The sequence below is a fragment of the Nocardia sp. NPDC052254 genome (assembly GCF_040679495.1).
GTDB lineage: Bacteria > Actinomycetota > Actinomycetes > Mycobacteriales > Mycobacteriaceae > Nocardia.
In genome coordinates this window covers 57,115-114,785 of the sequence record NZ_JBFAUW010000007.1, presented here as the reverse complement: position 1 = coordinate 114,785, position 57,671 = coordinate 57,115, and the positions used below count along the sequence as shown (strand labels likewise).

Genomic DNA, 57,671 nt, shown 5'->3' with positions numbered 1-57,671 from the left:
GCCAGCAGTTGCGCACGCATGCTGCAGCGGGCCAGTTGCGGAGAGATACGTGCCCACAGCCCATCCACGGCCTGTTCCAGAGCGATCCGCAGAATCCAGACCGTCGCTCGCGACCACAGCCCGCCCGCATCGGTCACGGTGCCGTCGAGAAGGTCCGCGGCCGCGTTCAGGCGTTCGGTGACCGTCGGCCTCACGGATCGAGCCATGTCACGAATCTCTTGGTGTCGTCGATCAATTCGGCGGGTCCGCGCCGGATCCGGATATGAGCGCCGGCGGCGGCGTCACGCACCACCGCGCGCGCCCACGGCGCCTCACGGTCGAGCAGTTCGTTGAGGTCGTCGACCCGGCCGGGCACTCCGAAGATCGCCAAAGAGACCGTCTCCCAGGTGGTCCGAGCCCGATCGACTCGCGCCTGCACCTCCCGGTGGTCCATTCCGGCGGCGAGCAGTTCGCGGCGGGACCGGGCCAACGCGGCGGCCTCGATGGCCGATCGGCAACAGGTGATGACGAGTTCGGTCGCGATCGCGCGCGGCAACTGGCGGGTGCGCTCCAATGCGCGCGCGTCGGCCAGATAGCGCCGTACCGGATCCTCGATCCCGCGCACCTCGACCTGGGAACGCTCGCGACGTTGCACCTCGAGAACCGTTGCGTCCAAACGTAATCTGCGGACCGCCTCGGACAGCCGCTCATCGTGGGTGAACACCACCACCTGGCGGCCGCTGCGTGCCACCGCGGCCAGCACCCGGGCCAGCCCGTCGACCTTGGCCGGATCCATCGCCTGCACCGGATCGTCGATCATGACGAATCCGAACGGGCTCTCGGCCACGGTGGCGCGGGGCAGGAACAGTGCGAGGCCCAGCGCGTGCAATTCGCCCTGGCTCATCACTCCCAGAGCCGTGCCGTCGGCCTCGTCGACCGTGACATCCAGCAGCACCTTGCGGCTGGCACCGGCATTGCCCTGCAGCCGGATGGCGCCCAGATCCACATTGCTGCGCTGCCGCAGCCCACCCCAGATGCGCCGGGCGTGGTCGGCCAGCGGCGCCATCCGTTCGTCCCGAAGCCCCGCGGCAGCCGATTTCAGCCATTCCTCCGCACGGCGCACCGTCCGCAGTTCCGGATCGGCCGCGGCGACCAGTCGCGCCTCGTGCAACCAGGCGGCGATCCGCGGCACCAGCGGGGTCCACACCGCGTCGATGCGGTCGAGTTCCTTGTGCACCGCGCGCTGCAACACCTCCAGTCGCGCAGCGAGTTCGGCGTGCGTGGCGCGCAGCCGGGCAGCCGCCGCTGCCGGTTCGCGCTCGGCCAGGGTGGACCACGCCGCCCAGACCCGGTACACCTCGGTGGGATCGATATTCGGCGCGGCCGTCATCGAGTCCAGTTCCACCGGAACGGGTTCGATGAGCGCGCGGGCCGCGGCGACCGCCTCGTCCAGATCGGCACGCGCGGTGGTGAACACGACCGCGCGCTGTTCGGCGGCGGCGATCCGTGCCGTGGATTCACGTCGCCAGGCCTCGTCCAGAGCCCCGTGACCGCAGACCGGGCACGGGCAGCCCGGCGCGGTGCCCGAGTGCTCGACCGCGCGCCGAAGCAGATCCACCACGCGCAGTTCGGATTCCGGATCTCCGGTCGTCGAGGCGACCAGCCGCTCGGTGGCCTGCTCGACGGCGGTGGCCGCGACCTCGACCTGCGCGGTGGTGGGAATGCCCAACCGGGCGATCGCCTGCAGTGCCGCCACCCCTCCGGGGTCGTGACGCACACCGGCGAGTTCGCGCGCGATCTCCTCCAGTTCGGGCACGGCCGCACGCAACAGCGCGGCGACACGTTCGGCGCGGTCGTCGGCGATGGTGGTCAGTTCCGCCAGCAATGTGTGGCGCCCGTCCCGGGACTGCTTGGCCGCACGCTCCAATTCGATTCGGCGCGTCCGGGTTCGATCGAGCGCGGCACTGATGTCATCGAGTCCGAGCAGCCGGTGCAGTGCGTCGAACAGATCGCTCGGCCGGCCGTCGGCGACCGCGCCGAGTTCGCTGTAGGACAGGAAGGGACGGTAGAGCTCCATGGCGGATTCCCAATCGCCGACCTGGAACTCCCCGGCGGCCCGGCCGTCGCGCCGCCTGGTCCAGGAACCACCGGACAACTCGTCGCCGTCCGCCCATTCCCGCCGGATCGAGTACTCCCCGGTCCCCGCCGAGACCACATCCACGGTGATTCGAGTGGTGCTGTCACAGTGCATGTTCCGCCAGCCCGCGCGCCAGACGGCCGATCTGCCTTCCCAGCGCCTGTTCACACCCGTGAGCGCCACCTCGACGGCCTCGGCGAAACTCGACTTGCCCGAGCCGTTTCGGCCCACGACCAGAGTCAATCCGGGTCCCGGTGCGATCCGCAACACCGACTCCCGGCCGATACCGCGAAATCCGCGTACCCGGACGGCGCGCAAGAACAGTCCGTGCTGCGGGGCCGCACCCCCCGGTTCCGCCGATTCCCCCAGCGCCGTGAGTACCGTGTGGGCAACATCCGGGCCGATCGACGAATCCGCGTGCAACCGCGCCGAGACCAGATCTCGCAGGCGCGGTGCGTCCCCCTCCCCTTGCCCCACTACCCCTCCTGGCTTCTCACGACGCGTCGGGGCGAACGCTACCGGAAACCGGCCCGGGCGGGGCGCATGGCCATCGGGCGGCCGAACCGTCCGATGGCCACCCCTCGGCCGTCCCGGCCGGGCAGTTCCACGGATTTCACCCTGGAGAGGTGGCTCGGTTCAACCGAACAGATCAGAATGCCAGATCCAGAGATCTTGCACAAGTCGGCGGATAGTTCGAATAGCGTTCCGGGACACGACGATTCGATCCGCAATTTTCCGGCGACCATCATCGACCGGCATGTGGGGCAGGCACCGCCGACCCCCGACGCCACGACGCCCGATCGGTGTCGGTGGGGTCGGGTACAAATCCGGGGTAACAGAACGAACGGGGGAACACGTGAGCAGATCTGCGACCGCGGCACACTCGGCCACCGTCGACAATGTCCTGGCCCTGGCGTCGGATGGCGCGGCGCTCGACGCGGCGCGCGCACTGACCGGCGCGTGGCACGGCACCGGCCGCCACGACAGTGCGCTGTGGGGTCTGTGCCGCGGCGGCGGCACCGAGCCGTATCGGACGGTCGTCGATCTGTCCGGGCCGGGTTTCCACTGCTCCTGCCCGTCCCGGAAATCTCCCTGCAAACATGCCTTGTCGCTACTACTGCTCCGGTCGCGGGATGCCGTCGACGAAGCGTGCGCACCGGCCGATTTCGCGGTCGAATGGCTCGCGGCTCGCCCGGGGACCCAAGCCGGCCGGGGCGCACGTGGCATCAAGCAGTCGACGATCGATCAGCGGCGCGCGCGGGTCGACGCGGGGCTGCGGGATCTCGAGACCTGGCTCGCCGATCAGTGCCGTACCGGCCTGGCACAGGCCGATCATTCGGCGCCGGCACTGGAGGCGGTGGCCGCGCGCATGGTCGACGCGCAGGCACCGGGCGTCGCCGCCGCGCTGCGGCAACTCCCGCGCCGGATGCTCGGCAACGAACAGTGGCCGGCCATCCTGCTCAGCGAGTACGCCCGGCTGCACCTGCTGATCGGCGCCCACCGCCGGCTCGACGAACTGGAGCCGGAGCAAGCCGCCGGGGTCCGTGCCCACATCGGATATCCGGCCCGGGCCGAGGCGGTCCGCAGCCAGACACCGGCGGTCCGCGACCACTGGATGGTCCTCGGCGTGCGAGTCACCGAGGAGGAGCGGGTCTTCAGCCGCCGCACCCTGCTCCGCGGCCGGTACACCCAACGTTGGGCGCAGGTGATCGAGCACAATTTCGGCAGTGCGAGTTTCGCCGGCGACCCCCCGATTCCCGGGACCATGGCCGAGGCAGACCTGCATTTCCATCCGGCCGCGATACCGCTGCGCGCGGTCCGGGGCACGCATCACGCCGCCGCGCAGCCGTTCACCACCATCGTCTGCGACTCCGGAACCATCGCCGATCAACTCGCCGATCATGCCCGGGCCCTGGGCGCCGACCCCTGGCTGCGCAGCCGGCCGATGCTGCTGACCGCGGTGAGCCCCGCCTTCGGCGACGGCCGCTGGCAGTTGGCCGAAGCGGACGGTACCGCGGTGCCGCTCGCCGCGAGCGTCGATGTGCCGTGGCGGCTGATCGGGCTGTCGGGAGGACATCCGCTGACGGTGGTCGGCGAATGGACGGCGGCCGGGCTGGTGCCGATCGCGGCGCTCGCCAACGGCGAGATCGTCGATGTGGAGCCCGAATCGCTGCTCGGCGCACCGACTCCCGGTACCGCGGTGCCGGCCGCGGCGGCGCCGATCGTGCCGGTGGCGCTGCTGGGCACCGCCCGGCGCACCCTGGATCCGGCTCAACTCGCGGACGCGGTCGCCGCGGCGCTGCGGCCCGCCGGCACGGACCGCAATCTGCTCGACGCGGTGATGTTGCAGGAGCTGTACCACCGCGGCGGGGCCGAGCCCGGACATGCCGAACCGCTCACTCCCGCGGCACCGGACGATCGGCCGCTGCTGTCCGGTGCCGCGGCACAGCGCCTGCGCGAGCTGGTCGCGAGTACGTCGCCGATGCTCGCGGAGTGGTTCGCGGCCGCGCGGGCCCGCGATCCACGCGTCCCCGACGCGCTGTGCGCCGAACTGCTGGAGGCCGCCAGAACCCAGCCCGCCCTGCGTGATCCGCTGCTGCGGCTGACCGGCACGCGGGGCCGGTGGCTCGCGGAACTGCATCCGCGCTGGCGGCCCATGCTCCGCCCCGGCGATGACGATCCCCGGGTGTGGACGCACGGGCGCCCAGCGGAGCGGCGGAACTGGCTGGCGGTCGTGCGCGGTCGCGACGCGGGCGCCGCCCGGGCGGCGCTGGCTCAGACCTGGAGCCGCGAACCCGCACGCGGGCGCGCCGAACTGCTCGCGGTGCTGGCCGACGGACCGGAACCCGGCGACGAGGCACTGCTCGAGACGGCCCTCGACGACACTCGCGCCGACGTCCGCCGTGTCGCCGCCGATCTGCTTGCCCGGCTGCCCGATTCGGCATACGGCGCGCGGATGCGCGAGCGGGCGCGGCGATGGGTGCGGGTCCGCTCCGGCGCCCTGCTACCCGAACTGCCGCCGGATCTCGGCGACTCCGCCCGCCGCGACGGACTCGCCGACCGGCTGGACCCGGTGGCCTATCGCCGCGACGGTGGTGCCGATATCGACGCCGAACGACTCCGCCGCCTGATGGCCGCCACCCCGCTGGACCATTGGGCGGCGGTCTGTGGTTCCGCCGAGGCCGCCACCGCCTTGCACCTGCCCGACGACATGCTGGGTCCGATCTGCGCGGGCTGGTCCGAAGCCGCACTCGCCCAACGTGACTCGTTCTGGGCGGGTCCACTGTTCGAGGTACTGACCACCACTCCGACCCTCGGCGCCGATCCACGGCTGCGCCAGGAGCTGTTCGGACTGCTGCCGATCGAACACCGGGTCCGCTATCTGTGTGCTCTGGACTCCAGCTGGCTGGCCGAACTGGAGCTGCTGGTGCCGGCGCTGCCACATCCCTGGCCACAACCGGTGGCCGATCATGTGGTCCGGCTGCTGCTCGACCGCGCCCAGCTGGCCCAGGCCCGCCCGGGCGCCGCGGGCCTGTCGCCCGCGTCGTATCGCACCCTGCTGCGCAGTGCCACGATCCACTTCCCGATCCCGGCCTCCCCACGGGTCACCACCGCGGCCCGCCGGTGTGGAGATCCGCACTGGCACAGCACCTTCGATCAACTCACCACCGGACTGACCCACCGCACCCAGATGCTCGAGGAGCTCGCATGACCACCGTCGACAGCCCGCCCGCGGATTTGCTGCGCCCGCATGCCGAACAGGTATTCGCCGACGAACTGGCGGCGCTGGCGGCGGCCGACGACCGCCCGCGGCCGCCGTCGTGGCGGCTCTCGCCGTGGGCGGTGGTGACCTACCTGCTCGGTGACACCCTGCCCGACGGCACCGTGATCACACCCAAGTACATCGGTCCGCGCCGGCTGATGGAGGTCGCGGTCGCCACCCTGGCGACCGATCGCGCACTCCTGCTCCTCGGGGTGCCTGGAACCGCGAAAACCTGGGTTTCGGAACATCTTGCGGCCGCCATCAGCGGTTCGTCCACCCTGTTGATACAGGGCACCTCCGGTACCGCCGAGGAAGCGATCCGCTACGGCTGGAACTACGCCCGCCTGCTGGCCGAGGGACCTACCGACGGTGCGCTGGTGCCCTCGCCGATCATGACCGCGATGCGCACCGGCGCCATCGCCCGGGTCGAGGAGCTCACCCGCATCCCCTCCGATGTCCAGGACGCGCTGATCACGGTGCTGTCGGAGAAGACCTTGCCGGTCCCGGAGCTCGGTGTCGAGGTACAGGCGGCCAAGGGGTTCAATGTCATCGCCACCGCCAACGATCGCGATCGCGGGGTCAACGAGCTGTCCTCCGCCCTGCGTCGCCGGTTCAACACCGTGGTGCTGCCGCTGCCGGCGGACGAGGACGACGAGGTGTCCATCGTGACCAGGCGCGTCGAACAGCTCGGCAGCACACTGCAATTGCCGCCGGTCCCGGCCGCCGCCGAGGAGATCCGGCGGGTGGTGCGGGTGTTCCGGGAGCTGCGCTCGGGAATCACGGCCGATGGGCGTACCAAGCTCAAATCACCGTCGGGCACCCTGTCGACCGCCGAGGCGATCTCGGTGATCACGGGCGGCATGGCACTGGCGGCGCACTTCGGTGACGGTGTCCTGCGCGCCGGTGATGTCGCGGGTGCGGTGCTGGGCGCCGTGGTGAAGGATCCGGTGGCAGACGGGGTGGTGTGGACGGAGTACCTCGAGGCCGTCGTGCGCGAGCGCCCCGACTGGTCCGATTTCTACCGCGCGTGCCGCGAGGTGCACGGATGAGTGCGGATGCGGCCGCCCCGGACGCACCACGGACCCAGATCTTCGGAATCCGCCACCACGGCCCCGGGTCCGCCCGCTCGCTGAGCTGGGCGCTGCGGCGATTCCGTCCCGACACCATCCTGATCGAAGGTCCCGCCGACGCCGATCCGCTGACCGGATACGCGACGGCCGAAGGGATGACACCTCCGGTCGCACTGCTCGCCTACACCCCGAACGATCCTTCCCGAGCGGCCTTCTGGCCGTTCGCGGTGTTCTCCCCGGAGTGGCAGGCACTGCGATACGCGGCCGAACAGCACGTCCCCGTGCACTTCTGCGATCTGCCCGCCGCCCACGCCCTCGCCGCCGACGACGACCGGGAGGTGTCCGGTGACCGCGGCGATCCGCTGGCAGCACTGGCCGCCGCCGGTGGATTCGACGATCCGGAGCGCTGGTGGGACACCGTCGTCGAATCCACCGCCGACCCGGCCGGCGACGGCAGCGACATCTTCGACGCGATCACCGAGGCGATGACGGAACTGCGAGCCGCCGAGCAGGATTCGGCGGACGCGCACACGCTGCGCCGCGAGGCGTACATGCGCCAGACCATGCGCAGGGCCGTCAAGGGTGGTGCGCGCCGGCTCGCGGTGGTGTGCGGGGCTTTCCACGCACCGGCGCTGGCCGGTGCACTCGGACCGGCCGCCCCGGATGCCCGCCTGCTCAAGGGTCTGACCAAGGTGAAGACCACGCTGACCTGGGTGCCGTGGACACATTCCCGGCTGGCCGGAGCATCGGGCTACGGTGCGGGCATCACCTCGCCGGGCTGGTACCACCACCTGTTCACCCAGCCGCAGGACCCGATCCCGCGCTGGCTCACCCGGGTGGCAGGCGCCCTGCGAGCCCGCGATCTGCCGGTCTCCAGTGCGCACATCATCGAATCCGTGCGGCTGGCCGAAACACTCGCCGCCCTGCGCGGTCGGCCCGGCCCGGGATTGTCCGAGGTCACCGACGCCACCCGAGCGGTCTTGTGCGAGGGCGACGAGACCATGCTGCGGTACATCAGCAGCGAACTGGTTGTCGGTGAGGCGCTGGGATCGGTCCCCGAGGACACCCCCACGGTCCCCCTCGACGCCGATCTGCGCGCTCGGGCGCGGACCCTGCGCCTGCCGCAGCAGGCGCGGGCCGCACAGCTGGATCTGGATCTGCGCAAGGAGCGGGATGTGGCCCGCTCCCATCTGCTGCATCGGTTGCGACTTCTCGGAATAGGCTGGGGTACACCGATTTCCGGCGAGGTTCGCAATACCGGCACCTTCCGTGAATCCTGGTCGCTGTGCTGGGAGCCCACGCTGTCGGTCGCGGTGATCGAGGCATCCCGCTGGGGCACCACCATCCGCGGTGCGGCCGAGGCGAAGATCCTCGACCGGGTCGGTGCGGCCGACGCCACGGTCGGCGATATCGGCGCGGCCCTGGAAACAGCCCTACTGGCAGATCTGGGCGGGGCGATCGACGGACTCGTCGTCCGGCTCGAGGCGGTTGCCGCACTCGATCACGATGTCACCCACCTCCTCGCCGCGCTGCCCGGCCTGATCCGCACCCTGCGTTACGGCGATGTCCGCAGTACCGATGCCGGCGCCCTGGCCCGGGTGGCCGACGGGCTGCTCGTTCGCATCTGCGCCGGACTGCCCGGTGCCGTCACGGGTGTGGACACCGATGCCGCCGCTCGGTTGCGCGGCCTGATCGACAACACCCACATCGCGATCGCCACCCGCGACGAACCGCACACCACCGCGATCTGGACCGCGGCCCTGCGCCGGCTCGCCGACCGCGACGATGTCCACGGCGCGCTGGTGGGCCGGGCGGTCCGGCTGCTGTGCGATGCGGGCATCATCGCCGACGAGGAGTCCGCACGCCGGCTGTCGGCGGCGCTGTCGATCGGGCACGGTCCAGCCGACAAGGCCGCCTGGATCGACGGCTTCCTCGGCGGTCGCGGACTGCTCCTGGTCCACGACCGAGATCTGCTGCGGCGCATCGACTCCTGGCTGCGCGAACTCGACGAGAACCAATTCGTGGCCACCCTGCCGCTGCTGCGGCGCACCTTCGGCACCTTCGAGTCCGGTGAGCGCCAGGCCATCGGCCGGGCGGTCCGCGACGGCGCGCCGATCACCACCGCGTCCCGCGACCGCGCCGGACTCGACGCCGAGCGGGGCTTGCTGGCCCTGCGTGCGGCGACCGAAATTCTGGCGGCCGCACGATGATTCGTCCGAGGAGCAACCCATGACCACACCACCCGGCACCGACGACGATCAAGACCGGCGCTGGCGGCTCGTGCTCGGCGCACCGGCCGAATCCGCTCTGGGCGGACTGTCCCGCGCCGAGGACACCGCGATGGACGAAGCGCTTTCGGCGCTCTACAACGGTGACGAGCACACCCCGGGCGCGAAGCGCACCGCGGGTCTGAGCGGTTCCGCACCGAAAGTGGCTCGGTGGCTGGGCGATATCCGCAGCTACTTCCCGTCGACGGTGGTGGAGGTGATGCAGCACGATGCCATCGATCGATTGCAGCTCGCCCAGCTGCTGCTCGAACCGGAACTGCTCGAAGCGGTCGAGCCCGACGTCCAGCTGGTCGGCACCCTGCTCACCCTGAACCGGGTGATGCCCGAAACCACGCGCGCCACAGCACGAGTGGTGGTCCGGAAAGTGGTCCGCGAGATCGAACACCGATTGGCCGCACGCACCGTCGCCGCGGTGTCCGGTGCGCTCAACCGGGCCGCCCGGGTGTCGCGACCGCGACTGCGCGATATCGACTGGGATCGCACCATCCGTCGCAATCTTGCCCACTACCTGCCTGAACACCGCACCGTCGTCCCGGAACGGCTCGTGGGTTACGGACGCCGGGCACAGGCGGTACAACGTGACGTGGTGCTCGCGATCGATCAATCCGGTTCCATGGCAGCGAGTGTGGTCTACGCCGCGGTGTTCGGCGCGGTGCTGGCATCCATCCGATCGCTGCGGACCTCGCTGGTGGTGTTCGACACCTCCGTGGTGGATCTCACCGAGCAGCTGTCGGATCCGGTGGATGTGCTCTTCGGCACACAACTCGGCGGCGGGACCGATATCAACCGGGCCATCGCGTATTGCGGGCAACTGATCACCCGACCCGCCGACTCGTTGTTCATCCTCATCTCCGACCTCTACGAAGGCGGCATCCGCGACGAGATGATCCGTCGCATCGCCACGATGAAGGAAGCCGGCGTGCAGGTCCTGGTGCTGCTGGCGCTGTCGGACGAGGGCGCGCCGGCCTACGACCACGACAATGCGGCGGCCCTGGCCGCCCTCGGCGTTCCCGCGTTCGCGTGCACACCGGACCGCTTTCCCGATCTGCTGTCGATCGCACTCGACCGCGGCGATGTCCAAGCCTGGGCTCGGGCGCAGGCGAACCGGCGCTGAACGAACCACCGGCGCCCGCCGAAAGAGGTTGTCATTGCACGACTCTCGCGGCCGGCGCCACCGCAGCGCGCCAACCTGCGGTTCCGTCGGTCATCACCACACGCGACGGAAAGAGACCGGGCCCACAACGGCGGGCCGCGCGGCGGCGCGGAATCCGACGCGATAACTTGGATGGGTGTTGAAGAATTCCGTGGCCACGACGGCAGGAGCATGGCGGGTATCCGACGACACCACGGTGTCATTTCGTGAGGCAGCGGTGGCCTGGGCATTGGCCGCACATGCCGAATTGGCCGAAACCGCGACCGGGTACGGGCATTTCATCACCGTGAACGAGCTGGCGGAGCGGATCCAGGAAGTGTCCGGCATCCACACCGAGGCTCCCACCCGGACCTGGATGGCCGCGATTCTGCGCAAGGTCGCACGACGGTGCCACAGCGGTGGCGAACCGCCGCTCACCGCGCTCTGCGTACGCCAGAACCACACCGTCGGTGACGACTACAAGTACGTGCTCGAACTCGCGGGACTGCCCGTTCCGGAGGATCTGGAACTGCACGCCGCCTACGCCCGCTGGCAGTGCTACCAGCACTACGGTGCCGAGATGCCCGCCGAGGTCGGGGTGCCGCCGCTGACACCGAAGGTCGACGCCCGCCGTCGCGGTCGCGGCACCACGAAAACCGCTGCCGCGCCGGAGGAGAAGTCGGCCGAGCCCCGTCCGGCCGTGTGCTCACAGTGCTTCATCCAGCTGCCCGCGGGCGGCGTGTGCCAGTACTGCATCTGACGATCCGCAGCGCGGCGGTGAGCTCGTAGCGCTCACCGCCGCACCTCTCACAGATCCGCGATCGCCGCCAGCGGTGGAGTGCGAGCGGCACGTACGGCAGGCCACAATGCCGCCAGCACACCCACGACCGCGGAGCCGATGAGCATCCCCACGATCTGTGACCACGGCACCCTGATCGTGCTCAGCCCCAGATCCGACAGCGTCCGCAGGAATCCGACGCCCAGGACGAGCCCGAGCACCACGCCGACCACGGCACCGAATACCGCGATCAGCACGGACTCGAGATAGATGATCCGGCGCACCTGTGGCCGTTGCATGCCGACAGCGCGCAGCATGCCGATCTCGCGCCGCCGCTCGACCACCGACAGCGCCAGCGTGTTCACGATGCCCAGAATCGCGATCACCACCGCGAGCGCCAGCAATCCGTACAGGATCGCGAGCATGGTGTTGATCTGGCGCCCCTGTGCGCCCTTGAACTCGTCACGGTCCTGCACCTGCACCACCACGTAGGAGGCGGTCGCCTTCTCCAGCGCACCGCGCAGCGCGGGGACATCGGCCCCCGCATCGGCCTTGACCAGCACGATCAGATCGGTGCGGAAGGCCACCGGCATCACCTGGTTGTACAGATCCGGCGCCACCATCAGCGAACCCAGCAGCTGATTGTCGGCATAGACGCCCGCGACCGTCACCGCGAACTTCTTGTTGTCCACACTCGAGACCTCGACCCGATCCCCCACATGCCAATTACGGTCGCGCGCTTCGGTTTCCGAAGCAAGGATGGAATCTCCGGCCAGCGCATCGGTACCGTGCCGGATGTCGAAGTGCAGTACCGAACCTGTCGGCGCGTCCGGCGAAGTACCGGTCACCTGATCGTCGCCGACCCGTAGCGCGACGCCGCGGAAGGCCACCACGTTCGCGACATCCGGCACCTGGCGAGCCGCCTCGGCAGCGCCCAGGGGCACCCCGATCATCGGCGGCCCGGACAGGATGTAGTCCGCGTTCACGCCCTTGTCCACCAGATCACCGACACTGGCCTTCGCCGACGCACCGAGCATGCCGATCGCGGAAACCAGCATCAGGCCCAGCGTGAGCGCGAACGCGGTCGCCGCGGTGCGCCGCGGATTGCGCACCGCGTTGTTGCGCGCCATGGCTCCGATCGGCCCGAAGGGCCGCACCAGCAGACCGAGCACGCCCACCACCGGTCGCGACAGCGCCGGCGAGGCGAACAGCAGTGCGAAAATCAGTGCGGCCGCGCCGATTCCGACCGTGGCCGCCGCACCACCGCCGGTGCGCTGGGCACCTGCCACCACCACGATCACGCCGATCACCGCCAGCACCGCGCCGAAGACGGTCCGTACCCGCAGCGATTCCCCGGTCGAGGCGAACTCCTGGCGCATCGCCTCCACCGGCGGAATCCTGGCTGCCCGGCGTGCGGGTGCGTAGGCACTGGCCACCGTCACCACCAGGCCGATTGCCACCGCCGCGAGCACCGTGCGCGGCAGCACCTGCATGGTCCCGGTCGGCAGCCCGAGATCGAACGCGTTGAGCAGGGCCGACAGTCCGTATGCCAGACCGATCCCACCGGCCAGTCCGAGCAGACTACCGATGAGCCCGATCACGAACGCCTCGGACACCACCGACAACCCGACCTGCCGGCGCCCCGCACCCACCGCGCGCAACAGCGCCAGTTCGCGCAGCCGCTGCGCCACGATCATCGAGAAGGTGTTGTAGATGATGAAGGTCCCGACCAGCAGCGCGATCGCACCGAATGCGAGCAGGAAGTAGTTGACGAATTTCAGGGCGTTGCCGACCTGCTCCTTCATCTCGGCGCGCACCTGATCACCGTTGAGCACCTTGTAGTCCGGCGCCACCTTCGCGATCCGATCACGCAGGGTGTCCGGCGAAACACCCGGCGCCGCGGCCACATCCACGTATCCGACGTGGGCGCCGTCGGTGAACAGATCCCGTGCCTGTGCGTCGGGCAGCAGCAGACCGATGAATCCGCCGGTATCGGAGGAGACGTCGTAGATACCGCTGACGGTCATATCGATGGTGCCGCGGGAGGGCACCAGCACCGTCGCCTTGTCACCGACGTGCAGGCCCGCGCGTTCGGCGCCACCGGAATTGATCGCGACCTGCCCCGGTGTCACCGGAGCCACACCCTCGCTGAAATGCTCCGGTTCGGCGATGGCCCGCTCGGGCGGCAGATAGGAGCGACCCCAGCTCGGTGCGCCGCCGGTCTGCACGGCGTGCCCGTCCTTCAGCAGCACGACCGGCCCCTGCACCGCCGGCGCGATCGCGCGCACCCCGTCCACCTTCGCGACCGTGTCGACGGTGTCGTTCGGAACCCCCAGGGACTGGGCATGTTCCGGCTCGACCCGGACATCCACCCCCTTGGCCTGATCGGCGAAGATGCCGTCGAAGGTCCGCTGCAGGGTATCGGTGAACACGAACGAGCCCGCGACGAATGCGGTGCCGAGCACGACCGAGAGCAAAGTGAGCGCGAGCCGCACCTTGTGCGCGGCCAGATTGCGCAAGACCACCTTGCGCATGGGAGAACCGGCCACGACCTAACCCCCCAGTGCCATGCGGGACACCCGCACCCGGTCGGCACGATGAGCCGCTGCGCGATTGTCGCTCATCACGCCCGGCACCCCGCGGGACACCCGCACCCGGTCGGCACGATGAGCCGCTGCGCGATTGTCACTCATCACGCCCGGCACCCCGCGGGACACCCGCACCCGGTCGGCACGATGAGCCGCTGCGCGATTGTCGCTCATCACGCCCAGTGCCATGCGGGACACCCGCACCCGGTCGGCACGATGAGCCGCTGCGCGATTGTCGCTCATCACGCCTCCAGCGACTTCATTCGGTCCAGCACCGAATCCGCTGTCGGATCGCGTAACTCGTCGACGATCCGGCCGTCCGCGAGGAAGATCACGCGGTCGGCATAGGAGGCGGCATGCGGTTCGTGGGTGACGATGACCACCGTCTGGCCGAATTCGTCGACCGCGGCACGCAGGATGGACAACACCTCCCCCGAGGAGCGCGAATCCAGATTTCCGGTGGGCTCGTCACCGAAGATGATGTCGGGCCGGCCCACCAGCGCTCGTGCGCAGGCCACGCGCTGCTGCTGGCCGCCGGACAGCTCACCGGGCCGGTGATCCAGCCGATCCCGCAGTCCCAGCCGATCGATCACCGTATCCAGCCACTCCCGATCCGGGGCGCGGCCGGCGATGTCGAGCGGCAGCGTGATGTTCTCCAGTGCGGTGAGCGTCGGTACCAGGTTGAACGCCTGGAAGACGAAGCCGATGCGATCGCGGCGCAGCTTGGTCATCTGTTTGTCCGACAGCCCCGTCAGCGCGGTGTCACCGATGGACACGGTGCCGGAGGTGGCGCTGTCCAGTCCGGCCAGACAGTGCATGAGCGTGGACTTACCGGAACCGGACGGTCCCATGATCGCGGTGAACTCCCGCGGAGCGAACTCGGCGGATACCCCGTCGAGCGCGCGGACCTGCGTGTCTCCGGAGCCGTACAACTTCGTCAGGTCGGTGGCGCGTGCCGCGATCGTCGCCACCGCGGTGGATTCGGTGCCCAGGGCATCGGCAGTCATGACCTCCAGTCTGGTCAACACCGGCGACCCGCGCCATCGGGAATATCCCCCAATACCTGAGGCGCACCCGATACCCGGGCACGCCCGATCGGCTACACGACCGCCAGAATCACCAGCACCACCAGCAGCAAGACCACCGCACCGACGATGATCCCGATGATCACACCCGTATTGGACTTGGCCTGCGGCGCCGGATGGTAGCCGTACGGCTGCTGGTTGTACTGCGCGGCCGGGCCGTAATTGGGCCGCACCTGGTTCATCGGCGGCATCTGATGCGGGGGCGGCGCCTGATTCATCGGCGGCATCTGATTCATCGGACGCATGCCGGTATTGGGCGGCGGTGCCATCGGCCGCGCCACATGCGGCACCGAAGGCCCGGTCTGCGGTCGCGGCGCCAGCGGATTGCCCGGCCCTGTGGGCGGTCGCCCCTGTGTGGGCATGGACGGACCGGTGTAGGGACGGCCGACCGTCGGCATCCGCGGCGCGCTGGCGGGCGATACCGCCTGCTTGGCGGCCGCGGCGAAGTCCGCGCAGCTGACGAACCGGTCGACGGCGCGCTTGGACATCGCCTTGAGCAGTACCGCGTCCAGTCCGGTGGGCAGGCCGGTCCGCACATCGCTCAGCGTCGGCGGCGGTCCTTGCAGATGTCCGCGGATCACCGCGGCCGGATTGGGCGCGTTGAACGGACCCCGGCCGGTGAACAGCCAGAACAGGCTGCAGGCGAGCGAATACTGGTCCGAGCGTCCGTCCAGCTGCGCACCCGTCAACTGTTCGGGCGAGGCATAGGCCAGGGTCGCGGTGAAGGTCCCGGTCTGAGTCAGGTGACCGCCGTCGTCGCGCAACCGGGCGATTCCGAAGTCGGTGAGATAGACCCGCTCGCCCTTACCTCCGGTGGAGCGCGCCAGCAACATGTTGCCCGGCTTCACATCGCGGTGCATGACGCCGTTGCTGTGCGCGTAGTCCAGCGCCTCGGCGACCTCGGCGATGATCTGCACGGCCCGCTCGGGGGGCAGTTTCTGCGGATCCACGCTGGAGGCATCGATTCCGTCGATGAACTGCATGGAGATCCAGAGCTGGCCGTCCTCGAGGCCGCGGTCGTAGACCGTGACGACCTTGGGGTGGTCGAGCTGTGCGACGAGATCGGCTTCCCGCTCGAAACGGGCGCGGATTTCGGGATCGGCGACCATCTCGCGGTTCAGCAGCTTCAATGCCGTCATCCGGGGCAGTCTCGGATGTTTGGCCAGATACACCTGACCCATACCACCGCGGCCCAACAGTCGTTCGATGACGTAGCCCGCGAACACATCGCCGCTTGCCAGCATTCCCCGCTCCCACTTCCCGTCCCGGATCTCCGAAACCATAGCAGTACGGGCAGACGGTCATTTCCGATCGGGATCCGATGGCCCCGGCGCCTGGCACCGTGGCTTGTCGGTGGCGACCGCTACCCTGCTGTCATGCGCATTGGAGCACACGTCCGGCAAGACAGTGATCCGATCGGCTTCGGCGAGCGGCTGGGCGCCGATGTCATCCAGATGTTCGTGGTGGACCCGCAGAGCTGGGACAAACCGCAACCACATCCCCGCGCCGAGGAGATCAAGGCCAGCCCGATCGACGTGGTCGTGCACTCCACGTACCAGATCAATGTGGCCAGTACGAACAACAGGTTGCGGATGCCCTCGCGCAATGCCGTGGCCCAGCAGGCGCAGGCCGCGGCCGATCTGGGTGCGTTCGGACTGGTCGTGCACGGCGGGCACGTGCGTTCGGATGCCGAGATCGAGGCCGGAATCGTCAACTGGCGCAAACTGTTCGAACGCCAGCAGGACAAGGGCGGCTTCGCGGTGCCGATTCTGGTGGAGAACACCGCCGGCGGTAATCACGCCATGGCACGGCATTTCGATTCCATCGCCCGGTTGTGGGACGCGATCGGCGATTTCGGGGCCGGATTCTGTCTGGACACCTGCCACGCCTGGGCCGGCGGTGAAGAACTGGTCGGCGTGGTGGATCGCATCCGAGCGATCACCGGCCGGATCGACCTGGTGCACCTGAATTCCTCACGCGACGATTTCAACTCCGGCGCCGACCGGCATGCGAATTTCGCGGACGGCACGATCGACCCGCAGTTGCTGGCCGAGGTCTGCCGCACCGCGGATGCGCCGGTAGTGCTGGAGACACCGGCCGACGGCGTCGCCGAGGACCTGGCCTACCTGCGCGAACACCTGGGCTGAGCAACGCTGCGGCCTGCTTTGGGATCGCGCTGACCGTAAACCTGGCCGCGCCGGGGGCGCGATGGTGTGCTCGAACCACAGCAGGTTCGAGCGAAAGGCCCCTCATGTCAGTCGATCACGCAGCAGAGTCCGTGTCCGTACGTCAATTGGGCACCCATATCGGCGCACAGATCGACGGCGTCCGGCTGGATGGTGACCTCGCTCCGGAAACGGTCGCGACCATCCGCGCGGCGCTCAACGAGCACAAGGTGATCTTCTTCCGCGATCAGCACCACCTCACCGAGGACACCCAGTACCAATTCGCCGAGTTGCTCGGCAGCCCCACCACCCCGCACCCCACGGTCACCTCCAAGGGTGTGAAGAGCCTGGCGATCGATTCCCAGCACGGCCGGGCCAACAGCTGGCACACCGATGTCACCTTCGTCGACCGGATTCCGAAGGCGTCGATTCTGCGGGCGGTCACGCTGCCCAGCTACGGCGGTTCGACCACCTGGGCCTCCACGGTCGCCGCCTACGATTCGCTGCCGGACTCGCTCAAGCGGCTGGCCGAGGGACTGCGGGCCGTGCACACCAACAAGTACGACTACGCCGCGGCCCAGGAGGATCGCCCGAATCAGCGGTCCAAGGACTATCGCGACGAATTCGAGTCGACCTACTACGAGACCGAACATCCGCTGGTCCGGGTCCACCCGGAGACCGGTGAGCGCGCACTGCTGCTCGGCCACTTCGTCAAGCAGATCGTCGGGCTGACCGGTAACGAATCACATGCGCTGTTCCGGCTTTTCCAGGACCGGGTGACCCGGCTCGAGCACACCACGCGCTGGAACTGGTCTCTCGGCGACGTCGCGATCTGGGACAACCGCGCGACTCAGCACTACGCGATCGACGATTACGACGGCGCCGAGCACCGCAAACTGACCCGGATCACGCTGGCCGGAGATGTCCCGGTGGGTGTGGACGGCCGTCCCAGCACGATCGTCGCCGGCAACGCCGAGCACTACTCGATCGTCGACGAGGTCGCCCGGGCGGCCTGACCGCCACCGCCGGCCGGTGGTTGAATCTGGGTATGGAGATTCGACCGCTGGCCGGCGTTCGGGTGCTGGAGCTGGGCAACTACATCGCGGCGCCCACGGCGGGCCGCATCCTCGGCGACTTCGGCGCCGAGGTGATCAAGGTCGAACGCCCGAAAACCGGTGACGAGCTACGCAATTGGCGCCTCTACGGCGGCGACACCTCGATGCTCTACCGCACCGTCAACCGCAACAAGAAGTCCATCACCCTGGATCTGCGCACCGACGCCGGCCGGGCGATCGTGCTGGATCTGATCCGGCACTGCGATGTGCTGCTGGAGAACTTCCGGCCCGGCATGCTGGAGAAATGGGGCCTGGGACCGGAGGTACTCGACGAGATCAACCCGGACCTGGTCATCACCCGTATCTCGGCCTACGGCCAGACCGGGCCGCTGTCACAACGTCCGGGTTTCGCCGCGGTCGCGGAGGCGGTCGGCGGCCTGCGCGAACTGGTCGGTGATCCGGACCGGCCACCCGTGCGCGTGGGTGTTTCCATCGGCGATTCGATCGCGGGTGTGTACGCCGCCTTCGGCACCGTGCTGGCGCTGTTCCAGCGCACACAGCTCGGCGAGCCGATTCCGTTGCCGCAGCGCATCATCGACGTGGCGCTCAACGAGTCGATCCTGTCGGTGATGGAGTCACTGGTCCCCGACTACGAGGCCTACGGCATCAACCGGCAGCGGGTCGGCGGGCGGATGGAGGGTATCGCGCCCAGTAATGCCTATCCCTGTTCCGACGGCACCAGCATCATCATCGGCGGCAACGGCGACGGAATCTTCCGCCGCTACATGCAGGTGATCGAGCGACCGGATCTGGCCGAGGACCCGGAACTGCAGGACAATGCCGGACGCTGGCGCCATCGCGACCGCCTCGACGCCGCGATCGCCGAGTGGACCGAGCGCCGTACCCGCGAGCAGGCGCTGGCCGTCCTCGAGGAGGCTGCCATTCCGTGCGGCCCCATCTACACCGCCGCCGATATCGTCGACGACGAGCAGTACCGGGCACGCAATATGATTCAGCGTTTTCCCGTCGATGTGGGCGGGGACGAACCCAAGGAGGTCGCCTTCACCGGCATCGTCCCGGTCATCGGCGACCGCTCACTGCCCATCGGTACCGTCGGCCCGGACCTCGGCGAACACACACGTGAGGTGCTGTCGGAGCTGCTGGGAATGTCGGATGCCGATATCGAAGCCCTGGAGCGATGATGAGCCAGACGATCGCCACGGCCGCCCTGCGCGATGTGACGCTGCGCGACGGCCTGCAACTGACCGGAAAAGTACTGCCCACCGACCACAAGGTGGAGATCGTGCGCACCCTGCTCGGACTCGGCGTGCCGGAACTGGAGATCGGCTCGATGGCGCGCCCGGATCTGGTGCCGCCGATGGCCAACAGCCTGGATGTGGTCGCCGCACTGAGTCCCGAAGAGCTGCAACGCTGCTGGGTTTGGGTGGCCACTCCACGGCAGGTCGCCCGGGCCGCCGAGGCCGGTGTCCGCAACTTCCAGTACTGCCTGTCGGTCTCGGATGCGCACAACAAGGCCAATATCGGCCGCACCGCCGAGGACAGCGTGGCCGCGATGCCCGAGGCGGTCCGCTTGACCGAGGAGGTGGGCGGCTCGATCCAGCTGTGTCTGGCCACCTCGTTCACCTGCCCGTTCGACGGCCCGGTCGATCCGGCACGGGTACTGGCCATCGCCGCCGATCCGCGCACCGAGGGCGCCGCCGACATCGTGCTCGCCGATACCCTGGGCCAGGCCCATCCCGCGCAGGTGCACGCGCTGGTCGCCGCCGTCCGCACCGGAACCCCGCAGCGCCGCATCCTGTTCCACGGCCACGACACCTGGGGAATGGGTGTGGCGAACGCACTGGCCGCGATCGCCGCGGGCGCGAGCGCCGTGGACGGGTCCCTGGGTGGACTGGGCGGCTGCCCGTTCGCCCCGGGGGCCAGCGGCAATACGGCCAGCGAGGATCTGCTGTTCGCCACTCGCCCCGACTGGTTCACACCGGCTGCCCTGGCCACCATGGTGGAACTGACCGAAACGCTGCTGACCGATCTGGGGGAACCCAATCGTTCCCGCACCGACGAGGGCGCACGCTCCGAGGCCCGCGCCTTCGAATGGGTCGCGCCCCGGCCCGAGAAAAACTGACTACACCCCGTTGTCCAGGCCGAGCCGAGCCGTGAGCCCGTCCAGCAGACATCCGAGCGTCCACATCACCGGATCGTCGGGACCGGCCCCGGTACGGCCGCGGAACCAGCGGGCGAAGGCCGGGTAGCGCTCGCCGGTGAGTATCGGCTCCAGCACCGGTTTCGCCGCATCGGACAGTTCTGCGTCGGTGTGCAGGCCGACGCGGGCGCGCATCCGCCGCTCCTGTTCCCACTGCAGCGCGGCGCCGAACAGATGGCCGTCCACGGCGCCGGTCAGCAGCGACAGGTCGTCGGCCGAGCGGCCCAGCGGCTCCAACAGCCCGAAGCGGAAGTTGAAGAAGCGCAGCGCATTCGGCCCGAACGGCGGGCGGGTGTGGATCAGTTCACCGAACCACAGATGGCGCTGGAGCACGGTCCAGCTGTCCAGTGCCAGCCGATCCAGCCCGGCGCGCCAGGCCTCGCCGGCGGGCGGCTCGGTCAGCGGGATCTCGGCATAGACGGCGTCGATCATCAGGTCGACCAGCCCGTCCTTACTGCCCACATACCGATACAGCGACATCGGGGTGGACGCGCCCACCGCCTGCGCGACCCGCCGCATGGTCAGCGCGCGGGCACCTTCGGCATCGGCGATCGTCATCGCCGCGCGCAGGATGCCGGCACGACTGAGATTCGTGGTCGGCCTGCCCGGCGGTTCCGGCAGGGTCCAGATCAGCGGCCCGGGTGCCTCGTCTGCCACGTTGCTCACCTCCTTGCCGGAATTCAACCATCGGTGTACAACGTACACATGATGTACAACGTACACTCCGATCCGGTGCTGATCGTCGGCGGCGGCCTCACCGGACTCACCGCAGCCCTGTTCCTGCAGCATCACGGCGTGCCGTCGGTGCTGGTGGAACGCCGTTCGACCACGTCACCCCAGCCCAAGGCGCGCCGCATCAACATCCGGACCATGGAGCTTTTCCGGCAGATCGGCATCGCCGCGGAGGTCGAGGCGGCCGCGGAGGGGCTGGCCGGATATCAGGCGATGGCCGCGGGGCCGACACTCGCGCGGGCCGAGCAGCTCCCCTTCACACTGCCCGGCGGCCTCCCGGACTGGGACGCGATCACACCATCGACAGCCTGCCTCTGCGCCCAGGATCTACTGGAGCCCACACTGCGCGCACTGGCCGAGGCACGGGGCTGCGATATCCGCTTCGACGTCGAATGCGTGGAATTCGCCGAGACCGCAACGGGTCTGACCGCGACGCTGCGAACCGGCGACGGAGAGGTCGGCACCCTGTCGGCCACCTATCTGATCGCGGCCGATGGCGCCCGCAGCCCGATCCGCCGTCATCTGGGCATCGGCCGCCACGGTCGCGGCACCCTCGGCCGTGCGGTGAACGTCTACTTCCGAGCCGATCTCACGGGGCTGGTGCGGGGCCGCGAATTCAATCTCTGCCAGATCGACAACGATCGCGTCCCAGGAGCTTTCGCCAGCATCGACGGTTCCCGGCGGTGGCTGTTCATGAGTACGGCGGAACCGGATCGCCCGGTGGATCTTTGGCCCGACATGTTGCGCGAGGCCATCGGCGTCGCCGATATCGAGGTCGAGGTGCTGAGCGTATTGCCCTGGGAGTCCGGCATGTTCGTCGCCGACCGTTTCTCCTCGGGGCGAGTGTTCCTCGCCGGGGACGCCGCTCATGTCATGCCCCCTTACGCGGCGGCGGGTGCGAATACCGGAATCGAGGACGGCCACAATCTGGCCTGGAAGCTCGCGATGGTGCTGGGCGGTCACACACCCACCACCCTGCTGGACAGCTACGACAGCGAACGCCGCCCGGCCGGGGAGTACATCGCGGACCAGTCGAGTATCCGAACCGCGAATCTGCGCACCATGGCTCACGAGTCCACCGACGGCACCCCACTCGCCGATCCGATCGCACTGATCCTCGGCACCTGCTACCCGGCGGGCGCTTTCGTCGACGACGGAAGTCCGCACACCATGGCGCATCTGGACCTGACCGGTCGCCCGGGCACCCGGCTCCCACATCGTTTCCTCGGCGACGGCCGATCCACACTCGACCTGATCGGGACGAATTTCACCGTTCTCCTCGGACCGGACGCCCCTGCACCGCAGCCGGGTTCGCGGCCGATCGATATCGTTCGCATGGACCACGACTGGTGCTCGACGGTGGGGGTGACCCCGTCCGGCGCACTGCTGGTCCGCCCGGACCAGGTCATCGCGTGGCGGGCGCCGGCCGCACCGCAGGATCCGACCGCCGCACTGGCCCGGGCCTGGGACCTGATCCTCGGCGGCAGCCGCCCGATCGCGGTACCGCGAGAGGTCGATCACCCGAGCTTGACCTCGAGTTGACTCGAGCTTCTAGGTTGGCCACAGCAGAAGTTCGACAACACCGAGGAGTCAGCCATGACAACATCGCGCCCCACCCTGAACAACCCCGCCGAACGCACCGCCGCCGAGCAGGTGGCCGCACATCTGGCCGCGGAGCTGCAGCGCGCGGGCGAAACCGGCGATGCCGATCTGTACGACAACTCCTTCGCGGCCGATGTGCTCTGGGGTACTCCGTTCGGCGCCACCGTCATCGGCTACGACCAGCTCAACCCGATCCACCACAAGCTGATGACCGCACAGGTGGCGCCCTCGTCTGCCTTCGAAGTCGTCACCGCGAACAGTCCCGCGCCCGGCGTGGTCGTCACCCAGATCCGCCGACGGGCCACCGATCCCGCGGCCTTCTCCGAAATGGCGCTGTATGTCCTGGTGCAGCGCGCCGGCCGATGGTGGCTCGCCGCAGCCCAGAACACGCCCCTGAACCCGGAGAAATCACCGCTGGCCCAAACATCGTGAAGCATCGGCGATGAGCACGGATCCCGGCGCCGCGGGCTCGGACATGGCGCGGCGCCACGGCACACGGACAGGGCCGCCGAATCAGCGATTTCCCGATGCGGATTTTCGCCGTACCGCCGAACCTCAGGCGGATCTGTGACCGTCGGCCCGCAACTTCAGCAGGATCAGTCCCGCGGTACACGCCAGAATCAGTCCGGCAACGGTTATTTCGACACGCAGGCCCGCGATACCGAGCACTGCGCCGACCAGCCCACCCAGGAAGATCAACCAACCCGCGATGCGGGCTGTGATCGACCATGCGGTGCGGCTGGATTCGGCGTCGACCGAATCGCCCCGCGACACCGCACGCGTGGGGGATGTCGAATAAGCTCCCATCACTACTCCTCGATGACGCCCACCGAGACGTTCGAAACGTCAGTTTCACCCGGCAAATTACACGCGTCGCATTTGTAACTCTGCTCACACGGTACGTGCCCGTGACCGAAACGCCACACGACACGTGCCCGCAACACGCCGAAAGTTACCATGTTGATATGTGAAACGATGGCTCTTCACGTTACTCTTCGGTATCTTGCGGGCCATCGGCACGCCTGGCCCTGCCCGGCGGATCTCGGTTACTGTGAGGCCACTCGGAAACAGCTTGAGGGAGCACCACATCCATGAACAACAGGGCGGGCAGGGGGGATGACGCCGATCCGGACATCCCGGACCGCCTGAATATGAAGGTGGCGGGTCCCGCGATCGCCGCCGGTGCGGTATCGCTCGGTTTGGTGCTGATCGGAGCATGCGGTATCGGCCACAAGGACGTCTACGTCGCCCCACCGCCACTGGCCGCGGATCTACAGGTGGCATCGACCCCGATCAAACGCAGCGGCACCACGACGACTGCCCAGGTGGCGATTCCACCGTCGCCGTCGTGGCGGGTGGCCGCCAATACCCCACCTCGCCGGACCACCTCGGCGACGTCAGCAACCTCCGCGACCTCGGCCGATACGACAACGAGCTCCGCGACCTCGGCCGATACGACAACGAGCTCCGCACCGAGCTACCCGTCGCTCGCGCCGACCACGACCACACCGAGCACGGCGGATCCCTTCTACAGCGATCCCTACGATCGGGATCCGCTCGACGGCACCACCACGACCACATCGCCGCACCACACGCCGCACTCGGTCGAGGAATCCGATCCCGCCGACCCGTACGCCGCACCCACGACAGAGCCGGACGAGGACAATTGACCGGCCGTTCCGGTCATGAAAAAGGTGGCGGCCCCGCGGATTTCGCGATGACCGCCACCCACTCCGGAGTGCGTTCGGATCAGAGTTCGACCAGTCCGTAATCTCCCACGCGGCGGCTGAGCGCACCCAGGTGTTCGCGCCGGCCACCGAAGGTCTGATCGACGGCGGTGAGCCGGGCGACGTAGTGACTCACCGGATATTCGGTGGTGATACCGATACCGCCGTGCATCTGCACCGCCTCCTGGCCGATATGGCGTGCGCCGCGGCCGACTTGGAGCCGGGCGCGCGAGAGCGCCGTCTCGTCGACCGCCCCCTCGCCGAGCGAAGCGGTCGCGTAGTAACTCATGCTGCGGGCCAGTTCCAGGGAGACATACATGTCCGCGGCCCGCTGAGTGAGGGTCTGGAACTTCGACAGCGTGACCCCGAACTGCTTGCGCGTCTTCAGGTATTCGGTGGTCAGGCGCATCGCCTCGCCCATCGCGCCGACGGACTCCGCACACAGGCTCGCCTGCGCGGTGGCGACGGCCGCGGTGACCGCCGCACCGGCGTCGCCGGCCTCGGCGCCGCCGAGCGGTTCGGCCGGGGCCGAGGCGAATTCGACCTGTGCGCCGCGGCGCTCGTCGAAGGTCCGGTACGGCGTGCGGGTGACTCCCTCGGCGTCGGCGGCCACCAGGAAGACCCGCAACGTGCCATCGTCGGCGCGGGCGGTCACGACGAGTTCGTCGGCGCAGTCACCGTGCGGCACCCGGCTTTTCACGCCGGTGATCCGGTAATCATCGCCCGCCGCGGTGGCGGTGGCACTCACATCGAGGTCCGGCCAGCGCGCACCGGCCTCGTCGTGCGCGAAAGCCAGCAGCCGGGTACCGCCGGTCACCGCGGGAAGGAGGCGCCGGCGCTGTTCGGCGGTGCCCAGTGCGGCGACGAGGCCACCCGGCAGCAGCACCGCGTCCAGCAGCGGCTCGGGTGCCAGAGCGCGCCCGACCTCCTCCATGACGACCATCGTCTCCACGGGGCCCGCGCCGACACCGCCGTCGTCCTCGCTGAAACTCAGTCCCAGCACACCCAATTCGGCCAGCTGCGACCAGACTTCGCGGCTCCAGCCGAGATCGGTGTCGAGCACCTTCAGCCGGTTCTCCGCATCGTAGGTACGGGCCAGCAGATCACGCACCGTGTCGCGCAGCATGACCTGTTCATCGGTGAGATCGAAATCCATGGCTGCGCCTCACAATCCGAGGATGGTGGAGGCGATGATGGTGCGCTGCACCTCGTTCGAGCCTCCGTAGATGCTGGTCTTGCGGAAGTTCAGATAGGTGGGACCGGTGCGCTGCGCCCAATCGGGTGCGGCGATATCGGCCGCGGCCACCGGGACGGCGTCCGGGCCGGCGACATCGAGCATCAACTCGGTGGCCGCCTGCTGCAGTTCGGTACCCCGCAACTTCAGCACCGACGAGACCGGATTCGGTTTACCCTCGGCCGAATTGGCCACCACGCGCAACAGCGTCAGCTCCAGCGCGAGCAGTTCGTTCTCCAGCTCCGCCACCCGCGAGGCGAACACCGGATCCTCGAGCAGCGTGCCCGACCCCGACTTGATCTGCGCCGCATGTTCTTTGGCGGTCTCGACCACCACTTTGGTGCGGCCGACCCCGGCGATACCGGTACGCTCGTTGCCGAGCAGGAACTTGGCGTAGGTCCAGCCCATGTTCTCCTCGCCGACCAGCTGATCGGCGGGAACCCGCACATTCTCGAAGAAGACCTCGTTCACCTCGTGGTGTCCGTCGATCAGCTTGATCGGGCGCACCGTGACCCCGGGTGAATTCACATCGAACAGCAGCATGGAGATGCCGGCCTGCTTCTTCGGCGCATTCGGATCGGTGCGTACCAGGCAGAAGATCCAATCGGCGTACTGAGCCAGCGTGGTCCAGATCTTCTGCCCGTTGACGATGTAGGAATCGCCGTCGCGCACGGCGGTGGTGCGCAGCGAGGCGAGATCGGAACCGGCGTCCGGCTCGGAAAAGCCCTGACACCACCAGATGTCCAGCGCCGCGGTCGGCGGGAGGAAACGCTGCTTGAGTTCCTCGGAACCGAACTGCGCGATCACCGGGCCGATCATGTTCGCGTTGAAGGTCAACGGCTCGGGCACGCAGGCCAGCTGCATCTCGTCTTCCCAGATGTGGCGCTGCATGGAGGTCCAGTCCTGGCCACCCCACGCCGCCGGCCACTTCGGCACCGCGATTCCCTTGCCGTGCAGCAGTTTATGGGCGGTGACTATGTCGTCGCGGGAAAGTTCCCGGCCGTTTTTGACCTTGTCCCGGATCTCGGCCGGAATCTCGGTCCGAAAAAACGCACGCAGATCGTCCCGGAAGGCCACCTCGTCGGGTGACAGGGCAAGTTTCATGGGCATCTCCCACCGTATTCGTAGGTCCGAACCGAATCTACGCCTCGATCCGAACCGATCGTCGACCGGATCATAAACGACGAATCGCGCGAAATACCTCGATCACGACAGACCGGATACCGATCGGTAACAACCAGGAACCGCTAGGTTGTCGCGAAAAGGGCGCACCCAGCGACGTTCCTCCGAGAATTCGCTAAGTTAATATCAATTCGCATCTGCTGGGCGGGCTTCGCCGGCATCGGCCACACGCGCGACACGGCGGGCCGACCCCGCGGCCGGTGATGGCGGCGTCACCCGGCGGTACCGATATCCGGCGACGGCGTGGCCGGGCGGGCATGGGCGTGGGAGACCGAACCGGTGTCGCCACCGCTGTGCCGATGCCGGGCACCGGCTCGTCGCCGGGCGCTCCCGGTGCGGCAGCTCGTTGCCGAATCCGCAAAAAATCTGGCCCGATCCGCAATCGCCGGGCCATCCTCGGATCGGGTGCCGATCCAGGCCCACGACCATCCGCGACAAGGAGTTCCATGTCAGCCACATCCCCCACCGAACCCGCCCTGTTCTGGGAACAGCGCTACCGCGACAGCGACCGGATCTGGAGCGGCAACCCCAATCCGCTGCTGGTCCGCGAGACGACCGGCCTGCGTCCCGGACGAGCCCTCGATCTGGGGTGCGGTGAAGGTGCCGACGCGGTCTGGCTGGCCGAACAGGGCTGGCAAGTGACCGGCGTGGACATCTCCGCGACCGCATTGAGCCGCGCCGCCGTGCACGCCGAACAGGCCGGTGTGGCCGATCGGGTCACCTGGCAGCGCCACGAACTCGGTGCCAGTTTCCCGGACGGCAGTTTCGATCTGGTCAATGCCCAGTTCCTGCAGTCACCGGTGGCCCTGGATCAGGACGGGGTGCTGCGCCGTGCTGCCGAGGCCGTGGCACCCGGCGGCACCCTGCTGATCGTGATGCACGCCGGCTGGCCGACCTGGATGACGCCGCAGGAGTACCCCTTCGACGCCGAATTCCCCACCCGCGATGGGGTGCTGAGCGGGCTGAACCTGTCCGACGACTGGACCCCGGCCACACTGGAAGCGGTGGAACGCCCGATCACCGCACCCGATGGCCGCGAGGGCACCCGCGCCGACAATGTGTGGCGACTGACCCGCGCTGCGGCCGCGCGCGACTAACTGCGGGGCTTGCGGCGGTCGTGCTTGCGACCGCCCTCCCGGCGCGGACCACGGGTCATGGGGCGATGCGACGGCGGGCCCTGATCCAGCTGCAGCTGGATCAGCACCCCGCTGATCCGGGTGCGGCGCAAGGCGTCCAGGGTCTCCGAGGACAGATCGGCGGGGAGCTCCACCAGGCTGTGGTCCGGCCGGATGCTGATATGACCGAAATCGCTGCGGCGCAGCCCGCCCTCGTTGGCGATGGCGCCGACGATCGCACCGGGGACGACGCGGTGGCGTTTGCCGACCGCGATTCGGTAGGTCGCCATGTCCGCACCGCTGGCGCGGTGCCGCTGCGGGCCTTCGGACCGGCGCTCGCGGTCCTCGCGGGGAGCGCGCTCCCGGCGAGGCGGGCGGATCGGCTCGGCCTCGGGCTCCATGAAGAAGTTCTCGCCGTCGTGGCCACCGATCGCCAGGGCGGCGGCGATATCGGCCAGCGGGATGTTGTGCTCGGCCTCGTAGTCCTCGATGAGCTTGCGGAACAGCGCGAGATTCGGCGATGCCAGATTCTCGGTGATCGCATCGTGGAACTTGACCACACGCTGGGCGTTCACATCGTCGACGCTGGGCAGCTGCATCTCGGTCAACGGCTGGCGGGTGGCGCGTTCGATGGCGTCGAGCAGGCGCCGCTCGCGGGGGGCGACGAACAACAGCGCCTCACCCGTGCGACCGGCACGGCCGGTGCGGCCGATGCGGTGCACATAGGACTCGGTGTCGTGCGGAATGTCGTAGTTGACCACATGCGAGATGCGGTCGACATCGAGTCCGCGCGCGGCCACATCGGTGGCGACCAGGATGTCCAGGGTGCCGGACTTCAGCTGACCGATGGTGCGTTCGCGCTGATTCTGCGCGATGTCACCGTTGATGGCAGCGGCCGAGTAACCACGTGAGCGCAACTTCTCGGCCAGTTCCTCGGTGGCCTGCTTGGTGCGCACGAAGATGATCATGGCCTCGAACGGCTCGACCTCGAGAATACGGGTCAGTGCGTCGAGTTTGCGCTGGTAGGAGACGTGCACCCAGCGCTGGGTGATATTGGTGTTGGTCGAGGTCTTGGACTTGACCGTGATCTCGACCGGATCCTTCAGATACTGCTTGGAGATCTTGCGGATCACCGAGGGCATCGTCGCCGAGAACAGCGCGACCTGCTTCTCCCGCGGAGTGTCACGCAGAATGCGCTCCACATCCTCTTGGAAGCCCATCTTCAGCATCTCGTCGGCCTCGTCGAGGACCAGATACCGCAGCTCGGTCAGGTCGAGGGTGCCGCGTTCGAGATGGTCGATGACACGGCCCGGTGTTCCGACGACGACCTGCGCGCCGCGCCGCAATCCTTGCAACTGCACCGCGTAGTTCTGGCCGCCGTAGATCGGCAGGACGTGAACCCCGGGCAGATGCGCCGAGTACCGGCCGAATGCCTCGGCGACCTGGATCGCCAGCTCGCGGGTGGGTGCGAGCACCAGCGCCTGCGGCGGCTTCGGCCGCTTGTCCAGGCCCATCAGGATCGGGATGGCGAAGGCCGCGGTCTTACCGGTACCGGTCTGGGCGAGACCGACGACATCGGCGCCCGACAACAGCGGCGGAATGGTGGCGGCCTGAATCGGCGACGGCGACTCGTAACCCACATCGGCGATGGCCGCGAGCAGCCGGTCGTCGATGCCGAGATCGGCGAACGACGGCTCGGAGGTGGTGCTCTCGGAGGTGGCGCTGCCGGACACCGACGCGGCGACCGCGTCCGATCCGGACACGGTGGCCTCGGCGGGCACCGCACTCTCGTCGCGGTACCCGGTGGCGGCGTCCGCGGGACCTTCTTGGTTGCGCTCGTCTGCGCCTTCGGGCCTGTCGTCCCCGCCGCTGGGTACGCTGTCGACCGATGAGTTGTTCATATTGACCAGCAGTTTAATGCCTCACGCTGGCCGCCCGGACCATCGGGCCAATACGGTGAGACGTATGCAACCGCAGCAGCCGCCCTCGCGAGCCGTTCCGGAATCCGCCGAAACCCTGCGGCCCACCGCATCTGCGCCCGCAGAGCCGGACTCCTCGCCCGTCGTGGATCCGCCGGCGAGTGACGAACCCGACACCTCCGAACCGTCTCCCGGCACCGGATCGACCGCCGGAATCGTGGTCGGCTACTCGGCCACCCTCGAGGCCGGGCGACCCGTCCACGCGTCCACAGTGGGTCTCGAGGAACGGCCCGCGGCGCAACCGGCCGCCGCGTCCGAACCACCGCGTCCGGTCGACATCGCGGTCGTGCAGTTCGGGCCCTACACCGACAAGGCGGCGAATCTGACGGCACTGCGCGGACATGTTCGCGCCGCCGCCGAGCTGGGTGCGAAAGTGGTGGTGGCGCCGGAATACTCGATGTTCGCGGTGAAGCGGCTGGACCAGCGGGTGGTGGCGGCGGCGGAACCGATCACCGGCACGTGGGTGAGCGAATTGCGCGGACTCGCGGCCGAATTCGGGGTGCACGTGGTGGCCGGTGTGGTCGAGTCGGCCGGTGGTACGGATACCGACCGGGTCTACAACACCCTGGTCGCCGCCGCTCCCGATGCCGAATTCGCCGCGGTGTATCGCAAGGTGCACCTCTACGACGCGTTCGGCTTCCGTGAATCGGAGGTGGTGGCGCCGGGCCCCCTCGAGGCGCCCGCGACATTCACCGTCGACGGGGTGAGCTTCGGCCTGCAGACCTGTTTCGATCTGCGGTTCCCGGAGAGCTGCCGCCGCGTGGCCGCGGCCGGTGCGCACGTGTTGTTGCTTCCGGCGCAATGGATTCCGGGCCCCGGGAAGCTGGATCAGTGGACCACGCTGCTGCGGGCCCGGGCGATCGAGAACACGGTCTATGTGGCCGCCGCGGACCACTGCGCGCCCCGCGGCGCGGGCGCGTCGATGATCATCGACCCGGCCGGTGCTCTGCTGGCCGAGCTCGGTGACGCCGACGGTATCGCCACCAGTCGCATCGACCTCGATCATCTGCGGCAGATCCGCACCACCAACCCCAGTCTGAGCCTGCGCAGATTCACCATCGAACCATAGACTGAGACCACCATGATCTATCCGGATCGGTGGTCGGCCGGGCGCACGCTGGGTGAGTCGTTACTGCACCTGCGGGCGTGGCATCCGCTCGTGCTGGGGCTGCCGCGCGGTGGGGTTCCGGTCGCCGCCGCGGTGCGCGAGGTCATCGGCGGGGATCTGGATGTATTGCTGGTGCGCAAACTGGGCGTGCCGTGGCAGCCCGAACTGGCGATGGGGGCGATCGGCGAGGACGGCGTACGGGTTCTCAACGACGATGTGGTGCGGCAGACGCGGGTGCGCAGCGATCGGATCGCGGCCGTGGAGGCCACCGAACGCGCGGAGCTGTCACGGCGCCAGGACATGATCCGGGCCCGGGTGCCCCGGCAGTCGCTGCGCGATCGGACCACGGTGATCGTCGACGACGGGATGGCCACGGGCGCGACCATGGCGGCGGCGTGCCGGGTGGCCCAGGGTTGCCGTCCCCGCCGGATCACCGTGGCGGTGCCGGTGGCCTCGGCCGAGGCGGTGGACCGGGTGCGCGCCCTGGCACAGGAGACGGTGTGCCCGCTGATACCCCGGATGATGGGTGGTGTCGGCGGGGCCTATCGCGATTTCCATCAGCTCGACGACGAAGAGATGCTCTCCGCGCTGTGCACACCCGGCGAATCGACGCACTGACCGGCCGGAATCATCGAATCAGTCGGTGGCCGAATCGATCTCGATGATCGACTCCCGATGCCGGCGGCCGAGTTCGGCGTAGTAACCGGGGTTGATCCTGACCCACTCCTCGGCCTGGGTACCGGCGAGTGGCCCCTTGACCCGGGCCGGCGAACCCACCGCCAGCACCCCCTCGGGAATCTCGGCTCCGGGCTGGACCAGCGAGTGCGCGGCGATCATGGAACCGGCGCCGATCGTGGCCAGATCCAGGACGGTGGCGCCGTTGCCGACCATCGCCTCGGGCCCGACGCTGGCGCCGTGCAGCACCACGCTGTGCGCGATCGTGGCACCCGCTCCAATCTCGACGGGAACCTCGGGTGCGGTGTGGACAACGCTGTTGTCCTGCACATTCGCACCCGCACGGACGATGATCGGGGCCAGATCGGCGCGCAGCACCGCGCCGTACCAGATCGAGGCCCGCGCCTCGACGCGCACATCGCCGATGAGGGTCGCGGTGGGCGCGATGAACGCGGTGGGATCCACCTGGGGACGTTTACCTTCGAATTCGAAGCAGGGCACGGGTTCTCACCATTCGTTGTTGTCGGCGACCAGCCGTTCCGCGGCGGTGACGATCGGACGTAGCTGGGCGGCGAAGGTTTCCGCCGTGACGCCGAGAATGTCGACGTCCTTGCGGGTGCGCACGACGTAGCGGCCGTCGTCCACGACATCCAGCCAGCACAACACCGCCAGCGGCCGCATGCTGTCGTCCGCGCGGCGAGCCGAGACGACGATCTGGCCGATTCCGTCGCGCGGCTGTTTGAGCAGTCGCCGCATCCGCGCGGTGGTCGACGGCCCCGAGACCGGCACCGTGACCAGATCCCGGCTGTCCTCGCGCACCCGGTCCAGCGGCGCCGTCCGGCGCGGCTGGGAACCCGGGACATTCTCCGGAAGCAGCGAAATCACCCGTGCCGCGAACGATGTCGCATTGCCGACGAACAACCGGACATCACCGCCCCGATCGGCGGCGGTGCCGTGGCGCTGGGCAGCGACCACGGTGACCTGCCCCGAGGCGGCGCCCAGCACCCGAACCGGATGGGCCGCATCGGCGCCCTGCTCCCCGAAGACCTCGATCAGAACGGCCGGACGGGCCAGGATCCGCAACGCCGCCTCCAGATCGGGATCCAGGCAGGTGTCGGACCATTCGGTCAGGGCGGGCAGCTGTGCCGCGCGCTCCACACTGTCGCGGGCCGACAGCCGCACCGCGAGCGGATACGGAATACGGTCACCGTCGATACGCTGCCAGGCCAATGCGAACTGATCGGGCGTCAGTGTCCATCTCACCGCGCCCGGACCACCCGGCCCCGGATCGCCCGGCGCTCAGTCATTCTCGGACCATTCCCCCAGAACGGGTGGGGTGGTCGGCTCCATCCGGCCGACCAGCTCGCCACCGGGTTCGGCCGGCTCGAGGAAGGTCGGCTCCTCCTCGAACTCGGCGTAGTAGTCCTCGTCCTCGTACTCGTCGTCCTCGTGGTGGGGCGGTTTCACCGCGACCGGACCGGACGGCCCCTGGCGCACGGCATCACCCGCGGCGAACGCCCCACCGGCCAGGCCACCCATGACGCCGGCCCCCATACCGGACACCGCATCGCCGCTCGGGCCGTGGTCCTGATCGTGGTCGTCGCGCTTGTCGTGCTCGGAGTTCGGTGAATTCGAGGCCGGTGCGGTGCCGGTCGCGGCGGCCGGGGTCACCCGTCCCGCGGCGGCCGTGGGAACGGCGGCCGACGGCTCGGCGAGAGCCGACGCGGAAGGAGCGTTCGGCTGTGGCACAACCGGATTCGAGACCGGCATCGCGGACTCACCGGGTACCGCCGCGACGGGGGCGACGGCGGCAGTGGCAGTGGCAGTGGGAACGGGCGATGGGACCACGGGGACGGCAGCGGCCGGAGCCGGTGCGGCCGCCGGAGTCACCGCCACGGGAGCGTCGGTGCCGGGCCGGCCGGAATCATCGCGCCCATCCGCGGGCTCGGCGTCCGGCCGAACATCGGTGGTGGGCAGCACCTTCGGCGTGGTGGCATCACCGACCAGGTCAGCGCTGCCGCCACCGGGTGCGGTCGGCTCCGGAGGCGCGACCCGCGGATCCGGATACATACTGCCCTCGGAGAAGGCGGGCACACTGTCCCCGGTGCGCAGGAAGACGCCCGCGTAGACGGTTTCCATCACCCGGACCGCGTCCTGACGCAGATTCTCGGTGCTCTTCTGCAGCGCGGCGTTCATGGTGGCCTGTTTGGGATCCAGCAGAGCCGCTTCCAGATTCGGTGTGACGGCGCTCTGCTGCGACACGGTGGCACGTAGTGTCTCGGCCGCGTCGTTGGCCTGTCCGAGCCGCTGACCGACCACTGCCATCACATCCGACAGCTGCTGGCCCAGCCGCTCGAAGGCGGTGACGGCATCGGCGGCCAGTTGGGCCGCTCCACCGCGCCAGCCGTCCGCGATGGCACCGCGGATCTCCGCATGCGCCGACTGCACGGCCTCGGCCACACCGGCCGCCGACCCCTGCCATGCCTGCCTGCCCTGCGTCAGCACCTCGGGCCTGAGTTCCAGCACGCCACGCTGGATATCGGCATGGGTGAGGTTGTCGAACACCTCGACGGTGGGCGCGTAGTCCGGATCGGTGTGCCCCTCGGGCGGCGGCGTCCCGTTCCCGCTGATCCTATGCATGAGTCACCCCCGCCGTCGGCGACGGCCGCACTGTGACCGCGGGCGGCACGGTGCGCGCGAGAGCGTCGGCGGAATCGGAATCGTGCTGGGCGTAGGCGGTCGCCGCGGCCCGCAGGGTCTGCGCGAATTGCCGTGCGGCATCGGCATATTCCCGCAACCGTTCGACCGCGTCGGCGGCCTTGCCCTCGAATCCGTTGCGCAGCGCCGCACCGGATTCGAAACCGCCGAAGCCCGGCAACGCGGCGGCCGGAGCCAATGCCCGGATCTGCTGCTCGATCTGGTCGGCGAGCGCCTCGTAGCGGCGCGCGCAGCGCTCGTGCGTCCCGTCGCCGACGAGTACGCCGTCGATCCAGAGCCGACCGTCCTCGACCGCCTGCGCCAGTGCACCGACATCGGTGCGCAGATCTCCGGCCTCGTGTGTTTGCATCGCGGCCCCCCTTTCTCAACCCACGTACGCGGCGCCGGCGCGGCGATCGGTGACCGCACGGATCCACTCGGCGATATCCGCGGTCACCGTCGCGTGCACCGGCTCGTGCAGCAAATCGTGCCCGGCATCCGGGTACTCGTGCAACCCCACCGACGGACAGCGGGCCGCCCAGTCGCGCACCGCATCGAGGGGTGCGCGACGGTCGTCGACGCCGTGCAGCGCCAGAATCGGTAGTTCCGGTGGCGGTCCCGCGGCCGGTTCGACGGCGCGGCGCGGAGTTCCGGTCAGGACCAGCGCGAGACAACCGGACAGTTCCGGACGCGTGGCCGCCGCCAGGCAGGTCGCCGCGCCGAGCGAGTGGCCCGCGAGAACGAACGGGACATCGGGACGTTCGGTCCTGGCCCGCGCGGCCAGTAGCACCGCGTCGGCGACCAGCTCGGCGAGGGTGCCGGGTGTGTCCGGATCACCCTCGCTCAGGCCCTGCCCCGAGGTGTCGAGGCAGCGGGTCTCGATATTCCGGCGGCTCAGCGCACGTCCGAAACGGTGATAGTGCCCGCTGTGCTGGCCCGACCCCGGCAGGAACCCGACGATCGCCGCGGGGACCGGGGCCGCCACCGGCCAGCACCGGTAGTGCAGACGCCCGCGCGCGCCCTGGAAGTACGGCATCATCCTATTGTTCGCGATGGGGCACGGCCGGTCGACACGAGCCCGATCTCCGACACGCCCCCCTCACGCCACGCCGTGCGACCTCGAAAGATTACGCTGTTGCGCGACTCGGGAGGCAGGCGGTGGGTCGGCCGCGTGCGGGTATGCGGAACTCAGGAGGCCGCGATTGATTCTGTTCGGTGATCGTGTCGTGTGCAGCACCGACGACCTCGTGGTTGCGGCGCGCTGCGAATTCGCGCTGCTGCGCGCGCTCGATACCGAACTGGGCCTTGTCTTTTCACCCGACGCCTCGGCTGGGGACCTCACCTCCTCGTCCGGCACACCGACGGCGGAGACGACCGGATCCCCGGGCCTGCGGCTGGGGTCGGACGCGGTGCCGGCCGAGGCGTTCGAGGACCTGATCGCCACCTTCGGCGACGGCCTGGTCCGGATCGATCCACCCGCCGCGTCCACCCCCGCCGAGTGGACGCGCGCACACGACGCGACCATGGCCGCCCTGCGCGCAGGCGCACCGGTGGTCGCGGGGGCGATCGGATTCGACGGCGAATTCGTGGCCGGCTGCGCCTTCGTCGTCCGCGCCGAGCACACGCTGCGCATGTATGCCCACGCCTCCGGCTCGGAGGTCACGGCGCTGATGGAGGCGGCGGCCTGTGCGCGCATGCTGCGCGACAACGGATTCGACGTCGATCCGTGGGTGCGGGTCCGGGATTCGACGGGCGCGGAGGATGTTCACGAGCTGGCCTACGCCGACACCGTCCATTCCGCGCGACGGGTGCGGCTACGGGCGATCCTCACCGCGAAACAGGACGAACTGCTGCCCGTGCAATGGGGAGACCGCCGCTACCTCGCCTGCGGCGACTGCGCGAGTTGCACCGCGGAACTCGTCGCCGTGCGGGATCTGCTGCTGGTGGCCGGGATGCGGCCCGCGGTCCGGGCACAGTTGCGCGATGCGGGTATCACCACGGTCGATCGGCTCGCCTCGGCCGATTCGGCGGTGACCGGAATCCCGGTGCCCACACTGTCCCTGCTGCGGCGGCAGGCCGAACTGCGTCTGCGGCGGGAACGCACCGGCGACGCCGCTTACGTGGTCACCGACGCGACGGTGTTCGGTGAGCTGGCGGGTGTGGATGCCGGTGACGTCTTCATCTCGGTGGCCGGATCGGCGGTCGGGGTCGGGGTGACCGCTCGCAGTGCCGACGGCGGTGAGGGCGTATTCCTGTTCCACGCCTTCACCACTCACGATCCGGTGGCATTGCTGGAATTCCTGGCCGACCGCCAGCAGCATCACCCCGAATTGCGGATCTACCACTACCGCTCGCCGATCCGCACCCTGCTGGCCGACCTGTGCGCGCGCTGCGGCGCCGACGAGGACACCGCCGAGGATCTGCTCGGCGCACTGCTGGACCTGTACCCCATCGTGCGCTCGGCGATACTGATCGGCGCCCGCTCCTACGACCTGCTGGAGGTCGCGGAGTTGCTCGATCCCGACGCTGCCGGCGGCGGCACCGATCTCGAATCCAGTTGCGCGGCAACGCTTCGTGTGCGAGATCGGCTGAGCGCACTCGCGGCCGAGCACGATATCCGGCCGCAACCGGTGCCGCGGGGTGCGGGCGCCGAGCAGCCGAGCGCGGTCGAGGCGGCACTGCGCGAATTCGCGTTCGACTACGAGGAGACCCGCAGTCCGGCCCAGCAGGCCGCCGCGCTGATGGCCGCGGTCCTGGGCCACCCCCGCCGCGAACGCCTGCCGTTGCACTGGGCACATGAGGACCGCCTGCATCGTCCGATCGGCGAATGGGCCGACACCGCAGGGGTTCTCGTGGCCGACTGGGCCGAGGTGGACACCAAATGGCAGCACACCGACAACCGGCCGATGCGGCGCTATCTCACCCTGACCGGCCGATTGGGGACCGGTCGTCCGCCACCGCCCGGCACGCCGGTGCGCACGCTCTACGACGGCCACGTCCCCGATCTGCCCGCCACTCCCGGGCGTCGCGTCACGGCGGCGGCGACGGTCCTGGGCTGCGCACTGGACGACAACTTCGACGATGTGGTCCGGGTGGAGGAGGTCCTGCCGCCGGGCTGCGCGCCGTACGACGAACTGCCGATCGCCATCGTGCCCGATCCGCCCTGGCCCGACGAGAATCAGGAGCGGGCACTCGGCTCGGTCGCGCACGAATTGCTGGTCAGCCTGCCGGAGGTGCCGCACACCGCGACCTTCGACGTGCTGTGCCGGCGGCGCCCGCGGTTGCTTACCACCGACGCGCTGCCGGAGGTGTTCGGCGATTACGCGGCCGCCGTCACCGCCGCCCTGCTGGACCTGGACGACTCGTATCTCGCCGTACAGGGACCGTCCGGGACAGGAAAGACCGATACCGTCGCGCGGGTCGTCGAACGGCTCGTCACCCGCTACAGATGGCGAGTCGGCGTAGTGGCGCAATCACATTCGGCCGCCGAGGAACTGCTGGACGCGGTGGTCCGGGTGGGGGTGCTGCCCGAGCTCGTCGCGAAATCGGATGTGCACACGGTGGCACCCGAATGGCTGGGAATCGCCGCCGACCGCTATCCCCGCTTCCTGGACAACGCGGTCAACGGCTGTGTGATCGGCGGCCTGCCGGGTGATTTCACCGATCCCGAACAGGTCGCGCCCGCGAGCCTGGATCTGCTGGTGATCGCCGATGCCGGACACTTCCCGCTGGCGCAGGCGATCGCGGTCGGCCCGGCCACCCGGAATCTGCTGTTGCTCGGCGATCCCGCCCCGTTGCCGGGTAACGGCCTGCATCCGGAGCGGGTGCACGATTCGGCACTCGGCCGGATCGTGGGCGACAACCCCACGCTGCCATCGGATTTCGGCTACTTCCTGGAACGCACGTGGCGGATGCATCCGCAATTGTGCGGGCCGGTGTCGCGGTTGCGCTACGGCAATCGGCTGCGGTCCAACGAAACCGTCACGCTGGCACGCGAACTCGAGGATGTGCCACCCGGAGTCAGTACGGTGCCGGTCGAACACCATGGCAACAGCACCGAATCCGCGGAGGAGGCCCGTGAGATCGTGCGGCAGGTGCGCGGGCTGCTGGGCCGCACGTGGCGCCAGGGTGCCCCGGCGCGGCGGCTGCATCCGCACGACATTCTGGTCGTCACGCCCTATCACGCCCAGGTGGCGCGCATTCGAACCCTGTTGTCGCGGGCCCGGATCGAGGATGTGGTGGTCGGTACCGCCGATCGGTTCCGCGGCCGCGAGGCCACGGTCGTGCTGATCTCCATGACCACCTCGGCACCGGGCGACGCACCCGACGGTATGGATGAGCTGTTGTCGCGGCACTGGCTGACCACCGCGGTCTCGCGGGCGATGTGGTCGGCCGTCGTCGTCGCCTCACCGTTGCTCACCGACTATCTGCCCGAGACTCCCGGGCAGCTCCCCGATCTGGCGGCCTTCCTGGAGCTGACCGGCGGCTGATTCAGCCGAAGTTGCGGCCCTCACCGCGATAGGTGGGAACCTCGGTGCGCCGGTCGTCGGCATCGACGATCTGGATCCGGTCGAAACGCTCACACAGTTCACCGGCCTTGGCGTGCCGCAGCCACACCCGATCACCCACCTTCAGTTCCGCGGCACCGGTGAACGGGGTCTGTACCTCCCCCGCCCCCTCGGTGCCGATCAGACGCAACCCCTTGGGCCACACCGGTTTCGGCACCCTGGCCGCACCCGCCGGGCCGGAGGCGATGTAGCCCCCGGCGAAGGCGGTGGCAATGTCGGGGGCCGGGCGCCGCAACACCGGCAGCGCGAAGAACAGGGCGGGCCTGGGCTCGAAGGACCGGTAGCTGTCGAACAATGTCGGGACGTACAGACCGGACCCGGCGGTGACCTCGGTGACCTCGGGGGCGCCGACACTCACCTCGATCGAACCGCTGCCGCCGCTGTTGACGATCTCGAGCTCACCGGCCACCGCGCGCACCGCGTCGAGCACCTGCGCGCGGCGCGAACCGATCTCGGCCGCGGACAGCCGCTTGACCAGGCGCACCGCGGGGTTCGTATCGGGCAGACCGGCGATCTGCGCCTCGTAGGTCATCACCCCGACCACCCGGAAGCCGCGGTCACGAGCAGCCGCCGCAAGTTGGCCGGCCTGTTCGGGAGTGCGGATCGGTGAGCGTCGCACCCCCAGGTGCAGCGGTCCGATCCGCAGCGAGGCATCGACGTCCAGGCAGACGCGCGGCGCGACGGTGGTGCCGACCGCGGACCGGATCAGATCGAGCTGGGCCAGATCATCGACCATCAGCGTGATCGAGTCGAGCAGCGTGGCATCGCCACCGAGTTCGGCCAGTGCGGCCCGGTCGACACTCGGGTAGCCGAGCAGGACATCGCGAGCGCCGTGCCCGGCCAGCCACAGCGCCTCACGCAGCGAATACGACATGATTCCGGCGAAGCCGCCGTGCGCGGTGAGGCCGGAGCCGAGTACTTCCTCGAGCACCGCGCGGCAGCGCACGGATTTACTCGCCACCCGGATCGGGACACCGCGTGCTCGGCGCACCAGATCGGCGGCATTGGCACGCAATGCGCCCAGGTCCAGTGCGGCCAGCGGCGGATCCAGGTCGGCGGTGGCGGCATGCAGGTCGGCGATCGGCGACGCATCTGTCACGACAACCAGCCAATCACGAAACTGGTCACACGTCCAGATCTGGCGCGGGCCGAAATCAGAGGTCGACGGCCTTCGTGGTCAGTGTCGAGACCAGATCATCGAGGACCACCAGGGTGGTCTCGTCGTCACAGTCGGCCAGCCAGCGCAGGATGGTTCCGTGCATGACGGCCACGACATAGGCCGCGATCGCCTCGACCGGCTCGATCCACTGCGTCTGCGAACGCTCGGCACACAGCTGCAGATAGGCCGCCACCTCGATGTCCAGATCGCGGAACAGCGCCGAGACCGCCGGGTCGGCCGTGCAGTCGACCCGGCCGTCCCAGCGCCGCCGTAATGCGGCGATGGTGGTTTCGAGGGTGCGAACCTGCCGTTCCGGCTTCGCCTTGATCGCGGGCCACAACGCACTCACACCGGCATGCAGGAGGACTCGCAACGCGCGTGTGCCGGTGCAGTCGATGGCAGCACACGCCGTATCGACAGCCTCCTGTACGGCCGGCCGGGGCCGGGTCCGAATCATCTCTCCACTAGCGCTCAACGACGACTCCCTCGGCGAAGGAACGCGCGCATCTCGCCAGCGCGGCTCCATCAACGGGTATCGGATCTGTGGTGATCTCTGCGGAGACCTACCTCGGGCGACCCGTTCAACATCCGTCAATGTTAGAGGTTATTCGGGGATCACGACCAGGTTCAATGGGTCATTCCGGACTGAAAGAATGTTTTCGTTACCACTTCGGCACCCGACCCTCGGGGCCATCCGGGCGGATCGACCACGGTCAGCGCGTCTGCCGCCCGGGCACAAACGCACAGAACTCTACGGCCCGCAGCCCGGAATTGTTATATCGATGTGGGCCAGCGCACACCTCGCCCGCCCCCGCGCGCCCTGGGCGCGGGGGTCTCGCGCTCCGACGGGAGCGGCTGCGAGCACCTGTTTCCGCCGAGGCGTGCGGGATGCCCGGCACGCACGTCGGGCAGGGCCGAGGCCGCGGCAACGGGACAGTGCGCCGTTTCCACATGCGAGATCCATGGCGGGCTCCTCATTCCCCGAGAGCAGTTGCGCCACTGACCCACTCGGCGAACGTGCCGTAATTCTGGACAAGGTCGCCGTCGGCACCGATAACCTGGAAAGGTGACCACCGCGCGCCCCGATCATCTCCACATCTCCGGCACTTTCAACTACCGCGACGTCGGCGGCCTGCGCACCGCGAGCGGTATGAAGATCCGTGGCGGCGTCCTGCTCCGATCCGCCCAGCTCTGCCATCTGGACCAGCGCGGGCACAACACCCTGCAGCAGTTGGGTGTCACGACCGTCCACGATCTGCGCGGTCCCGCCGAAGCGGACCGGATGGGCGTCGACCTGCTGCCCGCGGGTGTCCGGCTGGAACTGACCCCGTTCGATTCCGCGATCGGCACCGCGCCCCCGCACGAGGGCGGGGCCGACCGGGGTGGTCACCTCGATCTGGCCGATGTCTACGCCGGCTTCCCCTCGATGCCCGAGGTCGGCGTCGCGATGACCGCGATGGCGCAATCGCTGGCGCGCGGCGACGGGGCGGTCCTGGTGCACTGCGCGGCGGGTAAGGATCGCACCGGCTGGGCCATCGCCACCCTGCTGCGCGCGGTCGGCGTCACCGAGGAGGACATCCTCGCCGACTATCTGCTCAGCAACGACGCGGTCGAAGCACTGGCCGCGGATGTGGCCCGCAATTCCGGTGGCACGCTGCCGCCCGCACTGCTCGGGGTGAGCGTCGAGTACCTCGCGGCCGGTACCGAGGCCATGCACAGGCTGCACGGTGGTCTCGACGGCTACCTCCAGGCCATCGGGTTCACACCCGAACTACGCACCGCGCTGCACGCCCGCATGGTGGAGTGACCCACGGCGACAACTCTCATTCGGTGCGATGCACCATGCCATCGGTATCGATGCTGACCTGATTGCCGGTATGGAACCAGCTGCCGGTGAATCGGGACTCGGTGGTCTGCGGGTCGTTCCAGTAGCGGGGGGTGACATTCGGCCCGCGACAGAGCAATTCGCCGCTGCCGCCACCGGCCTCCGGGCCCCACAACGCCAATTCCGTACCGCCGAACGGGAATCCGAGCAGATCACCACCGGGCGCCACGCCGCTGTCCAGCACCGCCAATCCGATACCGCTGGTCTCGGTGGCGCCCCAGACCGACCATTGGCGGGCCAGCGGAAACACCTCGGTCAGCGCGGTGGTCACCAGGTCGGCGGTACCGGCCTCGGTGGCGGCCAGTTCGGCCCGATGCCCCGCACTGCACACCTGACGCACGCCCTCGGCACGCAGCCCGGCCAGCGTCGGCAGCAGGCCCGCGAAGATGCGCGGGGTCGCGGCGACCATATCGATGCGCTCGGTCACCAGCGTCTCCGCGATCATCGCCGGGTCGGGCGCGAGCACCACGGTGCCGCCGACCGCGAAGGTGGGCAGCAGCTGATCGACACAGCCGCTGGCGTGCGCCAATGGCAGCAGCACCAGATTGCGCAGCCCGTCGGTGGGCAGATCGAACGCACCGACCACCGACCGGACCGCCGACAGCAGATTCTCGTTCGTCAGCTCGACCCCGCGCGGGCCCGCCTCCTCGGCCGTATTCGAAACACTCAGGTCCGCAGCACCACTGGTGTAGCAGAGCAGCGCCAGCTCCCCCAGGGAAGCACCGTCGTCGATGAAGGAGGCGCCGTCGGGCAGATCGGCATATCCGGCCTCCGCACCGCCGCCGTCGAGCACGAAGTCCGCACAGCTGTCCGCGAGTACCTGCGCGGCGACCGCCTCGGGCAGACCGTCGTGTACCAGCACCGGCACCGCCCCCGACAGCAGGGCGCCGAGAAACGTCTGCACCCAGAGCGCACCCACCGGCATCCGCACCGCGACCCGGTCGCCGTAGCCGATCCCGTGCTCCTGCAGCCCACCGGCGATACGGGACGCGGAATGCCACAGCTGCCGATAGGTGAGCCGTGGGCCGCCGACCTCCACGACGGCCTCGCGAGCGGAGAAGGCGTGCACCTGAACGTCGAGCAGTTCGGTGAGTGCCGGATTCAGGTTGCCGTAGCGCAGCACGCCGTCGGCTCCGCGCGCAAGAAGGTTGCCGCACCACGGATTTCGCATCTGCGGATATTCGATCAGAAGCCGCGCCATCAGTCCCTCCGGATGCCTCGATGTCCAGGCACCTGTGACTATATGACGCAGATCACAATCATGGGGCGTTAGGCGACAAAGATGTCCGAGCGATCACCGCCCGGTGTAGCTCGCCTTCCCCGGACCGACCTCGAGGAAGCTCCGGACCGCACTCCGCAGATCCTCGGTGGCGAACAGTTCACCCGACACCTTGGGAGTCACCGAATCCGCGTGCGCGACACCGCCGGAACGCCACGCGGCGATGATCTGCTTGGTGGCGGCGTGCGCACGTGTGGGCCCGTCGGCGAGCCGGGTGGCCAGCGCGCGGGCGGCGGTGTCGACGTCCTCGTGCACCGCGTTGACGACGCCCCAGTCGGCCATCGTCGCGGCGTCGTAGACATCACCGGTCATGACCAGTTCCCGCGCACGGCCGGAACCGGCGCGTTCGGCCAGCCGCTGCGGGCCACCCATGGACGGCGTCAGTCCGACCACGGTCTCCACCAGGCCGAACTTGGCCTTCGGACCGGCCAGCAGCAGATCACAGGCCAGCGAGATCTCGAAGGCCGCGGTGAGGGTGAGGCCGTGCGCGGCGAAAATCACCGGACAGGGCAGATCCTCTATCGGATGGATGATCCGGTCGAACAACTTCTGCCACAGCGCGGCGCCCTGCTCGACGCTCAGCCCGTCGAATTCGTGCACATCGACGCCGCCGGAGACGACCTTGCCGTCGGCACGCAGCAGCAGGGCGCGCGGCGGATTCGCGGTCAGCTCCGCGAGATCGGCGGCGAGCGAGTCCAGCAGCGCCGAATCGAACAGGTTCAGCGGCGGATGGTCGATGGTGAGGATCGCGAGTTGCGCGCCGGCCTCGGTCTCGGTGCGCTCCAACCGGGTGGGTTTCGAATCGCTCATCGGGCGAATCTATCCAGATCGCCGCCGATCCGGTACCCCCCGACCGCGAGCGTCCGGAGAGTCGGTGGCGTCTGCCACACTGGTGCGGTGAGCACCTCGCCGACCGAGAACGCCGGTTCGAGTACCGCGACCTATGTCGAGCCGGGCGAGTTCAAACGGGACACCAATTACATCACCACGCGGATCACCGCCGACGGCCGCGACGGCTATCCGGTCGAGCCGCAGCGCTATCGGCTGGTCGCGGCGCGGGCCTGCCCGTGGGCCAATCGCACGCTCATCGTGCGCCGGTTGCTCGGCCTGGAACAGGCGATCTCGCTGGGCCTGTGCGGGCCCACGCACGATCAGCGCAGCTGGACCTTCGATCTCGATCCCGGTGAGGTCGACCCGGTGCTCGGCATCCACTTCCTGCGCGACGCGTATCTGGCGCGCGATCCGGAGTATCCGCGGGGCATCACCGTCCCGGCGGTCGTCGACATCGCCTCCGGGCAGGTGGTCACCAACGACTACCCGCAGATCACCCTGGACTTCTCCACCGAGTGGACGCAGTACCACCGGCCGGGCGCGCCGCAGTTGTATCCCGAGGACCTGCGTGCGGAGATCGACCAGGTCGATCGCCGGGTGTACACCGAGGTCAACAACGGTGTGTACCGCTGCGGTTTCGCCGGGAGTCAGGAAGGCTACGACGCCGCCTACGACCGGTTGTTCACCGCACTGGACTGGTTGTCGGAGCGGTTGAGCACCCAGCGCTATCTGGTCGGCGACACCATCACCGAGGCGGATGTGCGACTGTTCACCACGCTGGTGCGATTCGACCCGGTCTATCACGGACATTTCAAATGCAACCGCGAGAAGCTCACCGAACAGCCCGTGCTCTGGGCGTATGCGCGTGACCTGTTCCAGACGCCGGGATTCGGCGACACCGTCGACTTCACCCAGATCAAGCGGCACTACTACGTCGTGCACCGCGACATCAATCCCACCGGAGTCGTGCCGAAGGGTCCGGAACTGTCGGGCTGGCTGACCCCGCACGGCCGGGAAGCGCTGGGCGGCAGGCCCTTCGGTGAGGGCACACCGCCGCCACCGCCGCTGCCGGCTGAACGGGTCCCGGCCGCCGACTGGGCCTGAGGGTCATCCGGGCGTTCCCGTGTAGGTGCCGAAGCTCCAGAGCACGCCCTCGGGGTCGCGGCAGGTGAATCCGCGCGAGCCGTAATCCTCGTCCCGGAGTCCGCGCACCATGGTCGCCCCGGCCGCGCGGGCACGTTCGTAGAGACCGTCCGGATCGTCGGTGACGAGGTAGACCGAGCCGGCGCCGGGCGGTGTTTCGCAGAGCACCGACTCGTCGCGGACCGAACCGAGCATGACTCCGCCGCCCGCGGACCAGGCCAATTCGGCATGTTCGACCACGTCGCCGGTGCCGTAGCGGGCGGTCTCGACGAGGCCGAAGGCGCGCTGCAGGAAATCGATGGCGGCTGGGGCGTCACGGTAGGTGAAGCACGGCCACACGGATGCGGTGGTGATTCGGGTGTTGGTTGTCTCCGTCATGCCTGTCAGCCTTTCGCGATCGACTACCCGGCGTCTTGGACGAATGGGAACACCTCCCGCGCACGCCAGACCGAGGGCGGTACACCCGCCAGCTCCCGCCACTCCCGGGCCATGTGCGCCTGGTCGTAATACCCCGTCGCGGCGGCCACCGCGGCGACGCTGTGCCCGGGCCGGCGCAGCATGCGATGCGAGACCTCGAACCGGCTCAGCCGTGCGGCCTGGATCGGGGTGATCCCGAATTCCGCGGTGAAGCGGCCGGCCAGATACCTTCTGCTCCAGCCGATGTCGTGTGCGACCCGGCCGACCGCGGGCGCACCCGCGGGATCGGTCAGCAACCGCCAGGCCTGCTGGAGATTGGCGTCCAGCTCGAGCCGGCGCGGGTCGACGGCGGCGGCCCGCGCACAGAAGACCTCGTCCAGCACAGTGAAGCGTGCCCGCCAGTCGGAGGTCGCGGCGATCCGTTCCCGCACCCGATCGGCCTCGGGTCCCAGCAGATCAGCCAGATCGACGATCCATTCGCCCAGCGCACCGGCCGGAATTCCGAACAGGGCCCGCGCCCCCAACGGGGTCACCGCCAGCTGGACACCGTGTTGATACCCGTTGTGCGCGATCAGCGTGGGCCGCAGGGTCAGACCGCCGGCCAGCGCGTCCCAGCGGCCACCGGCCTGATCGGGATGGGAGGACACCGGCACATCGATCGGCTCGTCGATGGTCACGATCACCGTGATCGCGGTGCCCGGCATACCGACGTGCACGCCGGGGTCGAAGCCGTGCAACAGATATCCGGCGTACGGGCCGAGGAACGGCCGCAGCGACGGGGCCGGTAACCGGCGCGCTCCCGCGGAGACACCACTCACGCCCTCCACGGTAGGCGCCGCCCGGTTGCGGCGGAACCGGACGCGGTCGGCGTTCGTTGACTCCTCGACAGCCGTGCGGTCCGCGGCCGGGCAAGGCGCCGACGACCGCGGCGGGAGCGACGCGGCCGCGAGCGGCAGCTCGTGTCACCGCGGAGGCCGCCGCACAGGACGGCATCGGGTCGCACCACTAGAGTTTGTGCGACCGGACGAGAGGGGTGCGTTACCGATGTTCGACAGCGGCGTGGAGAAGGCCGTGCGGTCTCTGCTGGACAACGGGGCACAATTGCAGGCTCCGGCGGTGGCGAAATATGTCGACCGGTTCCGCCGGGCCCATCCCGGCGACAGCCCGGCCCAGATTCTCGATCGCCTGGAGAAGATCTACCTCACCACTGTCACCGGGAGCGGCACCGCGGTCGGCGCGACCGCCGCGATACCGGGCGTGGGCACCCTCACCTCCATCGCGGCCATGAGCGCGGAGACCACCTTCTTCCTCGAGGCGTCGGCGGTGTACACCCTGGCCGTGGCCGCCGTGCACGGCGTCGCCCCCGAGGACAAGGAGCGGCGGCGCGCGCTGGTACTCGCCGTGGTGCTCGGCGACACCGGCAAGGACATCGTCCAGCGGAGCGTGGGTCATTCGGCGAAGAACTGGGGAACCCTGCTGGCCGACCGGATTCCGGGGATCAGCGGTATGAACGATTCGCTGATGAAGCGGTTCGTCGTGCAATTCATCGCCAAGCGCAGCGCGCTGATGTTCGGCAAGGTGCTGCCGGCCGGAATCGGCGCGGCCATCGGCGGACTGGGCAATCGTGCCGTCGGCAAATCCGTGATCGGCAACGCGCACAAGGCTTTCGGCCCCGCACCGGACCGCTGGCCGCCCGCACCGGCACTCGGCGTCGTGGTCGACGCGGATCCGCTGCCGGCCCTGACCGACTCCCCCGCCGACACCGCCGAGCAGCGATGAGCGCGGCGCGTTCGATCGCACTGTCCGCCGACGGTCTGCGGATGCAGTTCGACGGCGTCGTCGCGGTCCGCGATGTGGAGTTCTCGGTGCCGTCGGGCACCACGGCCGCGCTGGTCGGCCCCCCGGGATCGGGAAAGACGACGGTGCTGGAAACACTGCTCGGACTGATGCGGCCGGACGCCGGCAGCGTCGTTGCGGCCCGCGACGGCGGGATCGGCGCGGTCCTGCAGCCGAGGGGCCTGCATCCGGCCCGCACGGTGCGTGCCCAGCTGCGAATCCAGGCCGCCGCGGCGGGCGTCGGCGACAACCGGGTGGATGCGGTGCTGGCCACACTGGGCCTGCGCGATTTCGCCGGAACCCGGGTCCGCGACACATCGGAAGGTCAGCAGAGCCGGCTCGCGCTCGCGCAGGCCCTGCTGACCGATCCGCGCCTGCTGGTCCTCGACGATCCGTTCGAAGGCACCGACCCCGCCGATCGCAACCGGCTCCTCGAGCTTCTGCGCGCCCATGCCCGGCGCGGGGGCACCACCCTGTTCACCTCGCGCAGCCTGGCCGAGGCCGTTCCGATCTGCGATCAGGTGATCGTGCTGTCGGCGGGTTCGGTGGCCTACCAGGGCAGCCCGCGCCGGCTGCGGCGCAACCATCCCGATCGCCTGGTGGTGTCGACATCGAGTGCGATCGCCCTGGCCACCACGCTGGCTTCGCAGGGCTTCACCGATGCGGTGATGCGCCCGGACGGCCGCCTGGCGATCGGTGACGCGTCGCCCGAGGAGATCCGGGCCGCTGCGGCGCTGGCCAAGGTGCATCTCGGCGAACTCGTCTCCGAACCGGTCCATCCGGATCGGGTACTGGCCATCCTGACCAAATCGACCCCGCCGCAACCCTATCCGTCTCCCGCCCCTGCCACCCCTTACGGACCGCGATGATGCTGCCGACCCTGCCGACCGTCCCCGTCGAGGTCAATCGGGCCGCGACCGCCGAACTCCGCAAGATCATCGCGGTGCGGTCGGGCCGGCTGCTGCCGCCGATCCTCGCAACCGTCGGATTCGTCGTCGCCACGGCATCCGCGGTGCAGGGCTCCGGACCGCAACCGCACGAGGCACTGGCGACCGGAACCGCGACGGTCGGGCTCTATCTGGCGATCGTGGTGGCGGTGGGTGCCGCGGCGATCTGCGGGGCCATCGGCGCCGGCGACGAATACCGCTACCGCAGTATCGGCGTCACGGCGTTGTTCACCTCCGATCGGGATCTGCTCTTCGGCGCGAAAACCGGTGTGGCCGCACTGTATTCGCTGGCGCTGGCGGCCTGTGCCGAACTGGGCGCGCTGGTCGCGCTGGTGGCCTTCGGGCGGGGATCGGTCGAATTCGGCTGGCGACTGACAGGCGTGTTCGCCGGCGGACTGCTGGCCGCGGTGTGCTGGGGTGTGATCGGGGTGGGGCTGGGCCTGCTGCTCCGGTCCCCGAATCTGGCCGTGGTGGCCATCGCCGGTTGGCTGTTCATTCTCGAGCCACTGATCTGGCTGGTCGCCAAGGGCGCGGGGATCGCCGGCGTGGTGGTGCTGCTGCCGGGATCGGCGACCATCGGCACGGTGGCGATCGGCTCGTTCCCCGACAGCTCCTATCTGCCACCGAATGCGGCGTCCGCGGTGGTACTGGTGATCTGGACCGGGCTGGCCGGGACGGCCGGCTGGTGGTATCTGCGGTCGCGCGACATCTGAGCGCGAGTCACCTCTTCCCGGAGTGCGGGAAGAATTCGGTGTCGGATTGCGTCGGTAACGTCGAATCGAGATGAACAAGACCGATACCGGCACCATCGACTCGCGGCGGCGGGGTCGATCCATCCGCACCCGAGCCGCATCATCCGGTACCGCGGGGGTACGCGGCGGTTGGCTGCGGCGGTTGTGGGCCGCCTGCCGCGCGCATTCGCGCCTGCTGGCGGGAGTGATCGCGGCGGTGGTCGCGGGCGCGGGTGCCGAATCGGCGGTCCCACTGGTCGCGAAGGCCGCGCTCGATCGGGCCCGGGAGGGTGAGGTCGCCGCATTGGCGCCCATCGCCGCGGTGCTGGTGGTGCTCGCGCTCGCCCGGTTCGCCGCGACCTACGGCCGGCGGTGGCTGGCCGGGCGGCTGGCTCTCGATGTGCAGCACGAAATACGCGTGGATCTGCTGACGGCGCTGCATCGCTACGACGGTCCTCGTCAGGACCGGCTGCGCACCGGCCAGGTGGTATCGCGATCCATCAGCGATCTGCAACTGGTACAGGGGCTGCTGGCCATGGCGCCGCTGTCGGCGGCCGCGCTGCTGATCTTCGCCTTCGCCGCGGTCGCCATGCTGGTGCTGTCACCGCCGCTGGCGCTGGTGTCGCTGCTGACCGTGCCGCTGCTCGGTCTCGTCGTGTACCGGGTGCGGCCCAGACTGCACGCGGCCACCTGGTCGGCGCAGCAGCGGGCCGCGGATCTGGCCCAGCACGTCGAGGAAACCGTCACCGGCGTGCGAGTGGTGAAGGGATTCGGGCAGGAATCGCGAATGGTGCGGATTCTGGCCGATCACGGGCGCCGCCTGTACGCGCATCGGATGCGCGCGGCCCGTATCGATTCCCTTTTCGCCCCGACCGTCTCGGCGATTCCGCAGGCCGGGCTGGTGATCGTCATCGCGCTCGGCGGTGTACTGGCGTTGCATTCGGTGATCGGTGTGGGCACCTTCCTGGCCTTCGCCACCTACGTGACGATGATGGCCTCCAGCACCCGGATCCTGTCCAGCGTCGTGGTCATGGCGCAACTGACCCGCGCGGCCGCCGAACGCGTCTACCAGGTCATCGACGAGGCTCCCGCGACGGTGGACCCGCCGGATCCGCAACCGCTGCCCGACGGCCCGCTCGGCCTGCGGATCCAGGGCCTCACCTTCGGATTCGACCCCGGCCGACCGGTACTGCGTGAACTCGATCTCACCGTGCGGCCCGGAGAGACCGTCGCGGTGATCGGCCCAGCCGGATCCGGCAAGTCCACCCTCACCCTGCTGCTGCCCCGCTTCCATACCCCGGAATCCGGTCACATCTCGGTGTTCGGCACCGACACGGACGAGGCGGCCGGAGTCGACATCTCGCGAGTGCGGGCGGCCGATCTGCGCGCGGCGATCGGCGTGGTCTTCGACGAGCCGTTCCTGTTCTCCGACACCATCGCCGCGAATATCGCGCTGGGCCGGCCCGACGCCGATGACGACGAGATCCGGGCCGCGGCCACCATGGCCGCCGCCGACGAATTCATCCGGGCCCTGCCCGACGGCTACGACACGGTGGTCGGCGAGCGCGGCCTCACGCTGTCGGGCGGTCAGCGCCAGCGCCTCGCCCTCGCCCGCGCGCTGCTGGCCGATCCGCGCATCCTGATCCTCGACGACGCCACCTCCGCGGTGGACGCGGTGACCGAGGCCGCGATCTTCGACGCCCTGCCCGCACACGGCCGGACCACGGTGATCCTGGCGCACCGCGAGTCGACGCTGGCCCATGCCGATCGGGTCGTCCGGCTCCCGGGCGCGGCCGTCACCGTGGCGGACCACGCACCAGCGCTCGCCGACGGCGCCATCTTCGCCCCCGATACCGCCCTGTCCACCGATACCGGCGCCTTCGCCACATCCACACGCGACACCGATCCGCCTGTGCCCACACCGGATCCGGCCCTCGCCGAACCGGATGCCCCACCCGAGATGCGGGCGGCCCTGGCGAGTCTGGGGCCGGCCACCGAACAACCCGGGCTCGACGACGACGAACTCGAGCAGCCGGATCCGCGTTTCCGGCTGGTACGGCTGCTGCGACCGGTGCGCTGGCTGCTGACGATCGTGGTCGCCCTGCTCGCGATCGATGCCGCGATCAGCGTGGCCTTCCCGGCGCTGACCCGATTCGCCCTCGACGACGGCGTCGGACAACGGCGCGGGTCGGCGCTCGCGGCCGCCGTGATCATCGGCGTGGTCCTGGTGCTCGCGAGCTGGGTGGTCGAGGCGGTCGCCACCAGATTGTCCGCGCGCGGCGGTGAACGGGTCCTCTACGGCCTGCGGGTGCGTAGCTACGCCCATCTGCAGCGGCTGGGTCTGGACTTCTACGAACGTGAGTTGTCCGGCCGCATCATGACCCGGATGACCACCGATATCGACGCGCTGTCGACCTTCCTGCAGACAGGCCTGAGCACCGCGTTGATCAGCCTGGTCACGGTGGCGGGAATTGTGGTGGCGCTGTTGGTGATCGACACGTCACTGGCCGTGGTGGTCTTCGTGGCGATGCCGCCGCTGCTCGCCGCGACGCTGGTCTTCCGGCGGATATCGGCCTCGGCGTACTCCGCGTCGCGGGAACGGGTCGCCACCGTCAACGCCGATTTCCAGGAGAACGTGGCCGGGCTGCGCGCGACCCAGGCCTACCGGCACGAGGCCGCGGCGGCCGAGCGGTTCACCGACTATTCCGACGGCTACCGGCGCGCACGACTGCGAGCGCAACGCGCCATCGCGGTGTACTTCGCCTTCGTCCTGGCCTGGGCGGATCTGGCCCAGGCGGCCGTGGTGTACCTGGGTGCGCGCGAGGTGGCCCACGGCACCACGACCGCCGGAACCCTGGTGGCCTTCGTGCTCTATCTGAGCCTGCTGTTCGGGCCCATCACCCAGCTCTCACAGGTTTTCGACGGCTATCAGCAGGCCCGGGTGGGGCTGCGGCGTATCGAGACCCTGCTGCACACCGAGTCCTCGATCTCCCCCGATCCCGAGGATGCCGCGGTCATCGGCGAACATCTGCGCGGTGAGGTGCGCTTCGAGGACGTCACCTTCCACTATCCCGATGCGAAGCAGCCCGCGCTGGAGGCGGTGTCGCTGCACATCCCGGCCGGGTCGACCATCGCTCTGGTCGGCGAGACCGGTGCGGGCAAGTCGACGGTGGTCAAACTGCTGGCCCGGCTCTATGACCTGCCCCACACCGGTTCGGGTGCCATCCGGGTCGACGATGTGGACATCCGCGACTATCGGCTCGCGAAATTCCGTTCGCGGCTCGGAGTGGTTCCTCAGGAAGCTCACCTGTTCAGCGGCGACATCGCGGGCAACATCGCATTCGGGAAACCTTTCGCCGACCCCGCGGACATCGCGCGTGCCGCGGCCGCGGTGGGTGCGCTCGAGATGATCGAGGGCCTGCCGAGAGGGATGGCGCAGCCGGTCGGCGAAGGGGGACGCGGGCTATCCGCTGGTCAGCGCCAGCTGATCGCACTGGCCCGCGCCGAACTGGTCGATCCGGACCTGCTGCTGCTGGACGAGGCCACCGCGGTGCTCGATCCGGCGAATGAGGAGAAGGTGCTGGTAGCGAGTCGATCGCTGGCTCGCGGCCGCACCACGGTGATCGTCGCGCACCGGCTCGCGACCGCCGCGCGCGCCGATCGGATCGCGGTCGTGGCGCACGGCCGGGTCGTGGAATTCGGCTCCCACGAACAGTTGCTGGCCGAGCGCGGAATCTATAACCGACTCTGGGAGGCAGCCGATTCCGAGGAAGGAATATTCTCGATTGAGGACGAGTCGTCACCAATGAGGTTAGGTCTGCCCGGCGGTCGTTAACCGGGCAGTGGCGAGCGAAGTGCCACCGATGACGGCGGGCGGGGAGAACCGGAAAAATCGCCCACGCCTGCCGCGCCGGGGCACGGAGTCAGGGCTGGGCCTATCCTCGGAAAGGGCGCATCGGCGCGAATCGCACCGATCCCCGTGCCGGGCACGTCACAAACGTCGCAGCGCGAAGAACGAAATGAGGCGAACACCTGCTGTGAGCAGCTCAACATCCCAGTTCGGACAGAACCAGTGGCTCGTCGACGAGATGTATCAGAAGTACAAGCAAGATCCGTCGTCGGTCGATGAGAGTTGGCACGAGTTCCTCGCTGACTACACACCGGAAGCGCCGGGTGAGATAGCCAACAGCACGCCCGCCGCCACCGCTCCGACCGCCGCGCCGGCCACCCCGGCACCGGCCGCCGCACCGGCTCGGCCCACACCGGCACCGGCCGCGCCCGTGGCCGCCGCTCCGGCTCCGGCCCCGGCTCCGGCGCCCGCTCCCAAGGCCACCGCCGCCGTATCGGCCGCCGCTGCACCGCCGCAGGCTCGGGCACAGGCCAGCACCACCCCCGCACCGACCTCCAACGCGACGCCCACCAAGAGCGCCCCGGCCGAACCGGCCGCCGACGAGTCGAAGGTGCTGCGCGGACCGGCCGCTGCGATCGTCAAGAACATGTCGTCGTCGCTGACCATCCCGACCGCGACCAGTGTGCGCGCCATCCCGGCGAAGCTGATGATCGACAACCGTCTGGTCATCAACAACCACCTGGCCCGTACCCGCGGCGGCAAGATCTCCTTCACCCACCTGCTCGGTTATGCGATCGTGCAGGCGGTCAAGGCGTTCCCGAACATGAACCGGCACTTCGCCGAGGTCAGCGGTAAGCCGAATTCGGTCACCCCGGCGCACACCAATCTCGGCCTGGCCATCGACCTTCCGGGCAAGGACGGCAGTCGTACCCTCGTGGTCGCCGCCATCAAGAACACCGAGTCCATGTCGTTCGCGCAGTTCCACAGCGCCTACGAGGACATCGTGCGGCGTGCCCGCGACGGCAAGCTCGGCGCCGACGACTTCTCCGGCGTCACCATCTCGCTGACCAACCCCGGCACCATCGGCACCAACCACTCGGTGCCTCGCCTGATGCCAGGTCAGGGCGCGATCATCGGTGCGGGCGCCATGGAGTACCCGGCCGAATTCCAGGGCATGAGCGACCAGCAGCTCGCCGAGATCGGTATCGGCAAGCTCATGACGCTGACCTCCACCTACGACCACCGCATCATCCAGGGTGCGGAGTCCGGTGACTTCCTGCGCACCATCCACAACCTGCTGATCTCCGACGAGTTCTTCGACGAGATCTTCCACGGCATGGGTGTTCCCTACGAGCCGATCCGGTGGCGCAAGGACGTCAAGGAACGCGGCGTCGACAAGAGCGTGCGCGTGCAGGAGCTGATCTCCGCCTACCGCGCCCGCGGCCATCTGATGGCCGACACCGATCCGCTGCGGCTGGTCAAGGACAAGTTCCGCAGCCACTCCGACCTCGATGTCACCCAGCACGGCCTGACCCTGTGGGATCTGGACCGCGAATTCAACGTCGCGGGCTTCCACGGCCAGGAGCGGATGAAGCTGCGCGATGTGCTGTCGGTGCTGCGCGACGCGTACTGCCGCCACGTCGGCGTGGAGTACACCCACATCCTGGAAACCGAGCAGCTGCAGTGGATTCAGGACCGGGTCGAACAGAAGCACGAGAAGCCGACCGTCGCCCAGCAGAAGTACATCCTGTCCCGGCTGAACGCGGCCGAGGCGTTCGAGACCTTCCTGCAGACCAAGTACGTCGGCCAGAAGCGGTTCTCGCTCGAGGGCGCCGAGTCGACCATCCCGATGATGGACGCCGTCATCGACCAGTGCGCCGAGCACGCGCTCGACGAGGTCGTCATCGGTATGCCGCACCGCGGCCGCCTCAACGTGCTGGCCAATATCGTCGGCAAGCCGTACTCGCAGATCTTCACCGAGTTCGAGGGCAACATGAACCCGGCCGCCACCCACGGCTCGGGCGATGTGAAGTACCACCTGGGTGCGCACGGCACCTACATCCAGATGTTCGGTGACAACGACATCGAGGTTTCGCTGACGGCCAACCCGTCGCACCTCGAGGCCGTCGACCCGGTGCTGGAGGGGCTGGTCCGCGCCAAGCAGGACCTGCTCACCAAGGAGGACCTGGTCACTCGTGGCGAAGAGGCGCGCACCTTCTCGGTCGTGCCGCTGATGCTGCACGGTGATGCCGCATTCGCCGGTCAGGGTGTGGTCGCGGAGACGCTGAACATGTCCGGCCTGCGCGGCTACCGCGTCGGTGGCACCGTGCACATCGTGGTGAACAACCAGATCGGTTTCACCACCGCGCCGGAGAACAGCCGCTCCACCGAGTACTCCACCGATATCGCCAAGTCGATCGGTGCGCCGATCTTCCACGTCAACGGTGATGATCCCGAGGCCTGCACCTGGGTCGCACGCCTGGCCACCGACTTCCGCGAGCAGTTCCACAAGGACGTGGTCATCGACCTGATCTGCTACCGGCGTCGCGGCCACAACGAGGGCGACGACCCGTCGATGACCCAGCCGTACATGTACGACGTCATCGACACCAAGCGCAGCGTCCGCAAGTCCTACACCGAGGCTCTCATCGGCCGTGGCGACATCTCGATGAAAGAGGCCGAGGACGCCCTGCGTGACTACCAGGGTCAGCTGGAGCGGGTGTTCAACGAGGTCCGCGAGCTGGAGAAGTATCCGCCGGAGCCGAGCGAATCGGTCGAGGAGGAGCAGCCCATTTCGGGCACCGTCGTGACCGCGGTCGACAAGTCCGTGCTGCAGCGCATCGGCGATGCCTTCATGGGCGTACCGGAGGGCTTCAGTGTGCATCCGCGCGTCAAACCGGTACTGGAACGCCGTCGCGAGATGGCCTACGAGGGCAAGGTCGACTGGGCCTTCGCCGAACTGCTGGCCTTCGGCACCCTGATCGACGAGGGCAAAGCGGTGCGGTTGACGGGCCAGGACTCCCGGCGCGGCACGTTCACCCAGCGGCATTCGGTGATCATCGACCGCAAGTCGGGAGCCGAGTACACCCCGCTGCACAACATCGGCAGCGAGAACCCGGGCTGGTTCGCGGTGCACGACTCGGCGCTGAGCGAGTACGCGGCCGTCGGCTTCGAATACGGCTATTCCCTGGGCAATCCGGACGCGCTGGTGCTCTGGGAGGCGCAGTTCGGTGACTTCGTCAACGGCGCGCAGTCGATCATCGACGAGTTCATCTCCTCGGGTGAGGCCAAGTGGCAGCAGCTGTCGGAGGTCGTGCTGCTGTTGCCGCACGGTCACGAGGGCCAGGGTCCCGACCACACCTCGGGTCGCATCGAGCGGTTCCTGCAGCTGTGTGCCGAGGGTTCGATGACGGTGGCGGTCCCCTCCACCCCGTCGAACTACTTCCACCTGCTGCGTCGGCACGCCCTCGACGGCATCCGCCGCCCGTTGATCGTCTTCACCCCGAAGTCGATGCTGCGCAACAAGGCTGTGGTCTCCAATGTCGAGGACTTCACCGACACGAAGTTCCGCTCGACGCTCGAGGAGCCGACCTACGAAAGCGGCGACGGTGACCGCAACAAGGTCAAGCGGATCCTGCTCACCAGCGGCAAGCTGTACTACGAGCTGGTCGCGGAGAAGAACAAGAAGAACCGCGAGGATGTGGCGATCATCCGCATCGAGCAGCTGTACCCGATCCCGTCCTACCGGCTCAACGAGAAGCTCGCGACCTACCCCAACGCGACCGATATCGCGTGGGTGCAGGAGGAGCCGGCCAACCAGGGAGCATGGCCGTTCTTCGGCCTGAACCTGCCGGAGATCCTGCCGGAGCGGTTCACCAAGCTGCGCCGTATCTCGCGGCGTGCCATGTCGGCGCCGTCCTCGGGTTCGTCGAAGGTGCACGCGGTGGAGCAGCAGGAGATCGTCGACGAAGCGTTCGCCTGACGGCCTCTCCGGGTACGTAGCCGACCGCCTCTGACGCCGGGCCGGATCACTCATCCGAGTGATCCGGCCCGGCGTTTGTCATATCCGGGCCCGGTGGATCGTCGTAATCAGTGAAACGGTCTTGTGCCGGACAAGTTCCACACCGTATATTCGGCGTGGAATATTTGATGAGGGTTATGTCGGTAGGCGCGCGTAGCGTCCGGCGGCAGTGATGAAGGGAGTCGCCACCGATGTCCAAGCAGCCGGGTGCGATGTTGACGCCGCTGGCGATCTCGGTACTGGGGCTGCTGGAAGAAGATCGGATGCATCCGTACGAGATGTATCAACTGCTGATCAAGCGCCGGAAGGACAATCTGCTCAAGATCCGCCCCGGCTCGCTCTATCACACGGTGACCCGGCTGGCCGAGCAAGGACTGGTCCAGGCGGAGGGCACCGAACGCTCGGGTAACCGGCCCGAACGCACCACCTACTGCATCACCGATGCGGGTACCGCCGCGCTCCGGACCCGCATCGCCGAGATCGTCCGCCGGCCGATTCGTGAGTATTCGATCTTCCCGATCGGCCTGGCCGAATCGCACAATCTCCCCGTCGACGAAGTGGTCACCCTGCTCACCGAGCGGGTCGGCTGGCTCGACGGCGACATCACCGAACTGGAAGCCCTGAGCGAATGGGCGCAGAGCCGCCGGGTTCCCCGGCGGTACTGGATGGTGATCGATTATCTGCGTGGCCTG

46 protein-coding genes (2 of these 46 only partly in view) are annotated in these 57,671 nt (G+C 68.9%); 24 read left to right on the top strand and 22 right to left on the bottom strand.

Going from position 1 to position 57,671, the window contains the following annotated elements:
* Nucleotides 1-206, bottom strand: partial view of a hypothetical protein gene (locus AB0L57_RS19320; RefSeq protein WP_364963770.1) — the 5' end (the start) only. The gene continues 262 nt to the left of window position 1, outside the view; only the first 206 of its 468 coding nucleotides appear in the window; the start codon lies at nucleotides 204-206; the stop codon falls past the left edge of the window.
* Nucleotides 191-2,593, bottom strand: coding sequence for an AAA family ATPase (locus AB0L57_RS19315; RefSeq protein WP_364963769.1), 2,403 nt, complete (start codon nucleotides 2,591-2,593; stop codon nucleotides 191-193). The genes AB0L57_RS19320 and AB0L57_RS19315 overlap by 16 nt, the downstream gene beginning before the upstream one ends.
* Before the next feature lie 379 nt (nucleotides 2,594-2,972).
* On the opposite strand from AB0L57_RS19315, the gene AB0L57_RS19310 reads away from it, so the two are divergent.
* The 5 genes from AB0L57_RS19310 (at nucleotide 2,973) to AB0L57_RS19290 (ending at nucleotide 11,129) form a co-directional block, all read left to right on the top strand.
* The gene (locus AB0L57_RS19310) at nucleotides 2,973-5,828 is read left to right on the top strand and encodes a DUF5691 domain-containing protein (protein WP_364963766.1); all 2,856 of its coding nucleotides are present in this window, start codon (nucleotides 2,973-2,975) and stop codon (nucleotides 5,826-5,828) included.
* Nucleotides 5,825-6,928, top strand: coding sequence for an AAA family ATPase (locus AB0L57_RS19305; protein WP_364963763.1), 1,104 nt, complete (start codon nucleotides 5,825-5,827; stop codon nucleotides 6,926-6,928). The genes AB0L57_RS19310 and AB0L57_RS19305 overlap by 4 nt, the downstream gene beginning before the upstream one ends.
* Nucleotides 6,925-9,159 carry a DUF5682 family protein gene (locus AB0L57_RS19300; RefSeq protein ID WP_364963760.1) on the top strand — a complete coding sequence of 745 codons (2,235 nt, stop codon included), beginning with the start codon at nucleotides 6,925-6,927 and terminating at the stop codon, nucleotides 9,157-9,159. Before AB0L57_RS19305 ends, AB0L57_RS19300 begins: the two co-directional genes overlap by 4 nt.
* A gap of 19 nt (nucleotides 9,160-9,178) precedes the next feature.
* Entirely contained in the window at nucleotides 9,179-10,351 is a 1,173-nt protein-coding gene (locus tag AB0L57_RS19295; protein WP_364963758.1) for a VWA domain-containing protein, read from the top strand.
* A gap of 175 nt (nucleotides 10,352-10,526) precedes the next feature.
* Complete coding sequence (locus AB0L57_RS19290; RefSeq protein WP_364963755.1) at nucleotides 10,527-11,129, top strand: hypothetical protein; 603 nt, start codon at nucleotides 10,527-10,529, stop codon at nucleotides 11,127-11,129.
* A 47-nt stretch (nucleotides 11,130-11,176) separates the two neighbouring features.
* On the opposite strand, the gene AB0L57_RS19285 is transcribed toward AB0L57_RS19290, so the two are convergent.
* From AB0L57_RS19285 to AB0L57_RS19270, 4 genes are all read right to left on the bottom strand, one after another.
* Nucleotides 11,177-13,681: an FtsX-like permease family protein gene (locus AB0L57_RS19285; RefSeq protein ID WP_364963752.1), complete on the bottom strand. Its 2,505-nt coding sequence runs from the start codon at nucleotides 13,679-13,681 to the stop codon at nucleotides 11,177-11,179.
* An 18-nt stretch (nucleotides 13,682-13,699) separates the two neighbouring features.
* Nucleotides 13,700-13,978, bottom strand: coding sequence for a hypothetical protein (locus AB0L57_RS19280; RefSeq protein WP_364963749.1), 279 nt, complete (start codon nucleotides 13,976-13,978; stop codon nucleotides 13,700-13,702).
* Nucleotides 13,978-14,742, bottom strand: a complete 765-nt coding sequence (locus tag AB0L57_RS19275; RefSeq protein WP_364963746.1) for an ABC transporter ATP-binding protein — start codon at nucleotides 14,740-14,742, stop codon at nucleotides 13,978-13,980. Before AB0L57_RS19275 ends, AB0L57_RS19280 begins: the two co-directional genes overlap by 1 nt.
* Nucleotides 14,743-14,834: 92 nt before the next feature.
* Entirely contained in the window at nucleotides 14,835-16,103 is a 1,269-nt protein-coding gene (locus AB0L57_RS19270; protein ID WP_364963744.1) for a protein kinase, read from the bottom strand.
* Nucleotides 16,104-16,196: 93 nt separating this feature from the next.
* On the opposite strand from AB0L57_RS19270, the gene AB0L57_RS19265 reads away from it, so the two are divergent.
* The 4 genes from AB0L57_RS19265 to AB0L57_RS19250 all read left to right on the top strand — a co-directional run bounded on the left by AB0L57_RS19265 (nucleotide 16,197) and on the right by AB0L57_RS19250 (nucleotide 20,183).
* On the top strand, nucleotides 16,197-16,967 hold the full coding sequence (locus AB0L57_RS19265; protein WP_364963741.1) for a deoxyribonuclease IV: 771 nt from the start codon (nucleotides 16,197-16,199) through the stop codon (nucleotides 16,965-16,967).
* Nucleotides 16,968-17,071: 104 nt separating this feature from the next.
* Nucleotides 17,072-18,001, top strand: a complete 930-nt coding sequence (locus tag AB0L57_RS19260; protein WP_364963738.1) for a TauD/TfdA family dioxygenase — start codon at nucleotides 17,072-17,074, stop codon at nucleotides 17,999-18,001.
* A gap of 32 nt (nucleotides 18,002-18,033) precedes the next feature.
* The gene (locus tag AB0L57_RS19255; RefSeq protein WP_364963735.1) at nucleotides 18,034-19,242 is read left to right on the top strand and encodes a CaiB/BaiF CoA-transferase family protein; all 1,209 of its coding nucleotides are present in this window, start codon (nucleotides 18,034-18,036) and stop codon (nucleotides 19,240-19,242) included.
* Nucleotides 19,242-20,183, top strand: coding sequence for a hydroxymethylglutaryl-CoA lyase (locus AB0L57_RS19250; protein ID WP_364963733.1), 942 nt, complete (start codon nucleotides 19,242-19,244; stop codon nucleotides 20,181-20,183). The genes AB0L57_RS19255 and AB0L57_RS19250 overlap by 1 nt, the downstream gene beginning before the upstream one ends.
* On the opposite strand, the gene AB0L57_RS19245 is transcribed toward AB0L57_RS19250, so the two are convergent.
* Entirely contained in the window at nucleotides 20,184-20,927 is a 744-nt protein-coding gene (locus AB0L57_RS19245) for a TetR/AcrR family transcriptional regulator (RefSeq protein ID WP_364963731.1), read from the bottom strand.
* 39 nt (nucleotides 20,928-20,966) lie between these two features.
* On the opposite strand from AB0L57_RS19245, the gene AB0L57_RS19240 reads away from it, so the two are divergent.
* Complete coding sequence (locus tag AB0L57_RS19240) at nucleotides 20,967-22,535, top strand: FAD-dependent monooxygenase (RefSeq protein WP_364963728.1); 1,569 nt, start codon at nucleotides 20,967-20,969, stop codon at nucleotides 22,533-22,535.
* A gap of 54 nt (nucleotides 22,536-22,589) precedes the next feature.
* Nucleotides 22,590-23,027, top strand: coding sequence for an SgcJ/EcaC family oxidoreductase (locus tag AB0L57_RS19235; protein ID WP_364963726.1), 438 nt, complete (start codon nucleotides 22,590-22,592; stop codon nucleotides 23,025-23,027).
* 123 nt (nucleotides 23,028-23,150) lie between these two features.
* Here the strand turns inward: AB0L57_RS19235 and AB0L57_RS19230 are convergent, their stop codons facing one another.
* A complete protein-coding gene (locus AB0L57_RS19230; RefSeq protein WP_364963725.1) occupies nucleotides 23,151-23,402 on the bottom strand; it encodes a hypothetical protein in 252 nt (83 codons plus the stop codon).
* A 284-nt stretch (nucleotides 23,403-23,686) separates the two neighbouring features.
* Here AB0L57_RS19230 and AB0L57_RS19225 point away from each other — a divergent pair, with 284 nt between their 5' ends.
* Nucleotides 23,687-24,265, top strand: a complete 579-nt coding sequence (locus tag AB0L57_RS19225; protein ID WP_364963723.1) for a hypothetical protein — start codon at nucleotides 23,687-23,689, stop codon at nucleotides 24,263-24,265.
* A gap of 79 nt (nucleotides 24,266-24,344) precedes the next feature.
* Here the strand turns inward: AB0L57_RS19225 and AB0L57_RS19220 are convergent, their stop codons facing one another.
* A complete protein-coding gene (locus tag AB0L57_RS19220; RefSeq protein ID WP_364963721.1) occupies nucleotides 24,345-25,478 on the bottom strand; it encodes an acyl-CoA dehydrogenase family protein in 1,134 nt (377 codons plus the stop codon).
* A gap of 9 nt (nucleotides 25,479-25,487) precedes the next feature.
* On the bottom strand, nucleotides 25,488-26,660 hold the full coding sequence (locus AB0L57_RS19215) for an acyl-CoA dehydrogenase family protein (RefSeq protein ID WP_364963718.1): 1,173 nt from the start codon (nucleotides 26,658-26,660) through the stop codon (nucleotides 25,488-25,490).
* Between the two features lie 524 nt (nucleotides 26,661-27,184).
* Between AB0L57_RS19215 and AB0L57_RS19210 the strand changes: the two genes are divergently transcribed.
* Nucleotides 27,185-27,835: a class I SAM-dependent methyltransferase gene (locus tag AB0L57_RS19210; RefSeq protein ID WP_364963716.1), complete on the top strand. Its 651-nt coding sequence runs from the start codon at nucleotides 27,185-27,187 to the stop codon at nucleotides 27,833-27,835.
* On the opposite strand, the gene AB0L57_RS19205 is transcribed toward AB0L57_RS19210, so the two are convergent.
* Nucleotides 27,832-29,754, bottom strand: coding sequence for a DEAD/DEAH box helicase (locus AB0L57_RS19205; RefSeq protein WP_364963713.1), 1,923 nt, complete (start codon nucleotides 29,752-29,754; stop codon nucleotides 27,832-27,834). The two genes, AB0L57_RS19210 and AB0L57_RS19205, sit on opposite strands and share 4 nt — an antisense overlap.
* Before the next feature lie 289 nt (nucleotides 29,755-30,043).
* Between AB0L57_RS19205 and AB0L57_RS19200 the strand changes: the two genes are divergently transcribed.
* The gene (locus tag AB0L57_RS19200) at nucleotides 30,044-30,901 is read left to right on the top strand and encodes a carbon-nitrogen hydrolase family protein (RefSeq protein ID WP_364964286.1); all 858 of its coding nucleotides are present in this window, start codon (nucleotides 30,044-30,046) and stop codon (nucleotides 30,899-30,901) included.
* A gap of 12 nt (nucleotides 30,902-30,913) precedes the next feature.
* Complete coding sequence (locus AB0L57_RS19195) at nucleotides 30,914-31,558, top strand: phosphoribosyltransferase family protein (protein ID WP_364963710.1); 645 nt, start codon at nucleotides 30,914-30,916, stop codon at nucleotides 31,556-31,558.
* Between the two features lie 18 nt (nucleotides 31,559-31,576).
* Here AB0L57_RS19195 and AB0L57_RS19190 read toward each other — a convergent pair whose 3' ends face one another.
* From AB0L57_RS19190 to AB0L57_RS19170, 5 genes are read right to left on the bottom strand one after another with little or no spacing between them, the layout of a single operon-like run.
* Nucleotides 31,577-32,116 carry a gamma carbonic anhydrase family protein gene (locus AB0L57_RS19190; RefSeq protein ID WP_364963707.1) on the bottom strand — a complete coding sequence of 180 codons (540 nt, stop codon included), beginning with the start codon at nucleotides 32,114-32,116 and terminating at the stop codon, nucleotides 31,577-31,579.
* A gap of 6 nt (nucleotides 32,117-32,122) precedes the next feature.
* A complete protein-coding gene (locus tag AB0L57_RS19185; protein ID WP_364963705.1) occupies nucleotides 32,123-32,878 on the bottom strand; it encodes an ESX secretion-associated protein EspG in 756 nt (251 codons plus the stop codon).
* A 36-nt stretch (nucleotides 32,879-32,914) separates the two neighbouring features.
* Nucleotides 32,915-34,255, bottom strand: coding sequence for a hypothetical protein (locus AB0L57_RS19180; protein WP_364963703.1), 1,341 nt, complete (start codon nucleotides 34,253-34,255; stop codon nucleotides 32,915-32,917).
* On the bottom strand, nucleotides 34,248-34,682 hold the full coding sequence (locus AB0L57_RS19175) for a type VII secretion target (RefSeq protein ID WP_364963701.1): 435 nt from the start codon (nucleotides 34,680-34,682) through the stop codon (nucleotides 34,248-34,250). Before AB0L57_RS19175 ends, AB0L57_RS19180 begins: the two co-directional genes overlap by 8 nt.
* A 15-nt stretch (nucleotides 34,683-34,697) precedes the next feature.
* Complete coding sequence (locus AB0L57_RS19170) at nucleotides 34,698-35,348, bottom strand: alpha/beta fold hydrolase (RefSeq protein WP_364963698.1); 651 nt, start codon at nucleotides 35,346-35,348, stop codon at nucleotides 34,698-34,700.
* Nucleotides 35,349-35,514: 166 nt separating this feature from the next.
* Between AB0L57_RS19170 and AB0L57_RS19165 the strand changes: the two genes are divergently transcribed.
* Complete coding sequence (locus AB0L57_RS19165; RefSeq protein ID WP_364963695.1) at nucleotides 35,515-38,802, top strand: AAA domain-containing protein; 3,288 nt, start codon at nucleotides 35,515-35,517, stop codon at nucleotides 38,800-38,802.
* 1 nt (nucleotide 38,803) lies between these two features.
* Here AB0L57_RS19165 and AB0L57_RS19160 read toward each other — a convergent pair whose 3' ends face one another.
* Together AB0L57_RS19160 and AB0L57_RS19155 are read right to left on the bottom strand one after the other, a co-directional pair.
* Nucleotides 38,804-39,988, bottom strand: coding sequence for an amino acid deaminase/aldolase (locus tag AB0L57_RS19160; protein WP_364964283.1), 1,185 nt, complete (start codon nucleotides 39,986-39,988; stop codon nucleotides 38,804-38,806).
* 46 nt (nucleotides 39,989-40,034) lie between these two features.
* A complete protein-coding gene (locus tag AB0L57_RS19155; protein ID WP_364963693.1) occupies nucleotides 40,035-40,388 on the bottom strand; it encodes a TetR family transcriptional regulator in 354 nt (117 codons plus the stop codon).
* A gap of 717 nt (nucleotides 40,389-41,105) precedes the next feature.
* Between AB0L57_RS19155 and AB0L57_RS19150 the strand changes: the two genes are divergently transcribed.
* A complete protein-coding gene (locus AB0L57_RS19150) occupies nucleotides 41,106-41,846 on the top strand; it encodes a tyrosine-protein phosphatase (protein ID WP_364963690.1) in 741 nt (246 codons plus the stop codon).
* A gap of 16 nt (nucleotides 41,847-41,862) precedes the next feature.
* Here the strand turns inward: AB0L57_RS19150 and AB0L57_RS19145 are convergent, their stop codons facing one another.
* Both AB0L57_RS19145 and AB0L57_RS19140 read right to left on the bottom strand, forming a co-directional pair.
* Nucleotides 41,863-43,125 (bottom strand): AMP-binding protein, encoded by a 1,263-nt coding sequence (locus tag AB0L57_RS19145; RefSeq protein WP_364963688.1) that lies wholly within the window; start codon nucleotides 43,123-43,125, stop codon nucleotides 41,863-41,865.
* A gap of 93 nt (nucleotides 43,126-43,218) precedes the next feature.
* Nucleotides 43,219-44,013 (bottom strand): enoyl-CoA hydratase/isomerase family protein, encoded by a 795-nt coding sequence (locus AB0L57_RS19140; RefSeq protein WP_364963686.1) that lies wholly within the window; start codon nucleotides 44,011-44,013, stop codon nucleotides 43,219-43,221.
* Between the two features lie 87 nt (nucleotides 44,014-44,100).
* Between AB0L57_RS19140 and AB0L57_RS19135 the strand changes: the two genes are divergently transcribed.
* On the top strand, nucleotides 44,101-45,138 hold the full coding sequence (locus tag AB0L57_RS19135; protein WP_364963684.1) for a glutathione S-transferase C-terminal domain-containing protein: 1,038 nt from the start codon (nucleotides 44,101-44,103) through the stop codon (nucleotides 45,136-45,138).
* 3 nt (nucleotides 45,139-45,141) lie between these two features.
* Here AB0L57_RS19135 and AB0L57_RS19130 read toward each other — a convergent pair whose 3' ends face one another.
* Nucleotides 45,142-45,555 carry a VOC family protein gene (locus tag AB0L57_RS19130; protein WP_364963682.1) on the bottom strand — a complete coding sequence of 138 codons (414 nt, stop codon included), beginning with the start codon at nucleotides 45,553-45,555 and terminating at the stop codon, nucleotides 45,142-45,144.
* 23 nt (nucleotides 45,556-45,578) lie between these two features.
* Nucleotides 45,579-46,412: a helix-turn-helix domain-containing protein gene (locus AB0L57_RS19125; protein WP_364963679.1), complete on the bottom strand. Its 834-nt coding sequence runs from the start codon at nucleotides 46,410-46,412 to the stop codon at nucleotides 45,579-45,581.
* Nucleotides 46,413-46,638: 226 nt separating this feature from the next.
* Here AB0L57_RS19125 and AB0L57_RS19120 point away from each other — a divergent pair, with 226 nt between their 5' ends.
* From AB0L57_RS19120 to AB0L57_RS19095, 6 genes are all read left to right on the top strand, one after another.
* Nucleotides 46,639-47,373, top strand: coding sequence for a hypothetical protein (locus tag AB0L57_RS19120; RefSeq protein WP_364963676.1), 735 nt, complete (start codon nucleotides 46,639-46,641; stop codon nucleotides 47,371-47,373).
* Nucleotides 47,370-48,299 (top strand): ABC transporter ATP-binding protein, encoded by a 930-nt coding sequence (locus AB0L57_RS19115; protein WP_364963673.1) that lies wholly within the window; start codon nucleotides 47,370-47,372, stop codon nucleotides 48,297-48,299. The genes AB0L57_RS19120 and AB0L57_RS19115 overlap by 4 nt, the downstream gene beginning before the upstream one ends.
* Nucleotides 48,296-49,090: an ABC transporter permease gene (locus AB0L57_RS19110; protein WP_364963671.1), complete on the top strand. Its 795-nt coding sequence runs from the start codon at nucleotides 48,296-48,298 to the stop codon at nucleotides 49,088-49,090. The genes AB0L57_RS19115 and AB0L57_RS19110 overlap by 4 nt, the downstream gene beginning before the upstream one ends.
* A 70-nt stretch (nucleotides 49,091-49,160) precedes the next feature.
* Nucleotides 49,161-52,943 (top strand): ABC transporter ATP-binding protein, encoded by a 3,783-nt coding sequence (locus AB0L57_RS19105; RefSeq protein ID WP_364963668.1) that lies wholly within the window; start codon nucleotides 49,161-49,163, stop codon nucleotides 52,941-52,943.
* A gap of 184 nt (nucleotides 52,944-53,127) precedes the next feature.
* Nucleotides 53,128-56,940, top strand: a complete 3,813-nt coding sequence (locus AB0L57_RS19100) for a multifunctional oxoglutarate decarboxylase/oxoglutarate dehydrogenase thiamine pyrophosphate-binding subunit/dihydrolipoyllysine-residue succinyltransferase subunit (protein ID WP_364963666.1) — start codon at nucleotides 53,128-53,130, stop codon at nucleotides 56,938-56,940.
* A 230-nt stretch (nucleotides 56,941-57,170) separates the two neighbouring features.
* On the top strand, nucleotides 57,171-57,671 hold the 5' portion of the coding sequence (locus AB0L57_RS19095; RefSeq protein ID WP_364963663.1) for a helix-turn-helix transcriptional regulator. It continues 198 nt past the right edge of the window; only the first 501 of its 699 coding nucleotides appear in the window; its start codon is at nucleotides 57,171-57,173; the stop codon falls past the right edge of the window.

Excerpts from the sequence above, each read along its gene's own strand:
- AB0L57_RS19305 (WP_364963763.1), top strand. The coding sequence starts at position 5,825 with ATGACCACCGTCGACAGCCCGCCCGCGGATTTGCTGCGCCCGCATGCC.
- AB0L57_RS19300 (WP_364963760.1), top strand. The coding sequence starts at position 6,925 with ATGAGTGCGGATGCGGCCGCCCCGGACGCACCACGGACCCAGATCTTC.
- AB0L57_RS19295 (WP_364963758.1), top strand. The coding sequence starts at position 9,179 with ATGACCACACCACCCGGCACCGACGACGATCAAGACCGGCGCTGGCGG.
- AB0L57_RS19285 (WP_364963752.1), bottom strand. The coding sequence starts at position 13,681 with ATGCGCAAGGTGGTCTTGCGCAATCTGGCCGCGCACAAGGTGCGGCTC.
- AB0L57_RS19280 (WP_364963749.1), bottom strand. The coding sequence starts at position 13,978 with ATGAGCGACAATCGCGCAGCGGCTCATCGTGCCGACCGGGTGCGGGTG.
- AB0L57_RS19275 (WP_364963746.1), bottom strand. The coding sequence starts at position 14,742 with ATGACTGCCGATGCCCTGGGCACCGAATCCACCGCGGTGGCGACGATC.
- AB0L57_RS19270 (WP_364963744.1), bottom strand. The coding sequence starts at position 16,103 with ATGGTTTCGGAGATCCGGGACGGGAAGTGGGAGCGGGGAATGCTGGCA.
- AB0L57_RS19265 (WP_364963741.1), top strand. The coding sequence starts at position 16,197 with ATGCGCATTGGAGCACACGTCCGGCAAGACAGTGATCCGATCGGCTTC.
- AB0L57_RS19260 (WP_364963738.1), top strand. The coding sequence starts at position 17,072 with ATGTCAGTCGATCACGCAGCAGAGTCCGTGTCCGTACGTCAATTGGGC.
- AB0L57_RS19255 (WP_364963735.1), top strand. The coding sequence starts at position 18,034 with ATGGAGATTCGACCGCTGGCCGGCGTTCGGGTGCTGGAGCTGGGCAAC.
- AB0L57_RS19250 (WP_364963733.1), top strand. The coding sequence starts at position 19,242 with ATGAGCCAGACGATCGCCACGGCCGCCCTGCGCGATGTGACGCTGCGC.
- AB0L57_RS19240 (WP_364963728.1), top strand. The coding sequence starts at position 20,967 with ATGATGTACAACGTACACTCCGATCCGGTGCTGATCGTCGGCGGCGGC.
- AB0L57_RS19235 (WP_364963726.1), top strand. The coding sequence starts at position 22,590 with ATGACAACATCGCGCCCCACCCTGAACAACCCCGCCGAACGCACCGCC.
- AB0L57_RS19230 (WP_364963725.1), bottom strand. The coding sequence starts at position 23,402 with ATGGGAGCTTATTCGACATCCCCCACGCGTGCGGTGTCGCGGGGCGAT.
- AB0L57_RS19225 (WP_364963723.1), top strand. The coding sequence starts at position 23,687 with ATGAACAACAGGGCGGGCAGGGGGGATGACGCCGATCCGGACATCCCG.
- AB0L57_RS19220 (WP_364963721.1), bottom strand. The coding sequence starts at position 25,478 with ATGGATTTCGATCTCACCGATGAACAGGTCATGCTGCGCGACACGGTG.
- AB0L57_RS19215 (WP_364963718.1), bottom strand. The coding sequence starts at position 26,660 with ATGAAACTTGCCCTGTCACCCGACGAGGTGGCCTTCCGGGACGATCTG.
- AB0L57_RS19210 (WP_364963716.1), top strand. The coding sequence starts at position 27,185 with ATGTCAGCCACATCCCCCACCGAACCCGCCCTGTTCTGGGAACAGCGC.
- AB0L57_RS19205 (WP_364963713.1), bottom strand. The coding sequence starts at position 29,754 with ATGAACAACTCATCGGTCGACAGCGTACCCAGCGGCGGGGACGACAGG.
- AB0L57_RS19195 (WP_364963710.1), top strand. The coding sequence starts at position 30,914 with ATGATCTATCCGGATCGGTGGTCGGCCGGGCGCACGCTGGGTGAGTCG.
- AB0L57_RS19180 (WP_364963703.1), bottom strand. The coding sequence starts at position 34,255 with ATGCATAGGATCAGCGGGAACGGGACGCCGCCGCCCGAGGGGCACACC.
- AB0L57_RS19175 (WP_364963701.1), bottom strand. The coding sequence starts at position 34,682 with ATGCAAACACACGAGGCCGGAGATCTGCGCACCGATGTCGGTGCACTG.
- AB0L57_RS19170 (WP_364963698.1), bottom strand. The coding sequence starts at position 35,348 with ATGCCGTACTTCCAGGGCGCGCGCGGGCGTCTGCACTACCGGTGCTGG.
- AB0L57_RS19145 (WP_364963688.1), bottom strand. The coding sequence starts at position 43,125 with ATGGCGCGGCTTCTGATCGAATATCCGCAGATGCGAAATCCGTGGTGC.
- AB0L57_RS19140 (WP_364963686.1), bottom strand. The coding sequence starts at position 44,013 with ATGAGCGATTCGAAACCCACCCGGTTGGAGCGCACCGAGACCGAGGCC.
- AB0L57_RS19130 (WP_364963682.1), bottom strand. The coding sequence starts at position 45,555 with ATGACGGAGACAACCAACACCCGAATCACCACCGCATCCGTGTGGCCG.
- AB0L57_RS19120 (WP_364963676.1), top strand. The coding sequence starts at position 46,639 with ATGTTCGACAGCGGCGTGGAGAAGGCCGTGCGGTCTCTGCTGGACAAC.
- AB0L57_RS19115 (WP_364963673.1), top strand. The coding sequence starts at position 47,370 with ATGAGCGCGGCGCGTTCGATCGCACTGTCCGCCGACGGTCTGCGGATG.
- AB0L57_RS19110 (WP_364963671.1), top strand. The coding sequence starts at position 48,296 with ATGATGCTGCCGACCCTGCCGACCGTCCCCGTCGAGGTCAATCGGGCC.
- AB0L57_RS19105 (WP_364963668.1), top strand. The coding sequence starts at position 49,161 with ATGAACAAGACCGATACCGGCACCATCGACTCGCGGCGGCGGGGTCGA.
- AB0L57_RS19100 (WP_364963666.1), top strand. The coding sequence starts at position 53,128 with ATGAGGCGAACACCTGCTGTGAGCAGCTCAACATCCCAGTTCGGACAG.